The sequence below is a fragment of the Saccharopolyspora sp. ID03-671 genome (assembly GCF_045278815.1).
In the GTDB taxonomy this organism is placed as follows: Bacteria; Actinomycetota; Actinomycetes; order Mycobacteriales; family Pseudonocardiaceae; genus Saccharopolyspora; species Saccharopolyspora ipomoeae.
The window spans coordinates 1827133-1884803 of sequence record NZ_CP134054.1 but is presented as its reverse complement, the minus strand read 5'-3'; the positions used below and the strand labels follow the sequence as shown (position 1 = coordinate 1884803).

The following is a 57671-nucleotide window of genomic DNA, read 5'->3' as shown; positions in this document are numbered from 1 at the left end:
GTGCGGCACGTCCGCGAGCCCGTGCGCTTCGCCGACGGCGTCGCCGCGCTGCGCGAGGCCGGGGCCGACGCGTTCCTGGAGGCCGGGCCGGACGGCGTGCTCTCGGCCCTGGTCGACGGGTGCGTGCCGCTGCTGCGCCGGGACCGCGACGAGGAGGTGTCCGCGGTGACCGCGCTGGCCAGGCTGTTCGTCTCGGGCGTGCGGGTCGACTGGGAGCGGCTGTTCACCGGTGCCGGTGCGCGGCGCGCGGCCCTGCCGACCTACCCGTTCCAGCGCGAGCGATTCTGGCCGACACCGCTGCAGAACACCGCTGCGCCGCAACGGGATCCGCTGCTGCGGCTGGACTGGGTTCCCGCCGAGGCCGCGCCCGCGGGCGAGGACACCCGGTGGGTGGTGCTCGGCGACGACGTGCTCGGTGTCGCCGTGGCGCTGGACAAGGCCGGTCACCGGGTGACCGCCGCGCCCGCGCTCGCGGCGATCGCCGACGACGACGTGCCCGACGTCGTGCTGGTCCCGCTGACCTGCGAGGGCACCGGCGCCCGCGCCGCCCGCGAGACGGCGGCCCGAGTGCTGGGCCTGGTGCAGGAGTGGTCGGCCGACGACCGGTTCACCCGCAGCCGCCTGGTGCTCGCCACCCGGGGCGCGGTCGGCGGCGACGACCTCGCCGCCGCGACCGCGTGGGGCCTGGTGCGCTCGGCCCAGTCGGAGAACCCCGGCACGTTCCTGCTGGTCGACCTCGACGAGCCGGACGCGCTGCCGCTGGTGCCGGGACTGCTCGACTCCGGTGAGACCCAGGTGCTGCTGCGCGGAGGAACACCGCTGGTCGGCAGGCTCGACCGGATCACCGACCAGGCCGAACCCCGCGACTGGGACCCCGAGGGCACGGTGCTCATCACCGGCGGCACCGGTGGTCTGGGCGCCGAGCTCGCCCGGCACCTGGTCGCCGAGCGCGGCGTGCGGCACCTGCTGCTCGCGTCCCGCAGCGGCCCGGAAGCCGTGGGGGCGGCCGAACTCCGGGACGAGCTCGTCGAGAGCGGTGCCGAGGTCGCGGTCGCGGCCTGCGACTTCGCCGACCGCGCCGCCGTGGACCGGCTGGTGTCCGAAGTGGAGCGACCGCTGACGGCCGTGGTGCACGCCGCCGGTGTGCTCGACGACGGCATCATCTCGTCGCTGACGCCGGAACGGCTGGACGCGGTGCTGCGGCCCAAGGTCGACGGCGCCTGGAACCTGCACGAGGCCACCCGCGATCTCGACCTGTCGGCGTTCGTCCTCTACTCCTCGATCGCCGGGGTCATCGGCTCGGCCGGTCAGGGCAACTACGCGGCGGCCAACGCCTTCCTCGACGCCCTCGCCGAACACCGCCGGGCGCGGGGACTGGTCGCGACGTCGCTGGCCTGGGGTCCGTGGACCGAATCCGTCGGCATGACAAGCGGTTTGGACGACGGCGCCGCCGAGCGGATCGGGCGTTCCGACGTGCCGCCGCTGTCGGTGGCCCAGGGCCTCGCGCTGTTCGACGAGGCCACCGGCCGCGACGACGCGCTGCTGGTCGCCGCCCGGATCGCCGGTGGCCGCAACGACGGGCCCGTGGCCGCCGTGCTGCGCGGTCTGATCAGCGGACCCGAACCCGCGGCGCAGCGTCCCGACGTCGACCTGGCGAGCAGCCTCGCCGGCCTCGACCCGGACGAGCGGATGCGGCACCTGGTGGGTCTCGTGCGCGGCCACGCCGCCGGGGTCCTCGGCCACGCCTCGCCGGAGGCTGTGGACCCGGACAAGGAGTTCCGCCAGGTCGGCTTCGACTCGCTGACCGCGGTGGAGCTGCGCAACAGCCTGTCGGCCGCGTGCGGCGTGAAGCTGCCGTCGACGCTGGTGTTCGACCACCCGACGCCCGCCGAGCTCGCCGCGTTCCTCGCCGGGGAGCTCTTCGGCGCCGAAGCCGACCCGGTGGAGGTCCTGCTCGGCGAGCTCGACCGGCTGGAATCGCTGCTGGCCGCCAGCGACCCGGAGCAGCGGGCCCGCTCCGGCGCCCCGGCGCGGCTGCGCAACCTGCTGTCCCAGTACGGCGGGTCCGGCGCAGGAGCCGAGGAGGTCGCGGTGGCCGAGCGGATCCAGGCGGCCAGCACCGACGAGGTCCTGGCGTTCATCGACAACGAGCTCGGCCGCGACGCCGAGCGCTGATCCTGGTTTCGAGAAGGAAGGCACACCGGCCATGCCCGACGAAGAGAAGCTCGTTGAGTACCTGAAGTGGGTCACCGCCGACCTGCACAAGGCCCGTCAACGGCTGGAGGAGGTCGAGGCCGGCAAGCACGAACCGGTCGCGATCGTCGGTCTCGCCTGCCGCTTCCCCGGCGGGGTGCGCACGCCGGAGGACCTGTGGGAGGTGCTGGAGTCCGGCCGCGACGCGATCTCGGGCTTCCCGACCGACCGCGGCTGGGACCTGGGCACCCTCGCGGGCGGCGACGACGGTCGCAGCGCCACCCTGCGGGGCGGCTTCCTCCACGACGCGGCCGAGTTCGACCCGGGCTTCTTCGGGATCTCGCCGCGCGAGGCGCTGGCGATGGACCCGCAGCAGCGCCTCCTGCTCGAAACCACCTGGGAGGCCGTCGAACGCGCCGGCATCGACCCGGTGTCGCTGCGCGGCAGCCGGACCGGGGTGTTCGTCGGCACCAACGGTCAGGACTACGGGCACGTGCTCATCGGCTCGCAGGAGGACGTCGGCGGGCACGCCGGGATGGGCACCGCGGCCAGCGTGCTCTCCGGCCGCGTCGCCTACAGCTTCGGCTTCGAGGGGCCGGCGGTGACGGTGGACACCGCGTGCTCCTCGGCGCTGGTGTCGCTTCACCAGGCGGCGCAGGCGCTGCGCGGCGGCGAGTGCTCGCTGGCGGTGGCGGGTGGGGTCACCGTCATGGCCACCTCGTCGAACTTCGCCGGGTTCACCCGGCAGGGCGGGCTCGCCCCGGACGGGCGGTGCAAGGCGTTCTCCGACGACGCCGACGGAACCGGCTGGTCGGAGGGCATCGGCGTGCTGCTGGTGGAGAAGCTCTCCGACGCCGAGCGCCACGGGCACCCGGTGCTGGCGGTGCTTGAGGGCAGCGCGGTCAACCAGGACGGCGCCTCCAACGGGCTGACCGCGCCCAACGGTCCCGCGCAGCGCGAGGTGATCCGCGCGGCCCTGGCCTCCGCCGGACTCGGACCGTCCGATGTGGACGCCGTGGAGGCGCACGGCACCGGAACGACCCTGGGCGACCCGATCGAGGCGCAGGCGCTGCTGGCGACCTACGGGCAGGAGCGGGAGCAGCCGCTGCGGCTCGGCGCGATCAAGTCCAACATCGGCCACACCCAGGCGGCGGCCGGTGCCGCCGGGGTCATCAAGATGGTGCTGGCGCTGCAGCACGAGCTGCTGCCCCAGACCCTCCACGTCAGCGAGCCGTCGGCGCACGTCGACTGGTCGGCGGGCAGCGCACGCCTGCTCACCGAGCCGGAGGCGTGGCCGCGCGGCGAGAAGCCGCGCCGCGCCGGGGTGTCCTCGTTCGGCGTCAGCGGCACCAACGCCCACGTCATCCTCCGCGAAGCGCCCGAACCGGCCGAGGAACCGGAGCCCGCGGCCACCGGCCCGGCCCCGCTGGTCGTCTCGGCGAAGTCCGCCACCGCCCTGGAAAACCAGATCGAGCGCATCACCCGGCTCGACGCCCACCCCCTGGACATCGGCCACTCGCTGCTCGCCACCCGCCCGACCTTCGACCACCGAGCAGTCCTCATCACCGGCGAAGACGGCCCCGTCGAAGCCGCCCGAGGCGAGGCGAGGTCCGGCGAGTTGGCACTCCTCTTCGCAGGCCAAGGCTCCCAACGTCTCGGCATGGGCCGGGAGCTCTACACGCGTTTCCCTGTGTTCGCGGAGGCCTTGGATGAGGTCTTGTCCCACCTCGAACCCTCGGTCCGAGAGGTCATGTGGGGCGAGGACGAGGAAGCCCTGAGCCAGACGGGCAACGCCCAACCGGCCCTGTTCGCGATCGAGGTGGCTCTGTATCGCCTGATCGAGTCCTTCGGCATCACCTCGGCAAAACTCGTCGGCCACTCGATCGGTGAGGTGGCCGCGGCCCACGTGGCGGGCGTGTTGTCCCTGCATGACGCCTGCACCCTGATCACGGCCAGAGCTTCGTTGATGCAGGCCTTGCCTGCGGGCGGGGTGATGGTGGCGGTGCGCGCGAGCGAGTCCGAGGTGCTTCCGTTTCTGTCGGGTGGTTCTGCTGGTGTCGAGAACTCCCATATTCAGGGTGTCGAAAACAGCGGTTTTCGTCGCGATGAAAACAGCGGTTTTCGATCGGGTGACAGTGGTGGTTCTCGGCCGGGGGTGGTGTCTCTCGCGGCGGTGAACGGGCCCGAGTCCGTGGTTCTGGCCGGGGACGAGGGCGCTGTTCTTGAGGTTGCCGGGAAGTGGGAGTTCAGGCGGCTGAGGGTTTCTCATGCTTTTCACTCGGCTTTGATGGAGCCGATGTTGGGGGAGTTCCGGGAGGTTGTTCAGGGGTTGTCGTTCCTGGAGCCTCGGGTTCCGATCGCTGCTCCCGGGGACGTGACGTCCGCTGAGTACTGGGTGGAGCACGTTCGGGAGGCCGTGCGGTTCCACGACTCCGTGACGTCGTTGCGGGAGGAAGGGGTCACGCGGTTCCTGGAGGTGGGTCCGGACGGGGCGCTGTCGGCGATGGTCGACGGATGTGTCCCGGCGCTGCGGAAGGACCGGGGTGAGGACGTCGCGTTCCTGACCGCGCTGGCCCGGTTGCACGTCAGCGGGCCCGGGGTCGACTGGACACCGCTGTTCGCCGGGAGCGGGGCGCGGAAGGTGGAGCTGCCGACCTACCCGTTCGACCGCGAGCGGTACTGGCCCGAGTCCGTGATCGACCCGCGCACCGCGTTCGGCAAGCTCGACGAGCCGCGGGGTGCGCTGCACCGCGTCGACTGGGTGAGCACCGACGTCGGCACCGCGTCCTCCGGTGCCCGCTGGGCGATCATCGGCAGCGACGAGCTCGACCTCGCCCACCTGCTCTACAGCGCGGGCCAGACCGTCACCGGCTACGGCGAAACCCTCGCCGACGCCGCCGGTGACAGCGGCATCGCCCCCGACGTCTTCCTGGTGACCCTCTCCAGCGGCCGGGACGCCGCCGACGCGCACGCCCTCGCCGAGCGGGTGCTGGGGCTGGTGCAGGAATGCCTCGCCGACCCGCGCTACGACCGCGCGCGCGTCGTGTTCGTCAGCCACGGCGCCACCACCGGCGAAGACCTCGCCTCCGCCGCGGCCTGGGGCCTCGTGCGCTCGGCCCAGTCGGAGAACCCGGGACGGTTCCTGCTCGTCGACTCGGACGGCGAACCGCTCTCGGCCGCGACGCTGCCCGAGCTGGTCTCCACCGACGAACCGCAGGTGCTGGTGCGGGGCGGAAGAACCCACGTCGCCCGTCTCGTCGAACTCCCGCGCACCGAAACCCCGCACGCCGACTGGGATCCCGAGCGCACGGTGCTCATCACCGGCGGAACCGGCGGCCTCGGCGCCGAACTCGCGCGCCACCTGGTCACCCGGCGCGGCGTCCGGCACCTGCTGCTGGTCAGCCGCCGCGGCGCCGACGCGCCGGGAACCGCCGAGCTGCAGGCCGAACTCGCCGAGCACGGCGCCGCCGCGACCGCCGCGGCGGTCGACGTCGCCGACCCCGACGCCGTGACGACCCTGCTCAAGTCGATCCCGGCCGAGCACCCGCTGGGCGCGGTCGTGCACACCGCCGGCGTCCTCGACGACGGGCTGGTCGACGCGCTCACCCCGCAGCGGCTCGCCGACGTGATGCGCCCCAAGGTCGACGGCGCGTGGAACCTGCACGAGGCCACGCGCGATCTCGACCTGTCGGCGTTCGTCCTGTACTCGTCGCTGGCCAACGTCCTCGGCGGCGCCGGGCAGGGCAACTACGGCGCCGCCAACGCCTACCTCGACGCCCTCGCCGCCCACCGCAGGGCCGCCGGACTCCCGGGCGTGTCGCTGGCGTGGGGCCCGTGGATGCAGACGGGCGGCATGACCGGCGAGCTCAGCGACGCCGCGCTGGACCGCATCACCCGCTCCGGCATACCCCCGCTGGCGCCCGAGCGGGGACACGCCCTGTTCGACGCCGCCCTCACCGGCGACGACGCCCTGCTGATCGCGGCCCACGTCGAGACCGGCTCGCGCGGCCACGTCGCCCCGCTGCTGCGGGGCCTGCACCCCGACGAACCCGCCGACCGGCCCTCCGGCACGGCCGCGGTCACCTTCCGGGACCGGCTGCGCGAAGCGGACCCGGAGGCGCGGGAACCCATGCTGCGGGTCCTCATCGTCGACACGTCGGCCGCGCTGCTTGGCCACCCCGATCCCAGCGCCGTCGATCCCGAACGCGACTTCCTGGAGCTGGGTTTCGACTCGCTCATCGCCGTGGAGCTGCGCAACCAGCTCTCCGAGCAGCTCGGCGTGCGGCCCTCCAGCTCGATCGTCTTCGACAGTAAGACCCCCGCCCAGCTCGCCAAGACCCTGCTCGGCGAACTCGGCTCCCTCGACGGGCCCAGCGCCGCGCCCACCCCGGGCCTGGGCCGGGCCGTGGACCCGGGCGACACGCTGCACGGGCTGTTCATGCAGTCGGTCAGCTCCGGCCAGACGCTGCAGGGACTCCAGGTCCTCAAGCACGTCGCCCTGCTGCGACCGCAGTTCGAGAACCCCGCCGAGCTGGAGGAACTGCCCACCCCGGTCCCGCTGGCCGACGGCCCGAAGCAGCCGAAGCTGATCTGCATCAGCGCCCCGGGCGCCACCGCGGGCATCCACATGTACGCGCGGCTGGCGGCGCAGCTGCGCGGCAAGCGCGAGGTCGCCGCGCTGCCGCTGGTCGGCTTCGAACCCGGCGAACCGCTGCCCGCGACCGGCGAAGCCGCCGCCCGCTGGGTCGCCGAGGCCGTGCTGCACGCCAGCGACGGCGAACCGTTCGCGCTCGTCGGCCACTCCTCCGGCGGCACCCTCGCCTACTTCGCGGCCGCCGTGCTGGAGGAGACCTGGGGCATCACGCCCGAGGCGGTGATCATGCTCGACACGCTCAGCCTCCGCTACGACAGCCACGAGGGCATGGACTTCGACGCGGTCACCACAAACTACTTCAACACCATGGAATCCCCCGCGGTGAGCCTCAACAGCGCCCGGTTGTCGGCGATGGCGCACTGGTTCGTCCGCATCGTCGACATCGGACTGGAGACCTCGGCGCCGAAGCTGATGATCCGCTGCGCCAAGGAGGTCGACGGCACCGACCTGGAGATCACCGGCAAGGACGTCGCCGTTCCGCACGACGACCTCCGGCTGGTCCAGACCGACCACATGTCGATGGTGAAGGAGGACTCCGACCTGACCGCGCAGGTGATCGAGGACTGGCTCGGCACCCGAACCCCGACCGCACCTGGAGAGGTGTCATGACCGCAACAGACGAAGAGCTCCCCCTGGTGGGAGTCGAACGCCCGTCCATCCTCAGCTTCAGCCAGGTCCGCCTCGACCTGCAGAAGAAGGCGCCGGTGTGCCGCATCCGCACGCCCGCCGGTGACGAGGCGTGGCTGGTGACCCGGCACGCCGAGGTCAAGGAGCTGCTGCAGGACAACCGGCTCGCCCGGTACCACCCGGACCCGGCCAACGCGCCGCGGTTCCTGCGCAACCCGATGCTGGACATGCTCGTCACCAACACCGACGTGGAGACCGAGCGCAAGGTCCACGAGGAGAAGCGCGCCCTCTACACCAAGAGCTTCGCGGCCCGCCGCGTCCTCGACCGCAAGTCGCGGGTGGAGGTCATCGCGCACGCCAAGATCGACGAGATCATCGCCGCCGGTCAGCCCGCCGACCTGCACGAGATGTTCTCCACGGTGTACTCGCAGAACGCGCTGTGCGACATGATCGGCATCCCCGAGGACGCCCGCGAGGAGCTGCTGACCCAGATGGACCGGGTCGGCGCCGTCGACCGGGAGCACGCCGAAGGCGGCATGGAGTCGGTGTTCGCGTTCGCCGCCGAGGTCGGCAGGCGTCGCCGGGACGACCCCGGCGACGACGTGATCACCCGGTTCGTCGAGAGCGGCCTGACCGACGACGAGATCGGCATGCACGTCGTGGTCCTGCTGTTCACCGGCCTGGCCGGGCTGGTCAGCCACCTCGACTTCGGGGTGCTGCTGTTCCTGCTCAACCCGGAGCAGCGCGAGCTGGCGCTCGACGACCCGGAGATCATGGCGCGCGCCGTCGACGAGGTGATGCGGGCGACCATCGGCAGCCCCGTCCTGCCGCGCTACACCAGCGAGGACATGGAGGTCGGGGGAGTGACGATCCCCTCCGGTGACCTGGTGATGCTGGACTTCTCGCTGGCGAACTTCGACGACCGCGTCTACGAGAGCCCCGAGCGGTTCGACGTCACCCGCACGCCCAACCCGCACTTCACCTTCGGCCACGGCATGCGCCACTGCACCGGGGCGCCGCTGGTGCGGATCATCATGGCGGTCGGGTTCACGGCCCTGTTCTCGCGGCTGCCGGAGCTGAGCCTCGCGGTGCCGCAGTCGGAGCTGGAATCGCGCGCGGGCGGCAAGCTCGCCGGCGGCCTCGAACGATTCCCGATCCGCTGGTGAGGGAGGTCCGGAGATGATGGGCGAAGAGCTCCGCGCGTGCCCGTTCCCGATGCCGCGCGACGACGCGCACCGGCTGGACCCGCCTCCCGAGTACCGGCGGCTCCGCGAGGAGGAGCCGGTGTGCCGGGTGCGGACGTCGGCGGGCGACGACGCGTGGGTGATCAGCCGCTACGACGACGTGCGGGCCGCGCTCAGCGATCCGCGGCTGAGCTCCCAGGTGGCGCACCCGGGATATCCGCGGTTGTTCTTCCCGGAACCGGCACCGCCCGGGGCGTTCGTCCAGTCCGACCCGCCGGACCACACCCGCTACCGGCGGATGGTGGTCGGCCAGTTCACCCGCAAGCGGGCCGAGGCGATGCGGCCCTACCTGCAGGAACTGGTGGACGCCCGGATCGACGCGATGCTCGCGGCGGGACCGCCGGTGGACCTCGTGGCCGAGTACGCCAAGGAGGTCCCGCTGTCGGTGATCTGCAAGCTGCTCGGCGTGCCCTACCGGGACCGGGTGGCGTTCGGCCGGTGGGTGCAGAAGCTCAACGAGCCGACCGCGAACCCGTCGGTGAACAAGGGCGCGGCGAGCTCGCTGTTCCAGTACCTGCGCAGGCTCGTCACGGCCAAGGCGAAGAAGCCCACCGACGACCTGCTGGGCTGGCTCGCCGGCAACCACCTCGCCAACGGCGAGATCACCCGGGAGGAGATCACCGCGATGGCGATGATGCTGCTCTCGGCCGGCTACGACACCTCGGCCAGCGCCATCTCGCTGAGCGTCATGACGCTGCTGGAGAACCCGGACCAGCTGGCCAAGCTCCGCGACGACCCGAGCTTGATCAACAGTGCCGTGGAGGAGCTGCTGCGGCACCAGAACATCATGCAGTGGGGCATGGGCCGGGTCGCCCTGGAGGACGTGGAGATCGCGGGCCGCACCATCCCGGCGGGCGACGGCGTGATCCTCCTGCTGCCGTCGGCGGACCGCGACGAGGCGGCCCACCCCGACGCGGATCGCCTGGACATCACCCGGGAGACGGGAATCTCCCTGTCCTTCGGACACGGCCTCCACAGCTGCGTCGGCAAGTTCCTGACCCGGGTCGAGATGCAGGTGGCGATCGGCACTCTCGTCCGCCGCATCCCCACCCTCGCCCTCGCCACCCCGCTGGAGGACCTCCACTACCGGGACGCAGCGATCACCTACAGCGTCCGAGAACTCCCCGTCACCTGGTGACACGCGGAATGCGGCCGCGATCGGGGACCTGATCGCGGCCGCATTCCGCGACACCCCCGGGGCGGCGCAGCGCTGGGCCGACCCCGTCGGGGAGGCGGGTTCGGGCAGCGACATCGTGCGGAGGGGACGGTTTTAGCCAGAATCGCCCGGGATTTCGGGGGTGAGATCCCGGGCGATTCTGGCTAGAACCGTCCCCCGGGTGACGTTCGAGCCGAACGGGACCGAGGCGCTGCGGCGAGTCTGTGACCGCGTGGCCCGGGTGTGGGCCACGCGGTGTGGGCAGCTCAGGGTCGCTGGGCCGCGAGCAGGAGGTAGCCGAGCTCCTTGACGTCGATGAGGCCGGGGGCGGGGATGCCCGCGGCCAGGGCCTGGTCGAGGGTGGCTTCGGGGTGGTCGGCCGCCCAGTCCGTCCAGGGCTTGGACATCGCGATGAAGGTCTTGCGGGTCGTGTGGTCGCTGATGTCGCGGATCTCGTCGAACAGCATCCCGGCGTCGCGCAGCATTTGCGGGTAGTCCTCGACCGGGACCGTGGTGATCAGGGAGCTCTCCAGCAGCAGGTCCACGAACGGGCGGTGGACCTCGGGGATCGGGGCGCGCTCGAAGAAGTCCGTGAGGACCAGGCGGCCACCAGGGCGCAGCACGCGGGCGATCTCGCCGAGCACCTGCCTGCGGTCCGGCATGTGCATCATCGACTCCAGCGCGAACACCGCGTCGAACGAGGCGTCCGGGAACGGCAGCCGCAACGCGTCCGCCAGCTGGAAGTCCAGCCGCAGATCTTCCGACCGCGCAACGGCTTTCGCCTGCTCGATCTGCGCCTCGCTGACCGTGATGCCGGTGACCTGCGCGCCCGTGCGGCGAGCCGTCCGCAGCGCGGGCCCGCCGATGCCGCACCCGACGTCGAGCACGTGGTGGGTGTCGTCGACGCGCAGCCGGTCGATCACCATGTCGGTGAGCCGCAGCGCCGCGACCCCCAGGGGCGCGTCGTCGTCCTCGGACTCCCAGTAGCCGAAGTGCAGGTGCTCGCCGAAGCCGAAGTTCGGCACCTCCGCCTCCTCGGGCCACAGTTCGCGGGACTCGGCGGCGAACCGGTCGTAGAGCTTGCCGACGGCCTCGGCGTTCGAGGTGCTCGTCTCGGACATCAACGGCTCCTAGGGTTTTCGTCGTGGTCGGTGCCGCCGAGGAGTCGGGTGAACACCTCGGTCAACTCCGCGACCGGGTCCGCGGCGGCGTCCGCGCTGCGCCAGGCGACGAACCGGTCCGGGCGGATCAGCACCGCGCCGCGCTCGGTGACGCCGCGGTGCCCGACCCACGCCGAGCGCGGGTCCAGGTGGTCGCCGTCGAGGTGCCCGATGCTCACCGCGTCCAGCGGCAGCTCGGAGCGCTTGACGAGCTCGACCGCGGCCTCGGTCCACCGGTCGTCCTCGCCCGCGATCAGCAGGAACCGACCCGGCCGGACCAGGTCCATGATCGGGTAGCGGTGGCCGTCCCGGTCCTCCAGCAGCGCGTGCGGCAGCGGCCGGCCGGGACGCGTGCCGGGCTGGTAGTGCCGGATCGGGTCGGGATTGGCGGGTTCCGGCGTGCCGTCGGGCAGCACCGCGCCGGACTCGTAGGTGTAGCCGGTCTCCAGGTTGAGGGCGTTGAACTCCATCGACTGGCCGGCGATGGCCCGGTGCACCGAGGCGCGGAACTCCGCGTCCTCCGGCAACCCGCTCCACAGCCTGCGCAGCGCAGTCCAGTTCTCCGACGGGACGCTGTCCGGGCCCATGCCGACGACCTCGATCGCCGAGAGGTGGTTGACGATGTTGTTCACCGCCTGCCCGACGGTGCGCCCGGTGACCTTGCGGCGCTCGACCTCGTAGCTGTCCAGCAGCGCCTCCCCGGCGTCGCCGTGGAGCACCGCCGCGAGCTTCCAGGCGAGGTTGTGCGCGTCCTGCACCGCCGAGTTCAGCCCGTACCCGCCGGTGGGCGGGAAGCGGTGCGCGGCGTCGCCGAGCAGGAAGATCCGGCCGTCGCGGAACCGCTCCGCGACCGAGCCGCCCATCGTCCAGCGCGACACGGCGTGCACCTGCATCTCGGACTCGGCGAGCCCGAGGATGGTGCGGACCTCGGCCAGCACCGACTCGTCGCCGGGTGCGTCGGCACCACCGGTGACCGGGCTGGTGTGCACGACCCACTCCTCGGAGTCCGGGCCCCAGCGGGTGGGGCCCGCGGGCAGCAAGGTCGCGCCGACACCGGTTTCCGGCAGCCAGAACCAGCGCAGCAGGACCTCGGGATCCGACACGCGCGTCGACAGGTCGGCGGTCAGGTGCACTGACACCATGCGCGCGATGTCGTCCATGCCCTCGAAACCGATGCCCAGCGCGGGACCGATCATCCGGCCGCCGTCGCAGGCCAGCAGGTAGTCGCCGCGCACCCGGTAGGTCTCACCGGTCGCGCCGTCGCGCACCGTCGCGGTCACGCCGGTGCCGTCCTGCTGGAAGTCGGTCAGCTCGTGGCCGAACCGGACGCGGCCCGGGCCGAGCTCGTCGGCGCGCTGCTTGAGCAGCGGTTCGAGGTGGCGCTGCGGCAGGTTCGCCGGACGGCAGTGGCTCGCGGCCGCCCACGCCGGGTTGGCGCCGCCCGCACCCCACAGCTCGACCTTGCCCAGGCAACGACCCCTCTCGGGATCGTCGGTGCCCTCGATGTACCAGCCGGCGTGGGTCATGTTCTGCGGCGGCGTGCCGCGCTCGTAGACGGCGTCGGCGACGCCCGCGTCGCGCAGGATCTCCATCGTCCGCTGGTGCAGGATGTGCGCCTTGGGCAGCGTCGAGGTCGTCGGCGCCGCGCTGACCAGCAGCGATTCCACTCCCAGCGAGGACAGCAGGATCGACGCGGTCAACCCCGCGCCACCACCTCCGACGATGAGCACCGGCACATCGCAGGGGCCCGGCTCGCTCATGTTCTCCTCCTGCCCGGCGCCGCGGCGGTGCGGAACCGGATTTCAACGGAAGTCGGGAACCCGATTTCAATGGAAATCCGGGACCCGGTTTCCATTGAAATCAGGTCACTCGGGTTTGCGGCCGATGACGGCGCCGTCGGCGCCCGCAGCGTTGATGCGTATCACCTCCAGGTCGACGAATCCCGCGTCGGCGAGCCAGTCCTGGTACTCGGCCTCCGAGTAGTTCTGCCCGCCCGCGTGGCTGACCAGCATGTTCAGCCCCATCACCGCGGCGTTGGCGGGTCCGGTGCGGTCGGGGTCGAGCAGCAGCTCGCAGATGAGCACGGAGCCTCCGGGTTCGAGCGCGGCGAAGCACTTGTCCAGCAGTTCCCGGTTGGTCTTCTCGTCGCCGCAGTGCATGACCTGGCTGAGCAGCATGACGTCGTAGCCGCCGGGAAGCGTCTCGTCGGTGGTGAAGTCACCGGGCACGGCGTCGATGACGTCGTCGAGCCCGGCCTCGGCGATCTTGCGCTCGACGACGGTGCACACGTGCGGCAGTTCGTAGACGCCCGCGCTCAGCCCCGGAACCCGGCTGCACAGCTCGATCGGGATGCCGCCGGAACCGCCGCCGACGTCGAGGAGCCGCTGGTGGCGGCTGAAGTCGTAGGCCGCGCCGAGCTCCTTGCCGGTGTAGCCGGCCAGCGCGTGCATCGCCTCCCAGAAGAAGTTCATCATGAAGTCGTTGGGGGCGAAGACCGTGTCCTGCTGCTGCTCGGGGTCGACGAACATCGACCGGTTCGTGCGCAGCGAGTTCACCAGCTGCTCCCAGCCGGGGTAGAGGCCGCGGTCGTAGAACTGCACGAAACCGCCGAAGAAGTAGGGCTTTCCCTTGACCAGGAACTCCTCGGCCATCGCCGAGTTCCGGTAGCGGCCGTCGCGCTTGTCGAGCAGGTCGAGCGCCACCAGCGCCGGCAGCAGGATGTCCGCCGGGCGCTGCTGCAGCCCGATCTCCGCGGCGAACTCCTCGGCGGTGACCTCGCGTCCTCCGGAGAGCCGGGTGAACACGTCCAGCTCCACCGCGGCCGCGAAGGTCTTGAAGCGCATGAATCCGGTGGTCAGATCGAGCAGCGGCTGCTGGCTGACCTCGTTCGCGTTGTCCGTCAAGGCTTCTCCTGGGCGTGGAAGGGCCGGACGATGACACGATAGGCGGGCGGGCGTTAGTGAAACGCCCACTGCTTCACCAAGATCGCGTCGGGATCACGGCTTCTTGCGGGCGATGTGGTGCCGGTAGCTGTGGTAGGACTGCTGGGCGCGCCTGGGCCGGATGCGGGTCGCCTCCAGCACCTGGTCGACCACGTCGCGGTGTCCGACGAAATCGGCTCCGGCGAGGTGAGAACCGCCGCGCCCCATCATGATCCGGGTCTTGACCGACAGCTTCTTCGCCGAGAAGTTCCGGCGGTAGAAGCTTCCCGGTTCCAGGCGCTTGCGGATCGCCGAGCGCACCCGCTCGGTCACGTCGACGTCCTCGATCCACTCCAGCGGCCCGTCCTGCTGCTTGATCCGGCCGAGCAGCTCGTGGGACTGGTCGATGAACAGGTCGATGTGCGAGAGGTACCCGCCGGGCTTGAGCACGCGGGCGGCCTCGTTCAGGAATCCGCCGAGATCGGGGTAGTTGTGGGAGCTCTCGACGTTGAGCACCACGTCGAACTCGCCGTCGGCGAAGGGCAGGTCCTCCGCGTCGCCCTGCACGAAGCGCAGCCGCTCGCCCCGGGACAGCCGCGCGTTGGCGCGGTCGGTGGCGGCCTGCGACAGGTCGAGCCCGACGACCTCCGAGGCGTCGATGATCCGCGACACGAAGTTCAGCCCCTCGCCGAGACCGCAGCCGACTTCGAGGACCTTCTTGCCCGCGTAGTCGGCCAGCGGGACCGGAACCTGGCGCAGCGCCTGGAAGTACAGCTGCTCGGAGAACCCGTCGGTGCCGTGCTCGTCGAAACCCGGTATCAGAGAACGGATCTCGCGCAGCACGTCCTCGTCGTGCAGGCCCCAGTTCCAGAAGTCGCCCTGGGTCGACCACGAGGCGACCCCGTTGTAGATCTCCGACACCGCGCCCTTGACCCGCTCGGGCGGCGGACCGGAGGAGTGCTTGGTGTTGAGCTTGCGGAAGCCCGAGCTGAAGTCGTCCGCGGTCGCGGAGTCCTGCGCGCTCGTCGACATGGTGGTCCGCCCTTTCTGGTCAGTGCCGTGGGTCGCGCCGGGCCGCGACCGGCCTGCGCTGGAGGGACGGCGACCCGGTGATCTGGGCGCGCAGCTCGCGCACGAGCCGGGTGAGGTCGGCGCGGTCGCGCGCCCCGCCGAAGACGTAGAAGTCCGGCCGCACCAGCACCGCGACCTGCCGGGACTCGGTGAGGTACGGGAGATAGGTGTTGCCGACGTCGACGACCTCGTGCGGGCCCGCGTGCTTGGGACCGGACCCGAACGGCAGCACCCGCACCAGGTGCGCGCCGAGGTCGTCGAGGAACGAGCGGGACTCGTCGTCGAGCGCCTCGCGCGGGTCCACCGAGGACAGCAGCACGAAACCGCGACCGACCACGTCGTCGAACAACCCGCGCTGCTCGCCGCGCGCCACCGCGCCCTGCGGCATGAGCTCCCCGGCGGGCTTGGCGATGGTGCGGCCGAGGGCCCGCCGCAGGAACCCGTCCTCCAGCGCGAACGACGGCGGCGCGGCCTCGGGCTGGTCCTGCTCGGAGCGCGCGGCGATGAGGTACTCGTCGCGGGCCGCGGCCTTGGCCGGGTCGAGCTCGGAGACCAGCTTGCCCATCTCGATGGAGGCGTCGGTGGTGCGCCGGACCTGCTCGGCGCGCTCGGCGGGGTAGGTGTCCAGCAGCCGCTCGGCGGCCCGGCCGCCCAGCACCAGGTCCAGCCGCCACGCCAGGCTCGCCGCGTCCCGCACGCCCGAGCACATGCCCTGACCTGCGAACGGTGGCATCAGGTGCGCCGAGTCCCCGGCCAGCAGCAGCCGCCCGCTGCGCCACTGCTCGGTCATGCAGGCGTCGAAGGTGTAGACGATGTTGCGGGTCAGCTTCGCGTTCTCCGGGGACACGCCGTGCGGTTCGAGCAGCCGCCACAGCGCCTCCTCGGTGCTGAACTCCTCGACGGTTTCGCCGGGCAGCAGCATGAACTCCCACCGGCGGTGACCGCGCCCGCTGGCGACGATGGTCGTCGGCCGCGCCGGGTCGCAGATCTGCACGTCGGTCGGGTGGAATTCGCGCGGCTCGTGGAACACCACGTCGCACAGCAACCAGTCCTGGGAGAACCCGTGGTCGGTGACCTGCGCGCCGATGTGCTCGCGGACGACGCTGTTCGCCCCGTCGCAGCCGACCAGCCACGAGCCGGTGATGCGGCCGTCCTCCAGCGCCGGGCCGGACGCGCGCACCTCGACGTGGTCGCCGTGATCGGTCAGGTCCTCGACCTCGTGGCCGCAGAGCAGCCGCAGGTTCGGCAGCGTCTCGGCGTGCGCGCGCAGCGCGGCCTCGTACGAAGGCTGGTGCATGACAGCGGCTTTCGGCCAGCCCTGGTGGCCGGGCCGGTACGGCGCGTCGAAGCTGAGCAGCACGTCGCCGGCCGCGTTGCGGAACTCGTAGACGCCCATCGGCTCGCCGAGATCGTGCAGCTGGTCGCCGATCCCGGCGGCGGCGAAGTTCCGGGAGGTCTCGCCGTCGATGGTGACGACGCGCGGGAACGGGTACTGCTCGGCGTAGCGCTCCAGGACCGCCACCTGCCATCCGCGGTGCGCGAGCAGCAGGGCGAGGGTCAGCCCCACCGGGCCGCAGCCGACGATCACCACGTCCGCGTCGGCACCGCGGTCGGACCTTGGGGGCTCAGCTGGGATCGACATCTCACTTCCGCTCGAAGTCGGTGGCGTGGGCGGCGTTGCGGCGTCAACCGTAGGCGCAGAACACTCGGGGAACTCCCAGTCCTGAACTCCCGCGATCCCGGCGCGGGTGCTTGCTAGGGAAATTCTCACTACCCCTCGGTCTAGCGTCGCGGCTGGTTGCAAGCGACGTCGTCCGGTGCCGAGGCGTCCCGGTTCGCCCTGCCGGTTACGGCCCGAGCGGCGGCCGACCCGATCAGCCACTGGACGAGGGAGCGTCGCCGTCGTGTTACGTACCGAACTCATCCGGCCGCTGTCCGAGCTGCTGCGCGAGCACGCCGAGCGGTGGCCGGACAAGATCGCGTTCAGCGACCACCGGCGGGACCTCACCTACGCCGACTACGAGCGGCGCACGGCACGGCTGGCGGGTCACCTGGCGGACCGGCTGGACCGCGGCGACCGGGCGATGATCTACCTCGGCAACTCGGTGGAGACGCTGGAGGCCTACCTCGCGGTGATCCGGGCCAGTGGTGTGGCGCTGCCGTTCAACCCGCACTCCGCCGACGCCGAGCTGTCCTACGTCCTCGACGACAGCGGCGCCCGCGTCGTGATCACCGACCGCGGACGGCTCGACCAGGTCGTGGCCGCGCAGCGGGAGCGCCCGCACCTGCGGATCGTGGTCACCGGCGACGACCCGCTTCCCGAGGGCACCCCGGCCGAGGTCACCCGCTACGCGGACCTGATGGCCGCCGCACCGGCGCAGGCCGCCCGCGACGACCAGGACCTCGACGACGTCGCCTGGATGCTCTACACCTCCGGCACCACCGGCAAGCCCAAGGGCGTGCTGTCGACGCAGCGCAGCTGCCTGTGGTCGGTGGCGGCCTGCTACGCGCCGATCGTCGGCCTGTCCGGGCAGGACCGGGTGCTGTGGCCGCTGCCGCTGCACCACAGCCTCGCGCACGTGCTGTGCGTGATCGGCGTGACCGCGGTCGGCGCCACCTGCCGCGTCCTCGACGGCTTCTCCGGCGAGGAGGTGCTGCGCGCGTTCCAGGACGAGACCTACACGTTCCTCACCGGCGTGCCCGCGATGTACCACCACCTGCTGGAGGCCGCCCAGAACCACGACGTCGACACGAGCGGGCTGGAGCGCTGCTTGACCGCCGGGTCGGTGTGCCCGGCGTCGCTGCGCACGGCCTTCGAGGAGACCTTCGGCGTCCCGCTGCTCGACGGCTACGGCAGCACCGAGACCTGCGGTCTGATGGCGGTGAACTGGCAGCACGGCACCCGCGTCGACGGCTCCTGCGGCCTGCCGGTGCCGGGTCTGGCGTTGCGGCTCGTGGACCCGGACACCGGGCTCGACGTGGCGGGCGGTGAGGGCGAGGTGTGGGTGCGCGGCCCGAACCTGATGGTGGGCTACCACGACCAGCCGGAGGCGACGGCGGCCGCGCTGCCGGGCGGCTGGTACCGCACGGGCGACCTGGCCAGGCAGGACGAGGCCGGCTACCTGACCATCACCGGCCGGGTGAAGGAGCTGATCAACCGGGGCGGGGAGAACATCCACCCCGGCGAGGTCGAGGAAGTCCTGCGCGGCGCCCCCGGGGTCGCCGACGTCGCCGTGGCGGGCGAACCGCACGAGGTGCTCGGCGAGGTGCCGGTGGCCTTCGTGGTTCCGCGCGAGACCGGAGTCGACACCGAGGCGTTGTTCGCGGTGTGCCGGGAGCGGCTTTCCGGCTTCAAGATCCCCGAGCGGCTCTACGAGACCGGGCGCATCCCCCGGACGGCTTCCGGCAAGGTCACCCGGCACCTGTTGCACGACTTGCCCGCGCGCCTGCTCGCCGACCGGGAGTCGTTCTCCAGCGAGCTGCTCGACGACGCCTCGTGCGTGACCGAGGCGGACGAGGCGGCGACCTCCGAGCTGCGGCAGCGGCTGACCGGCCTGTCATCGCAGGAGCAGGAGGTGTTCCTGCTGGAGCTGGTGTGCGCCGAGGTCTCGCAGGCCCTCGGGCTCGATTCGCTGAGCACCGCTGCGGCCCGGAGCGCGTTCCGCGAGCTCGGGTTGACCTCGATGAGCGCGGTGGCGTTGCGCAACCGCCTGACCGCCGCCACCGGCCTGGACCTGCCCGCTCCGGTGGCGTTCGACCACCCGACTCCGCACGCGCTGGCCCGCCACCTGCTTGCCGAACTGCTCGGCACGCGAACCCGGTCCCCGATCGCCGAGCCGCGCCCGGAGCCCGGCGAGCCGATCGCGATCGTCGGCATGGGGTGTCGCTTCCCCGGCGGGGTGAGCTCGCCGGAAGACCTCTGGCAGCTGGTCGCCGACGGCGGTGACGTGCTGTCGCCGTTCCCGGCCGATCGCGGCTGGAACCTCGCCGAGCTCGGCGGCGAACATGGCCGTCCCGGCACCAGCGCCACCCGGCACGGCGGATTCCTGCACGACGCAGCCGATTTCGACGCCGGGTTCTTCGGCATCTCCCCGCGCGAGGCCCTGGCGATGGACCCGCAGCAGCGGCTGCTGCTGGAGGTCTCCTGGGAGGCGCTGGAGCGCTCGGGCATCGACCCGACGACGCTGCGCGGCCGCGACGCGGGCGTGTTCACCGGCGTCATGTACCACGACTACGGCACGGGTCTCGTCGGCGCGCCCGAGGGGACCGAGGGCTACTGGACGACCGGGACCGCGGGCAGCGTCGCGTCCGGCCGCGTCGCCTACGCGCTCGGGTTCGAGGGGCCGGCGGTCACGGTGGACACGGCGTGCTCGTCGTCGCTGGTGTCGATGCACCTGGCGGCGCAGTCGTTGCGGCAGGGGGAGTGCTCGCTGGCGCTGGCCGGGGGCGCCACGGTCATGTCGACTCCGTCGACGTTCGTCGAGTTCACCAAGCAGGGCGGCCTGGCCCCCGACGGCCGCTGCAAGTCCTTCTCCGACGACGCCGACGGCGTCGGCTGGTCCGAGGGCGCCGGCGTGCTCGTGCTGGAGCGCCTGTCCGACGCCCGCCGGAACGGGCACCGGGTGCTGGCGGTGCTGCGAGGCTCGGCGGTGAACTCCGACGGCGCCTCCAACGGGCTGACCGCCCCGAACGGTCCCTCGCAGCAGCGCGTCATCCGCCGAGCCCTGGCTGGTGCTGGTCTGTCCACTTCGGATGTCGATGTGGTCGAAGGGCACGGCACTGGAACGACTCTGGGTGATCCGATCGAGGCGCAGGCGTTGCTGGCGACCTACGGGCAGGACCGGGAGCGGCCGCTGCTGCTGGGGTCGGTGAAGTCGAACCTCGGTCACACGCAGGCCGCGGCGGGCGTCGCTGGGGTGATCAAGATGGTGATGGCGATGCGTCACGGCATAGCCCCGCGCACGCTGCACGCAGAAACCCCGTCCGGCCACGTCACCTGGGGTTCGGGCGCGGTCGAGCTGCTCGACGCCCCGGTCGGCTGGCCCGACACCGGGCGCCCGCGACGCGCAGGCGTCTCCTCCTTCGGCATCGGCGGCACCAACGCCCACGTGATCGTCGAACAAGCCCCTGCCCAGGAGGCCCCGACCGAGCCGGCCGAGCTCGTCCCCGCCGTCATCCCGTGGCCCCTCTCCGCGAAAACCGAAGCCGCCCTGGACGACCAGATCACCCACCTGAGCGCGCTCGACCACTCCGCCCTCGACGTGGGCCACTCCCTGGCCACGACCCGCTCCACCTTCGACCACCGAGCGGTCCTGCTCCCCTCCGGTGAACTCCGAGGAATCGCCGCGGACCGCTCCCTGGCCGTCCTCTTCGCAGGCCAGGGCTCCCAGCGTCTGGGCATGGGCAGGGATCTCTACGAGCGTTTTCCGGTGTTCGCCGAGGCTCTGGACGAGGTTTTGGAGCACTTGGATCCGATGGTTCGGGAGGTGATGTGGGGTGGGGACGCAGATGCCTTGAACCAGACGGGCTTTGCTCAACCGGCTTTGTTCGCTTTGGAGGTGGCCCAGTTCCGCTTGGCCGAGTCCTTCGGTCTCCGCCCGGACTACGTCGCGGGTCACTCGATAGGTGAGGTGGCCGCTGCCCATGTGTCGGGCGTGTTGTCCCTGGAGGACGCCTGCACGCTGATCACCGCCCGGGCCTGGTTGATGCAGGCACTGCCCACAGGCGGGGTCATGGTCGCGGTCCGTGCGAGCGAGTCCGATGTTCTGCCGTTTCTGTCGGGTGGTTCTGCTGGTGTCGAAAACTCCCATATTCAGGGTGTCGAAAACAGCGGTTTTCGACGCGATGAAAACAGCGGTTTTCGATCGGGTGACAGTTCTCGTTCGGGGGTGGTGTCTCTTGCGGCGGTGAACGGGCCCGAGTCGGTCGTGTTGGCCGGGGACGAGGAGGCCGTGGTCGACGTCGCGCGGCGGTGGAAGTCTAGGAATCTGCTGGTCAGTCATGCGTTTCACTCGTCCTTGATGGACCCGATGCTCGATGACTTCCGCGAGGCGATCAGCGGGTTGTCGTTGCGGACGCCGACGACACCGATCGCCGTCGACGGCGACGTGACGTCGCCGGAGTTCTGGGTTGAGCACGTCCGCAACACCGTGCGCTTCGGCGACACCGTGCGGACCCTGGGCGAGCGGGGCGTGAACGCCTTCCTGGAACTGGGCCCCGACGGGGTGCTCTCGGCGATGGCCGCCGACTCCGCGCCCGAGGACGCGGTGCTCGTCCCGGCGCAGCGCCAGGACCGCGACGGCGAGACCGCCCTGGTCGAGGCGCTGGCGCGGCTGCACGTGTCCGGCGTGGACGTCGACTGGGCACCGTGCTTCACCGGCACCGGAGCGCACCTCGTCGACCTGCCGACCTACCCGTTCCAGCGCGAGCGCTACTGGCCGGAACAGCTCACCGCCAACCTCGCCGACGACTGGCGCTACCAGGAGACCTGGACCCCGCTGACGCACCAGCCGGCGACACCCGACGGACCGTGGCTGATCGCGGCACCCGCCGAGCTCGCCACCGACCCGTGGGCGCTCGCGATCGCCGACGCCCTCGGCGCCGACGCGGTGCGCCTGCCGATCGAACCCGGCACCCGGCGCGACGACCTCGCCAAGCAGCTGACCGACGTTCCCGCCCCGGCGGGCGTGATCGCGCTCGGTGATGAGATCGAGTGCGCCGTCCTGCTCCAGGCGCTCGGCGACGCGAGCGTCGACGCCCGCGTGTGGGCCGTGACCCGAGGTGCGGTCTCGGTCGCGGACGACGACCCGGTGCGCGACTCCACCTACGCGGGCGTGTGGGGTCTGGGACGGGTCGCCGCCCTGGAGCTGCCCGGCAGGTGGGGCGGCCTGATCGACCTCCCGGACCACCTCGACGCCCGCGGTGCCGAGCTCCTCACCGGCGTCCTCGCCGGAACGGAGGACCAGGTCGCCATCCGCTCCCGAGGAGCGTTCGCCCGCAGGCTCGCCCCCGCACCGCGCTCGCACCGGGCCGCCCCGGCACCGCTGTCCGGCACGGTGCTGATCACCGGCGGAACCGGCTCGCTCGGCGCGCACCTGGCCCGCGACCTGGCCGACCGCGGCGCCGAAGGGATCGTGCTGATCAGCCGCCGCGGCCCGGACGCCCCGGGCGCCACCGAGCTCGCCGAGCAGCTGGGCGAGCGGGGAGTGCGGGTGCGGATCGAGGCCTGCGACGCCGCCGACCGCGACGCGCTCGGCACCGTGCTCGACGGCATCGACGACCTCACCGGCGTGGTGCACGCGGCCGGTGTCGTCGACGACGGCGTGCTCGACCAGCTCACGCCCGAGCGCTTCGGCGAGGTCTTCGAGTCCAAGGTGGACTCCGCGCTGCTGCTCGACGAGCTCACCCGCGACCGCGACCTGGACTTCTTCGTGCTGTTCTCCTCGGTCGCGGGCACGATCGGCAACGCCGGACAGGCCAACTACGCCGCCGCCAACGCCGTCCTCGACGCCGTCGCCCACCAGCGCCGCGCCGAAGGCCTGCCCGCCACCTCGATCGGCTGGGGAGCCTGGGCCGGGGCTGGCGCCGCCGCGGACGAGGCGATCGCCGAGCGGCTGAGGCGGCGCGGTGTTCTGCCGATGGAACCGGAACTCGCCCTCGCCGCGCTGTGGCAGGCCGTCGCCGATGACCGCACCGCTCTCACCGTGGCCGACCTGGACTGGGAGGTCTTCGCCCCGCACTTCACCGCGGTCCGTCCCAGCCCGCTGCTGTCGGGAGTCGAGGCCGCGCGGCGCGCCCTCGCCACCTCCGGCGCCTCGGGGTTCGTCGACGAGCTCGCCCGCATGGCGCTGGCCGATCGCGGCCCGGCCGTCCTGGACCTCGTTCGGGCCGAGGCGGCCGCCGTGCTCGGACACCCGAGCTCGACCGCGATCGGCGTCGACAACGCCTTCCGCGACGTGGGTTTCGACTCGCTGACCAGCTTGGAGATGCGCGACCGGCTGCGGAAGGCGACGGGCGTGCCGCTGCCCTCGGCGCTGCTGTTCGACTACCCGACGCCGCGCGCCGTGGCCGACCACCTGCTGGCGAACCTCACCGTCGAGAACACCGCGGAGGTCGGGTCCGCGCTCAGCGAGTTCGAGCGGTTCGCCACGGCGCTGCGGGCCTCGGACGACGACGTCGACGAGATCAAGCAGCGGCTCGAAGACACCCTCGCCTGGCTGCGCGAGCGCGGCCAACCCTCGGCCGGCGGGCGTCCCTCCGAGGACGACATCAACTCGATGCCCGCGACGAACTGCTCAACACCATCGACAACGGGCTGCTCGACCTCTCCTGACGAGACCCAGCTCGACGCGAGACATGAAGGTGGACCGGTGGCGGAAGATCAGCAGGAACGAGTCGTCGAATACCTGAGGCGCACCACCGTCGACCTCCGCCGAGCCCGCGAGCGCGTCGCCGAACTGGAGCTCAGGAACGGCGAACCGATCGCGATCATCGGCATGGCCTGCCGCTTCCCGGGTCGGGTGCGTTCGCCGGAGGACCTGTGGCGGCTGGTCGACGGCGGCGTCGACGCCATCGGCCCGTTCCCCGACGACCGGGGGTGGGACCGGAGCGCGCTGGCCGAGTCGAGCCTCGCCGTCGAGGGAGGTTTCCTCGAGGGCGCAACGGAATTCGACGCGGACTTCTTCGGGATCTCGCCGCGCGAAGCGGCCGGGATGGACCCGCAGCAGCGGCTCGTCCTCGAAACCGCCTGGGAGGCGCTGGAACGCGCGCACCTCGACCCCGTGCGGCTGCGGGGGAGCCGGACCGGGGCGTTCCTCGGAACCAACGGCCAGGACTACGCCTCGCTCCTCGGCACCGGCCCGGACGTCCCGGAAGGGCACGCGGCCACCGGCCACATCGCCAGCGTGCTCTCCGGTCGCGTGGCCTACACCTTCGGGTTCGAAGGGCCTGCGGTCACCGTCGACACGGCGTGCTCGTCGTCGCTGGTGTCGATGCACCTGGCAGCGCAATCGCTGCGGCAGGGCGAGTGCGCGCTCGCGCTGGCCGGCGGTGTCACGGTCATGTCGACGCCGCACGCGTTCTTCGAGTTCACCCGGCAGCGCGGGCTGGCCGCCGACGGCCGCTGCAAGGCGTTCTCCGACGCCGCCGACGGCACGGGCTGGTCCGAAGGCGTCGGCATGCTGGTGCTGGAACGCCTCTCCGACGCCCAGCGCAACGGGCACCGCGTGCTGGCGGTGCTGCGGGGGAGCGCGGTGAACCAGGACGGCGCGTCCAACGGCCTCACCGCGCCGAACGGCCCGTCGCAGCAGCGCGTGATCCGAGAAGCCCTGCGCTCCGCGAACCTCGACGCGTCCGAAGTGGACGCCGTGGAGGCGCACGGGACCGGCACCGCGCTCGGCGACCCGATCGAGGCCGACGCGCTGATGGCCACCTACGGCGTTGAGCGGGCGACTCCGCTGCTGCTGGGGTCGGTGAAGTCGAACCTCGGGCACACGCAGGCCGCGGCCGGTGTGGCCGGGGTGATCAAGATGGTGATGGCGATGCGGCGCGGTGTCCTGCCGAAGACGCTGCACGTCGATACGCCGTCCTCGCACGTGGACTGGTCGGCCGGTGCGGTCCGGCTGCTCACGGCCGGCACGGCCTGGCCGGAGACGGGCCGCCCGCGTCGCGCCGGGGTGTCGTCGTTCGGGGTGAGCGGCACGAACGCGCACGTCGTCCTGGAGCACCCGGCGGCGCTCGACGTGCCCGCGGTGGAGCCGTGGGTGTCGCCGACGGTGGTGCCGTGGGTGGTGTCGGCGAAGTCCGAGGCGGCGCTGGACGAGCAGATCACCCGACTCCGCGACTGGGACGGCGTCCGCGTCGACATCGGCTACTCCCTGGCCACCACGCGCACCCCGCTGAGCCACCGCGCGGTCCTCCTCGCCGCCCGAGAGTCGATCACCGAGGCAACCCGGGGCGTCGCCACCGACCGCACTCTCGCGGTCCTCTTCGCGGGCCAGGGCTCCCAGCGCCTCGGCATGGGCCGGGGCCTCTACGAGCGCTTCCCGGTGTTCGCGGAAGCTCTCGACGAGGCCCTGAACCACCTCGACCCGTCGGTTCGAGAGGTGATGTGGGGTGAGGACCCGGATGCCTTGAACGAGACGGGCCACGCCCAACCGGCCCTGTTCGCCCTGGAGGTGGCTCTCTATCGCCTGATCGAGTCCTTCGGCATCACTCCAGACCACGTTGCGGGCCACTCGATCGGTGAGGTGGCCGCGGCCCACGTGGCAGGCGTGTTGTCCCTCGAAGACGCCTGCACCCTGATTGCGGCCCGAGCCCGCCTGATGCAGGCGTTGCCCTCGGGCGGGGTGATGGTGGCGGTTCGTGCGAGTGAGTCGGAGGTGCTGCCGTTCCTGACGGAAGACTCCCGTGTTCGGGAAGCGGATTACTCCGGTATTCGGGGACCGGATTACTCCGGTATTCCGTCACCTGGGGGCGGGAGTGGTTCGGGTGGTGTGGTGTCGCTGGCGGCGGTGAACGGGCCGAATTCGGTGGTTCTGGCTGGGGACGAGGACGCTGTTCTTGAGGTTGCCGGGAGTTGGGAGTTCCAGCGGTTGAGCGTTTCTCATGCTTTCCACTCGGCTTTGATGGAGCCGATGCTGGCGGAGTTCCGGGAAGCGATCAGCGGGTTGGTGTTCCGCGAGCCTCGGATTCCGATCGCTGCGTCCGGGGATGTGACTTCACCCGAGTTCTGGGTTCGGCACGTGCGCGAGGCCGTGCGGTTCGCCGACCACGTGACCTCGTTGAGCGAACGGGGTGTGGACGCGTTCCTGGAGGTCGGTCCGGACGGGGTGCTCAGCGCGATGGCCTCCGAGTCCGCGCCGGGGGCGGTGATCGTGCCCGCGCTGCGGAAGGGCCGCGGCGAAGGGGATGCGCTGCTGTCGTCGTTGGCCGCGTTGCACGTGGCCGGGGTCGGGGTGGACTGGACGCCGTTCTTCGACGGGGCGCGGGCGCAGCGGGTCGATCTGCCCACCTACGCCTTCCAGCGCCGCCGCTACTGGCCCCGGCTCACCGCCGGGCGCGGGATGCGCGCCGCCGGGCTTGCCTCGGTCGAGCACCCCTTGCTCGGGGCGGCGGTCGAACTCGCCGAGGCGGACGGTTTCCTGATCACCAGCAGGCTCTCGCTCGACACCCACCCGTGGCTCGCCGATCACGCCGTCGGCGGGCGAATCCTGTTCCCCGGCACGGCTTTCCTCGAACTCGCGATGCGGGCCGCCGACGAGGTGGGCTGCGACGAGGTCGAGGAGCTGACCCTCGCCGCCCCGCTGGTGCTCCCCGAGCGCGGCGCGGTGCAGCTCCAGATGTCGGTGGGCGCGCCGGACGAGTCGGGACGACGCCCGATCGCGGTGCTGTCCCGGACCGAAAGCGACACCGACCTGCCGTGGACCCAGCACGCCGCCGGATCGCTCACCACCGGCGACCGCAAGCCCGATGACCTGGGAGAATGGCCTCCCGTCGGCGCCGTCCCGGAGGACGTCGACAGCGGCTACGAGCGCTTCGCCTCGGCCGGGTTCGCCTACGGTCCCGTCTTCCGCGGGCTGCGCGCGGTGTGGCGTCGCGGCGACGAGGTCTTCGCCGAGGTCGCGCTCCCGGACGGGGCCGACGCCACCGGCTTCGGCCTCCACCCGGCGCTGCTGGACGCCTGCCTGCACGCCTCCGGCGTCGCCGACCCCGAGGTCATCGAGCGCGGCGGGCTGCCGTTCTCCTGGCAGGGCGTGGCCCTGCACGCCACCGAGGCCTCCGCCGTGCGGGTGCGGATCTCCCCGCGCGCCGACGGCGAGTTCGCGCTCACCCTCGCCGACGCGACCGGTCTTCCGGTGGCCTCGATCGACTCGCTGCGCACCCGTCCGATGCCGGTCGAGGCGCGGGGTGCGGACAACGCGCTGTTCACCGTCGAGTGGACTCCGGTCACCGGCGGCGAACCCCCGGCCGCGATCGCTCTCGCGGGCCCGGACCTGCACGGTCTCCGGGACATCGGCGTTCCGGTGGAGCCCGACGCCGACCTCGTGATCGTCCCGGTCGCGGGCGGCGACGAGGTGATCACCTCCGCCCACGACGTCACCGCGCACGCGCTCGCCCAGGTCCAGGACTGCCTGACCCGCGAGGGCGCCCGCCTGCTGTTCGTGACTCGCGGTGCGACCTCCGGCGCCGACCCGGCGGCCGCAGCGGTGTGGGGCCTGGTCCGCACCGCTCAGACCGAGCACCCCGGCCGGTTCGCGCTGCTCGACCTCGGTCCGGAACCTGTCGACCGCAGCGCTCTCGCGGGTGCCTTGACCTGCGACGAACCGCAGATGCTGCTGCGAGGCGGAGACCTGCTCGCCGCCCGCCTGACCCGCACCGCCCCGCAGGACGAGCCGGCACGCTGGGACGGTACCGTGCTCATCACCGGTGGCACCGGCGGACTGGGCGCGCTGGTGGCCCGGCACCTCGTCGCCGAGCACGGAGTGCGCGAGCTCCTTCTGGTCAGCCGCAGCGGCGCCGCCGACGACCTGGTCAGCGACCTGACCGAGCAGGGCGCCCGGGTCGAGGTGCGGGCCTGCGACGTCGCCGACCGCGCCGCGGTCGAGACCCTGCTGGCCGAGCACGAGGTGCGGGCGGTGGTGCACGCCGCCGGCGTCCTCGACGACGGCGTGATCGAGACGCTGACCCCCGAACGCGTGCACGCCGTGCTGCGTCCCAAGGTCGACGCGGCCTGGAACCTGCACGAGCTGACGCGAGACCTGTCGGCGTTCGTCGTGTTCTCCTCCGCCGCCGGGATCGTCGGCACCCCCGGCCAGGCCAATTACGCGGCGGGCAACGCCTTCCTGGACGCCCTGGTCGAACACCGCCGCGCACAGGGACTTCCGGGCGTGTCGCTCGCGTGGGGGCCGTGGCAGCACGGCATGGCCTCCGACGTCGACGCCCAGCGGCTCGGCCGTTCCGGCATGCCGCCGCTGCCTCCGGAGCAGGGGATTCGCCTGTTCGACGCCGCGCTGACGGCGGGGCGGCCCGTGGTGGTGCCCGCTCTGCTGGACCTGACGCGGTCCGGCGAGGTGCCGCCGCTGCTGCGCGGGCTCGTGCGCGGCCGGGCACGTCGTGCGCGTGCGAGGTCGGAAGCCACCGAGACGCTGGTGGGGCGGCTGACCGCGCTGCCGGAGTCGGAACGCCCCGGGGCGTTGCTGGACCTGGTGCGCCGCGAAGTCGCCGCCGTGCTGGGGCATGCCGGCGCCGACGTGGTCGACCCGAGCCGGGCGTTCCAGGAACTCGGCTTCGACTCGCTGACGGCCGTGGAGCTGCGCAACCAGCTGGGTGCGGCGACCGGGCTGCGCCTGCCGACAACCCTGATCTTCGACCACCCTACGACCCGAGCCCTGGCCGACCACCTGCACGGCGAGCTGTTCGGAACGGAAAATGCTGTTGATCAACAGGTTCCGGCTCCGGCGAGCGCGGAGGACGACCCGGTGGTCATCGTCGGGATGGCCTGCCGCTACCCGGGTGGCGTCTCATCCCCGGAGGACCTGTGGCGGTTGGTGTCCAACGGCGTCGACGCGATCTCGGAGTTCCCGGTCAACCGGGGCTGGGACGTGGACGCGCTGTTCGACCCCGACCCCGATCACGCGGGCACCGCCTACACCCGGAACGGCGGATTCCTGCACGAAGCGGGCGATTTCGACCCCGCGTTCTTCGGGATGTCGCCGCGCGAAGCGCTGGCCACCGACGCCCAGCAGCGGCTGCTGCTGGAAGTGGCGTGGGAATCCCTGGAACGCGCCGGAATCGACCCGATGTCGTTGCGCGGCAGTCGGACCGGTGTGTTCGCCGGGGTGATGTACAACGACTACAGCACCCTGCTCACCGACGCCGCGTTCGAGGGCTACCAGAACCTCGGTGCCTCGCCGAGCGTCGTCTCCGGCCGTCTGTCCTACGCCTTCGGCTGCGAAGGTCCCGCGATGACCGTGGACACCGCCTGCTCGTCGTCGCTGGTGTCGATGCACCTGGCCGCGCAAGCGCTGCGCCAGGGGGAGTGCTCGCTGGCGCTGGCCGGGGGCGTCACCGTCATGTCGACGCCGCGCACGTTCCTGGAGTTCTCCCGCCAGCGCGGCCTGGCCCCGGACGGCCGCTGCAAGTCCTTCTCCGACGACGCCGACGGCGTCGGCTGGTCCGAGGGCGTCGGAGTGCTGGTGCTGGAACGCCTTTCGGACGCCCGCCGCCACGGTCACGAGGTGCTGGGGGTGCTGCGCGGCAGCGCGATCAACTCCGACGGCGCCTCCAACGGGCTCACCGCGCCCAACGGTCCCTCGCAGCAGCGCGTCATCCGCCAGGCCCTCGCCGGTGCGGGACTGTCCACAACGGACGTCGACGTCGTCGAGGCGCACGGGACCGGGACGACGCTGGGCGATCCGATCGAGGCCCAGGCGTTGCTGGCGACCTACGGCCGCGACCGCGAGCGGCCGCTGCTGCTGGGGACTGTGAAGTCCAACATCGGGCACAGCCAGGCGGCCTCGGGCGTGGCGGGCGTGATCAAGGTGGTGCAGGCCATGCGCCACGGCGTGGTTCCCCCGACGCTGCACGGCGACACCCCGTCCACCCACGTGGACTGGGAGGACGGCGCGGTCGAGCTGGTCACCGAGTCCCGCGAGTGGGCCACGGACGGTAAGCCGCGACGCGCCGGGATCTCCTCCTTCGGCGTCAGCGGAACCAACGCGCACGTCATCATCGAACAGCTGCCCGTCGACGCCGCGCCCGCTGAGCGACCGATCTCGGAGGAGGCGGTGCCGTGGCCGGTCTCGGCCAAGACCGAGGCGGCTCTGGAAGAGCAGATCGCGCGGGTGCGCTCGATCGGCGAACCCGCGGTCGACGTCGGGTACTCGCTGGTCACGGCCCGGTCGACGTTCGAGCACCGCGCCGTGCTGCTCGCCTCGGACGCGGGCGACGCCCCAGCGGAGATCGCCCGCGGCACCGCCGGACACCGGTCCGTCGCGGTGCTGTTCTCCGGCCAGGGCTCGCAGCGCCTCGGCATGGGCCGGGACCTCTACGGTCGCTTCCCGGTCTTCGCGGAAGCTCTCGACGAGGTCCTGGCCCACCTCGACCCGTCGGTTCGCGAGGTGATGTGGGGCGAGGACCAGGAAGCCCTGAACGAGACGGGCAACGCCCAACCGGCCCTGTTCGCGATCGAGGTGGCCCTCTATCGCTTGATCGAGTCCTTCGGCATCACCCCGGACCACGTCGCGGGTCACTCGATAGGTGAGGTGGCCGCGGCCCATGTGTCGGGCGTGTTGTCCCTGGAGGACGCCTGCACGCTGATCTCGGCCCGAGCTTCGTTGATGCAGGCCTTGCCCCCGGGCGGGGTGATGGTCGCGGTTCGCGCGAGTGAGTCGGAGGTGTTGCCGTTTCTGTCGGGTGGTTCTGCTGGTGTCGAAAACTCCCATATTCAGGGTGTCGAAAACAGCGGTTTTCGTCGCGATGAAAACAGCGGTTTTCGATCGGGTGACAGTGGTGGTTCTCGGTCGGGGGTGGTGTCTCTTGCGGCGGTGAACGGGCCGGACTCCGTGGTGCTGGCCGGGGATGAGGGCGCTGTTCTTGAGGTTGCCGGGAAGTGGGAGCTCAAGCGGCTGAGGGTTTCTCATGCTTTTCACTCGGCTTTGATGGAGCCGATGTTGGGGGAGTTCCGGGAAGCGATCAGCGGGTTGGTGTTCCGCGAGCCTCGGATTCCGATCGCGGCTTCCGGGGACGTGACCAGCCCCGAGTTCTGGGTGCGGCACGTGCGGGAGGCCGTGCGGTTCGGGGACGTGGTCGCTCAGCTGGCCGCGTCCGGCGTGTCGGCGTTCCTGGAGGTCGGGCCGGACGGGGTGCTGTCGGCGCTGGTCGGCGAGCAGGTTCCGGACGCGGCGGTGGTCGTTCCGGTGCAGCGCAAGGACCAGGACGAGCGGGTAAGCCTGGTCAAGGCGCTGGCCGGGTTGCACGTCGCCGGTGTCGACGTGCGCTGGGACGGGCTGTTCGCCGGGACCGGGGCGCGCCGGGTGGACCTGCCGACCTATCCGTTCCAGCACCAGTGGTTCTGGGCGATCCCGACCCAGCGCACCGGCGACGCGTCCCGGCTCGGGCTCGCGTCCGTCGGGCACCCGCTGCTGGGAGCGGCTGCGGAACTGGCCGGATCCGGGGAGTTCCTGCTCAGCGGCCGGGTGTCGCTCGACGAGCACCCGTGGCTCGGCGACCACGCGGTCATGGGACGAGTCCTGCTACCCGGGACCGCGTTCCTGGACATGGCGCTGCGCGCCGCCGACGAGTTCGGCTGCGACGGAGTCGAGGAGCTGACCCTCGCGGCACCGCTGGCGCTGCCCGAGCAGGGCGGCGCGGACCTCCAGGTGCGCGTGGGAGCCGAGGACGGCGACGGCCGTCGCTCCGTGACGATCCACGGCCGTCCCTCCGGAACCGCCGAGTGGACCGAGCACGCCGCAGGCGCACTCGCCGCGCAGCGGCGGGGGACGACCTGGACGGCGGCGGAGTGGCCGCCGTCGAACGCCGAACCGGTCGGCGTCGAGTCCCGTTACGCCCGCCTCGCCGAGCTCGGACTCGACTACGGCCCCCTGTTCCAGAACCTGCGCGCCGCCTGGAGGCGCGGCGACGAGGTGTTCGCCGAGGTCCGGCTGCCGGAGACCACCGACGGCTTCGCCCTGCACCCGGCGCTGCTGGACTCCTGCCTGCACGCCGCCGACCCCACCGAGACCGCGCTCCCGTTCTCCTGGCAGGGCGTGTCGGTGCACACCCCCGGCGCCACCGCCGTCCGGGTTCGCCTGACCCGCGACGGCGACGGCATGACGCTGGAGCTGGCCGACGGCACGGGCGTTCCGGTGGCCTCCATCGAGTCCCTGGTCACCCGCCCCGTCACGGCCCAACAGCTCTCGGGCCCCGGACCGGAGGACCTGTTCGCGCTGCGCTGGACCCCGGTGACTCCGGGGAACCGCCCCGAGCGCGACGCCGAGGTTCTGCACACGACACCGGCCGCCGACCCGCCCGGAATCCGCGCCGAGGTGCTGCGAGTCCTGAACCGGCTCCGCGACTTCCTCGCCCGCGACACCGACACGACGCTGCTCGTGACCACCCGCCAGGCGGTCGCGGTCTCCGGCCAAGACATCACCGACCTGGCGGGCGCGGCGGTGTGGGGGCTGGTGCGCTCGGCGCAAGCCGAGCACCCCGGCCGGATCGTGCTCGCCGACGTCGACGGGGACCTGGACCCCCACGCGGTCCTGGCCACCGGAGAACCCCAGGTCGCGGTGCGCGACGGCCGCTACCACGCCGCGCGGCTCGCCCGCGCGACCGACGACCCGGGCGCACCCGCCACGACCTTCGGCCCCGGCGGAACCGTGCTGGTCACCGGCGCGAGCGGCAGGCTTGGCCGGCTGTTCAGCCGCCACCTCGTCACCGACCACGGCGTCCGCCACCTCCTGCTCACCAGCCGCCGCGGCGGCGACCCCGCCCTGCGCGCCGAACTGGAAGACCTGGGCGCCGAGGTCGAGTTCGCCGCCTGCGACGTCGCCGACCGCGACGCGCTGGCCGCGCTGCTCGACCGCATCCCCGCCGAGCACCCCCTGACCGGTGTCGTGCACCTGGCGGGCGTGATCGACGACGGCGTCCTGGAGACCCTGACCGCCGAGCAGGTCGAATCCGTGCTGCGGCCCAAGGTCGACGCCGCCCTGCACCTGCACGAGCTCACCAGCGGCCTCCCGCTGTCGGCGTTCGTGACGTTCTCCTCGGTGGCCGGAGCCATCGGCGGTCCCGGGCAGGGCAACTACTCGGCCGCCAACGCCTGCCTGGACGCCCTGATCCAGCACCGCAGGGCACGCGGCCTCCCCGGCCAGTCGCTGGCCTGGGGCCTGTGGTCGGACGGCATGGCCGGCGAGCTCGACGACGCGGCGCGGCAGCGCACCGCCCGCAACGGCGTCGGCGTGCTGACCGCCGAGCACGGGCTGCGCCTGTTCGACGCGGCTTGCGCGCGCAGCACCCCCGTGCTGGTTCCGATGCGCCTGGAAGCCCAGGCGCTGCGCGACTCCGGCGCCGTCGTGCCCCGGGTCTTCGCCGACCTCGTCCGGCCGGGTCACCGCCGCGCGACGACCCCGGCCGGGCCGGTGCTGCCCGACCGGCTGCGCGCGGCCTCCGAGACCGACCGCGCGGCGCTGCTCATCGACCTGGTGCGCTCGCACGCCGCCGCCGTCCTCGGCCACGCCGACGCCGAATCCGTCGACACCGCAGCGGGTTTCACCGACCTCGGCTTCGACTCGCTGACCGCCGTGGAGCTCCGCAACTCGCTGAGCAGAGCGACCGGACTGCGGTTGTCCGCGACGCTGGCCTTCGACCACCCCAGCGTCACCGCGCTCGCCGAGCACCTCGGCGCCGAACTCGCGCCGGTGGACGAGGACGCGGAAGCGCTCACCGAGAACCGCGTCCGCGACGTCCTGGCCGGTGTCCCGCTGCACCGGCTGCGCGACGCGGGACTGCTCGACGCGCTGCTGGAACTGGGCGGGGTGAGCGCGCCGGTCGAGAGCAACACCGGTGTCGGCGACGACATCGACGAGATGGGCGCAGAAGACCTGATCACGATGGCGCTGGAGGGTGCGAGCGCACCCGACGACGCTGCACGGGAAGCGTGAGGCTGAAACATGGCTGAGTCCGAGGACTTCGGAAACCAGGACAGGCTCGTCGGGGCCCTGCGGGCGTCGCTGAAGGAGACCGAGCAGCTGCGCGCCCAGAACCGGGAGCTCGTCGCCGCGGCCGGCGAGCCGATCGCGATCGTGGGCATGGCCTGCCGCTACCCGGGCGGGGTGAGCGGGCCGGACGACCTGTGGCGGTTGGTGTCCGACGGCGTCGACGCCGTCTCGGAGTTCCCCACCAACCGCGGCTGGGACGTCGAGCGCCTCCACGACCCGAGCGGTGAGGAGCCGAACACCACCTACAGCCGTCACGGCGGATTCCTGCACGAAGCAGGTGATTTCGACCCGGCGTTCTTCGGGATCAGCCCGAACGAGGCGGCCGCGATGGACCCGCAGCAGCACCTGCTGCTGGAGACCTCGTGGGAGGCGTTCGAGCGCGCCGGAATCGAGCCCGGAACGCTGCGCGGCAGCCGGACCGGCGTGTTCGTCGGCATGATGTACCACGACTACCCGGCCAACTCGAACTCCGGATCGGTGGCCTCCGGCCGGTTGTCCTACGTGTTCGGGCTGGAGGGCCCGGCCGTCACCGTCGACACCGCCTGCTCGTCGTCGCTGGTGTCGCTGCACGCGGCCGTGCGGTCGCTGCGCAGCGGCGAGTCCGATCTCGCCCTGGCCGGTGGTGTCACCGTGATGGCCACTCCGGAGGCGTTCATCGAGTTCAGCAGGCAGCGCGGGCTGTCCCCCGACGGCCGCTGCCGGTCCTTCGCCGACTCCGCCGACGGCACCTCGTGGTCGGAGGGCGTGGGCGTGCTCGTCGTCGAGCGCCTGTCCGACGCCCGCCGCAACGGTCACCAGGTGCTGGCCGTGGTGCGGGGGAGCGCGGTGAACCAGGACGGCGCGTCGAGCGGGCTGACCGCCCCGAACGGTCCCGCGCAGCGCCGCGTCATCCGCCAGGCGCTGGCCAACGCGCACGTCTCGGCCGACCAGGTCGACGCGGTGGAGGGCCACGGCACGGGCACGTCGCTGGGCGACCCGATCGAGGCGCAGGCGCTGCTGGGCACCTACGGCATCGACCGGCCCGCCGACCGGCCGCTGTGGCTCGGCTCGCTCAAGTCGAACATCGGTCACGCGCAGGCGGCTTCGGGCGTCGGCGGCGTCATCAAGATGGTGATGGCGCTGCGTCACGGCGTCCTGCCGAAGACCCTGCACGTCGATCAACCCAGCACCCGGGTCGACTGGTCCACCGGCGCCGTCCAACTCCTCAGCGAGCCCACCCCCTGGCCGGACACCGGAGCCCCGCGCCGCGCGGGCGTGTCGTCCTTCGGCATCAGCGGCACCAACGCCCACGTCATCCTCGAACAGGCCCCGGTCGAGGCCCCGGCGGACACCGAACGCCACCCGCTCCCGGCGACCCCCTGGCCCCTCTCGGCCCGAACCCCCGAAGCCCTCCGCGCCCGCGCCCGAAACCTCCTCGACCGCATCGACGAACACCCCCTGGACATCGGCTTCTCCCTCGCAACCACCCCCACCTTCGAACACCGCGCGGTCGTCCTCGACTCCACCGCAGAAACCCCGGATCACGACCACCCCCGCCCCCAGGATCCGGATCACGCCCGTAATCGGGGTCCGGAAAACGGGAGTAATCCGAAATCGGAGAACGGGAGTATTCCGGAACCCGACATCGGGAGTCGTCCGGTGTTGTTGGCCGGGGTTCGGGCGCTGGCCGGGGGAGAGGACGTTCCTGGGGTGGTGGCCGGGCGGGTCGTTGCCGGTGGGACTGCGTTCGTGTTCTCCGGGCAGGGTGCTCAGTGGGCCGGGATGGGGGCTGAACTCCACGCTGCTCTTCCGGTGTTCGCAGCGGCTTTCGACGAGGTCGTCGACGGGTTGAGCCCGTCGCTGGGGCGGGATGTTCGGGAGGTCGTCTTCGGGGAGGCCGGGGACGAGCTGCTGGACGAGACCGCGTTCGCGCAGGCGGGCCTGTTCGCGTTCGAGGTGGCGCTGTACCGGCTGCTGGAGTCGTGGGGCGTGCGGCCGGATGCGCTGGCCGGGCACTCGATCGGTGAGATCGCCGCAGCCCACGTCGCCGGAGTGCTGTCGCTGGGTGACGCGTGCGCGCTGGTGGCCGCGCGCGGGCGGTTGATGCAGGAGCTGCCGCGCGGCGGCGCGATGGTCGCGGTCGGGGCGGGCGAGCACGACGTGCTGCCGCTGCTGTCCGGTGACGTGGAGATCGCCGCCGTGAACGGCCCCGGCTCGGTGGTGATCTCCGGTACCGAGCGCGATGTCCTCGCGGTCGGCGAGCGGTGCGCCGAGAACGGCTGGCGGACCCGCAGGCTGCGGGTGTCGCACGCCTTCCACTCGCCGCTGGTGGAACCGATGCTGGCGTCCTTCGAAGCCGAGATCTCCGGCCTGACCTTCGGAAACCCGCAGTGCCCGCTGGTGTCGGCCGTGACCGGCGAGCAGATCACCGACGAGATGTCCGGCCCCGCCTACTGGGTCCGTCAGGTGCGCGACACCGTGCGCTTCGCCGACGCGGTCACCGCCCTGCGTCGCCTGGGCGCGTCCCGCTTCGCCGAGGTCGGGCCGGACGCGGTGCTGACCCCGATGGTGCTGGAGACCCTCGACGCCGAGGACGACCTCGGCACCTCCGCCCCGGTGGCGGTCGCGCTCGGACGGCGTCGGCGAAGCGAGCGGACCACCGCGGTCACCGGCCTGGCCGGGCTGTTCGTGTCCGGCGCCGACGTCGACTGGGCCGCGTTCTACCGCGACAGCGGTGCCCGCCGCGTCGACCTGCCCACCTACCCCTTCCAGCACCAGCGCTTCTGGCTCGACCCGCGCGAGCACCTCGCGAACTCCTGGCTCGGCGGTGACGTCGGCAGCCTCGCCGCTCGCGGCCTCGACCCGGCCGGGCATCCGCTGCTGGGTGCCGTCGTCGAGCAGCCCGACTCCGACGGCGTGACCTTCACCGGCACGCTGTCGACCAGCGCGCTGCCGTGGCTGGCCGATCACGTGGTTTTCGGCTCCGCGCTGCTGCCCGGCACCGCGTTCGCCGAGCTGGCCGCGCACGCCGCGCAGCGCGCGGACTGCGACGTCGTCGACGAGCTCACGCTGCGCGCGCCCCTGGTCATCCCGCAGGACGGCGCCGTCGCCATCCAGGTCTCGGTCGCCGGTGCCGACGAGATCGGCAGGCGCCGGATCACCGTGCACGCTCGGCCGAACGGCGACGCGTCGTGGACGCTGCACGCCGAGGGAACCGTGGCGCCCGGCGGTTCGGTGCCCGACGTCGATCTCGCCGAATGGCCGCCGCCGCAGGTGGAACCGATCGACGTCGACGGCGTCTACGACACCCTCGCCGAGGCCGGTTACGCCTACGGCCCGGTGTTCCGGGGCCTGCGCGCGGCCTGGCGGCGCGGCGACGAGCTGTTCGCCGAGGTCGCGCTGCCAGAGGGCGCGGGAGCGGAGGACTACGGGATCCACCCGGCGCTGCTCGATGCGGCGCTGCACGTCTCGCTGCTCGGCCGCGACGACGTGTCGCTGCCGTTCGTGTGGAACGGGGTCTCGCTGCACGCGACCGGTGCCGACGCGGTGCGGGTCCGGATGGTGCCCGACGGCAACGGCACCGCGACCCTGCACCTGGCCGACGTGCTGGGCCGCCCCGTGCTGTCGGTGCGGGCCCTCGTCGGCCGCCCGGTCACCGCCGAGCAGCTCGGCTCGCAGCACCTCACCGACTCGCTGTTCGGCCTGGAGTGGGCCTCCCGGCCGCTCCCGGACATCGAAACCGACTGCGACGTAGTGGAAATCGAGGATCTTCCCGCGCTGCTCGGCTCCGCCGACGTCCCCGAAGCCGTGGCCGTGCTGTGCCCGACCGGTGATGAGCCGCTGAGCGGTGTTCGGTCGGTCACCGAGGCCGTGCTGGCCGCGGTGCAGGCGTGGCTCGCCGACGACCGCTGCGCCGATTCCCGGCTGGTCGTGGTCACCGAGGGCGCGGTCGACGCCGAGGACGTCGACCTCGCCCAAGCCCCGGTGTGGGGCCTGGTCCGCGCGGCCGAAGCCGAGAACCCCGGCCGCTTCCAGCTCCTCGACGTCGACGACCGCGGCCGCATCCCGTCGGCGGTCGCGGCGGGCGAGCCGGAGGCCACCGTCCGCGCCGGAACCCTGCGCGTTCCCCGGCTCACCCGCACCGCACCCGGAACGACCGCCCGCTCGCTCGGTGAGGGCACGGTGCTGGTCACCGGTGGCACCGGCGGGCTCGGCGCCCTGCTGGCCCGCCACCTCGTCACCGCCCACGGGGCGCGTCGCCTGCTGCTGGCCGGCCGCCGCGGCCCGGACGCCCCCGGGGCCGGGGACCTGCGCGCCGAGCTGACCGAACTCGGCGCCTCGGTGTCGGTCGTGGCCTGCGACGTCGCCGACCGCGACGCGCTCGCCTCGGTCCTCGACGGCGTCGACGACCTGGTCGGCGTGGTGCACGCGGCCGGTGTCACCGACAACGGCGTGATCGAGTCCCTCACCCCGCAGCGCCTCGACCACGTCCTGCGGCCGAAGGCCGACGCCGCCTGGCACCTGCACGAGCTCACCCGCGACCGCGACCTCGCGATGTTCGTGCTGATCTCCTCGGCGGGCGGTCTCGTGCTCGCCGCCGGGCAGGCGAACTACGCCGCCGCCAACGTCTTCCTCGACGCCCTGGCCGCGCACCGCCGGGCCCGGGGCCTGCCCGCGCTCGCCCTCGACTACGGGGTGCTCGACATCGGACTCAGCGCGGGCCTGGCGAGCACCGACTGGGACCGCATGCGCGAGCAGGGCTTCCTGCCGCTGTCGGCCGAGGACGGGCTCGCCCTGTTCGACGCCGCGCTGGCCACCGACACCGCCCAGCTCGTCCCGCTGCGCCTGGCCACCGGGACGCTGCGGGACCGCCACGGCGAGATCCCGGCGCTGCTGCGGGGTTTCGCGCGCGGCCCCGCGCGGGCCGCCCGGACCTCGCGGTTCGGCCGCGAGCTCGCCGGACTCGACGACACCGACCGGCGCGCCGCGTTCCTCGACCTGGTGCGCTCCACGGCCGCTTCGGTCCTCGGGCACGCCACGGCCGAGGCGGTGGAACCCGACCGCGCCTTCCAGGAGCTGGGTTTCGACTCGCTGACCGCCGTGGAGTTCCGCAACCGGCTCGCCACCGCGACCGGCCTGCGGCTGCCCGCCACGCTCGTGTTCGACCACCCGACGCCCCTGGCCGTCGTGCGGCACCTGGACGACGACCTGCGCGGGGTGGTCCGCCGTGACGAGATCACGCCGCGCAGCGGGGTCGACGACGACCCGATCGCGGTGGTGTCGATGAGCTGCCGCTACCCGGGCGGCGCCGCCACCCCCGAGGACCTGTGGCGGCTGCTGGTCGACGGCACCGACGCGATGGGCGGGTTCCCCACCGACCGCGGCTGGGATGTCGAGCGCCTCTTCGATCCCGAACCCGGCAAGGTCGGCCGCACCTACGTCTCCACCGGCGGATTCGTCGACGGCGCAACCGGTTTCGACCCCGGCTTCTTCGGGATCTCCCCAGCGGAGGCCACCCAGACCGACCCGCAGCAGCGCCTGATGCTGGAGGTCGCCTGGGAAGCCGTCGAGCGCGCGGGCATCGACCCGCGCGAGCTGAAGGGCAGCTCGACCGGCGTGTTCGCCGGCGTGATGTACCACGACTACGCGCGCGGCACCGACGCCGCGACCAGCAGCGGCGGCAGCCTCGTCTCCGGCCGCGTCGCCTACGCCCTCGGCCTGGAGGGCCCGGCGCTGTCGGTGGACACGGCGTGCTCGTCGTCGTTGGTGGCCTTGCACCTGGCCGTGCAATCGCTGCGCTCCGGCGAGTGCGACCTGGCGCTCGCCGGTGGTGTGACGGTGATGTCGACGCCGGAAGCCTTCACCATCTTCGGACGGCTCCGCGGCCTCGCACCCGACGGCCGGTGCAAGCCGTTCTCCGACTCCGCCGACGGCATGGGGTGGTCCGAAGGCGCGGGACTCGTAGTCCTGGAACGGCTTTCGGACGCCCGCCGCAACGGCCACGAGGTGCTCGCCGTGGTGCGCGGCAGCGCGGTCAACCAGGACGGCGCCTCCAACGGGCTGACCGCGCCGAACGGTCCCGCGCAGCAGCGCGTGATCCGCCAGGCCCTGGCCGCTTCCGGGCTGCGACCGTCCGATGTGGACGCGGTGGAGGCGCACGGGACCGGCACGCCGCTGGGCGACCCGATCGAGGCTCAGGCCCTGCTGGCCACCTACGGCCAGGACCGCGAGCAGCCGCTGCTGCTGGGTGCGCTGAAGTCCAACATCGGCCACTCCCAGGCCGCAGCCGGAGTCGGCGGGATCATCAAGATGATCCTCGCCCTGCGCCACGGGGTCCTGCCCCGGACCCTGCACGCCGACGAGCCGAGCAGTCAGGTCGCCTGGTCCACCGGTGGCGTCCGGCTGCTCACCGAGTCGACGCCGTGGCCGGAGGCCGACCGCCCGCACCGGGCGGGGGTGTCGTCGTTCGGCATCAGCGGCACCAACGCCCACGTCATCCTCGAACAGGCCCCGCAGGCCGACGAACCCGCCGACGAGCCGACGACGCCCGAGGTGGTGCCGTGGGTGCTCTCGGCTCGCTCCGAGCAGGCGCTCCAGGCGCAGGCCGCCCGGCTGCGCGGCGTCGACGCGGCGCCGCTGGACGTCGGGTTCTCGCTGGTCACCACTCGTTCTACGTTCGAGCACCGGGCCGTCGTCCTCGGCGGCGACCGCGACGAGCTGCGCGACGCGCTGGACTCGGTGGCCGCCGACCGGCCCGACTCCCGCGTCGTGCGCGGCGAGGCCGGGCCCGCCGGCAAGGTCGCGTTCGTCTTCCCCGGCCAGGGCTCGCAGTGGGTCGGCATGGGGCGTGCGCTGCTGGGCCGCTCGGCGGCGTTCGACGAGCGGATCGCCGAGTGCGCGGCCGCGCTGGAGCCGTTCGTCGACTGGTCGCTGCTCGACGTGCTCCGCGGCACCCACGGCGCACCGTCGCTGGACCGCGTGGACGTGGTGCAGCCGGTGCTGTGGGCGACGATGGTGTCGCTGGCGCACCTGTGGCGCTCGCTGGGCGTGGAACCCGCTGCGGTGGTGGGGCATTCGCAGGGGGAGATCGCCGCCGCCGCGGTGTCCGGTGCGCTGAGCCTGCCCGATGCGGCCCGCGTGGTCGCGCTGCGCAGCCTCGCCGTGGCCGACTCGCTGTCCGGGCGCGGCGGGATGCTCTCCGTCGCCGCCCCCGAGAGCTCCCTGCGGCTGGAGCCGTGGGGCGACCGTCTCGCGGTGGCCGTGGTCAACGCACCGCAGGCGACCGTCATCGCCGGTGACGACGCGGCGCTGGACGAGTTCGCCGCGCAGTGCGAGTCCGAGGGCATCCGCACCCGCCGGGTCTCCGTCGACTACGCCTCGCACAGCGCGCAGGTGGAGGCCATCCGCGAGCGCGTGCTCGACGAGCTGGCCGACATCCGTCCGCGCTCCGGCGACGTGCCGTTCTACTCCACGGTCACCGGTGAGCTGATCGACACGTCCGGCCTGGATCCCGAGTACTGGTACTCGAACCTGCGGCGGACGGTCCGCTTCGAGGACACCACCCGTGCCCTGCTCGCCGACGGCTTCGGCGTGTTCGTCGAGCCCAGCGCGCACCCGGTGCTCACCCACGCGGTCGAGCAGACCCTCGACGACGCGGGTGCCGAGGGCGTCGTCCTCGGCACGCTGCGCCGCGACCAGGGGGAGTGGTCGCAGGTGCTGGCCGCGGTCGGCGAGGCCCACGTGCGCGGCGTCGCGGTCGACTGGACGCCGCTGTTCCCGGGCGCCCGGCGGGTGTCCCTGCCCACCTACCCCTTCCAGCGGCGGCGCCACTGGGAGGACCCGGTCGAACCGTCCGCGAGCGCCGACCCGGTCGACGCCGCCCTCTGGCAGCTCGTCGACGACGGGAACCTGGCCGCCGCGCTCGACCTCGACCCCGACACGGCCGCCGTCGTGGCACCGGCGCTCGCCTCCTGGCGGGACCGCTCCCGCACCCGTGCCGCCCTCGACACCTGGCGCTACCGGGAGTCCTGGGTTCCCGTCGCGTCCTCGCGAACGTCGCCGGCCGGGACCTGGCTCGTGCTCACCCACCCCGATGACGCGGTGCCGGACCTGGGAACCGACGTCGTGCGGCTGGAGGTGGGCGACCAGACCGACCTGGCCGAGCGCCTGGCAGGGGTGGCCGACGAGCCGACCGGTGTCCTCTCCCTGCTGGGACTGGCGGATGACGCGCTGACCTCGACCGCGGAACTGCTGAAGGCGTTGGGAGAGGCCGGGATCGGTGCTCCGCTGTGGTGCGCGACCCGCGGCGCGGTGTCGATCGGGGACTCCGATCCGGTGCTCCACCCGGAGCAGACGGCGCTGTGGGGACTTGGCCGGGTCGCCGCGCTGGACCTGCCAAGCCGGTGGGGCGGCCTGATCGACCTGCCCGCCGACCTCGACGAACGCGCCGCCGAGCACCTCGCCGCAGCCCTGGGCAGCGGCGAGGACCAGATCGCGGTGCGCCCCTCGGGGGTGTTCGGTCGACGCCTGTCCCGCGCCCCGCGCGGCAGCGCCGGGAGCGAGTGGCGGGCTCGCGGCACCGTCCTGATCACCGGCGGCACCGGTGCCCTCGGCGGGCAGGTGGCGCGCTGGGCGGTCGAGCGCGGCGCCGAGCACGTGCTCCTGCTGAGCCGCCGCGGTCCCGACGCGCCCGGGGCCCCGGCGCTGCGCGAGGAGCTGACCGCGCTGGGCGCCCGGGTCACCGTCGAGCCCTGCGACGTCGCCGACCGCGACGCCCTGGCCGACGTGCTCGCGCGCGTGCCGGATGACTGCCCGCTCACGGCCGTCGTGCACGCCGCCGTCAGCGGCGAGGGCGAAGCCCCCGTCGACCGGCTGACGGCCGAGGCCCTCGACGTCGTGCTGCGCGCGAAGGCGACCGCGGCGCGCCACCTGCACGAGCTCACCGCCGGGATCGAGCTGGACGCGTTCGTGCTGTTCTCCTCGGGTGCGGCGAGCTGGGGCAGCGGCGGCCAGTCCGCCTACGCCGCGGCCAACGCCTACCTCGACGGCCTCGCGCAGCACCGCCGGTTCCTCGGGCTGCCCGCGACGTCGATCGCGTGGGGCGCGTGGGCCGGGGCGGGCATGGCCGGCGACCCCGAGCTGGCCGAGCGCATGCGCAAGGTCGGCGTGCAGCCGATGGACCCGCAGCGCGCGCTGCTGGTGCTGCAGCACGCGATCGAGGACGGCTCGACGACCCTGACCGTCACCGACACCGACTGGCAGCGCTTCGCCCCCGGTTTCACCACCGGGCGGCCGAGCCCGTTGATCACCGGCATCCCGGAGGCCCGGCAGGCCCTCGACGATGCCGCCGACGACAACGCTTCCGACCTGCGACGACGCCTCGCCGGGAAGTCCGAGTCGGAGCAGGATCGGGTGCTGCTCGACCTGGTGCGCGCCGAAGCCGGGCGGGCCCTGGGCTACGAGAACCCCGGTGAGCTGCCGGTCGAGCGCGCCTTCCGCGAGCTCGGCTTCGACTCCGTCACCGCCGTCGACGTCCGCAACCGGCTGCGCACGGCCACCGGCCTGGCGCTGCCGACGACGCTCGTCTTCGACCACCCGACCGCCAAGGCCGTGGCCGCGCACCTGCGGGAACGGCTGCTCGGCGAGACCCGGCCGGTCGCCGTGACGGTCGTCGGCGCGGCCTCGTCGGACGACGAGATCGCGATCGTGGGCATGGGCTGCCGCTACCCGGGCGGGGTGTCCTCGCCCGAGCAGCTGTGGGACGTGGTGGCCGAGGGGCGCGACGTCATCGGCCCGTTCCCGACCGACCGCGGCTGGGACCTGGACCGGCTCGACAGCGCCACCGGCCAGGGCGGGTTCCTGTCCGGCGTGGCCGATTTCGACGCGGGCTTCTTCGGCATCTCGCCGCGCGAGGCGATGGCGATGGACCCGCAGCAGCGGTTGCTGCTGGAGGTCTCGTGGGAGGCGCTGGAACGCGCCGGCATCGACGGCACGTCGCTGCGCGGCAGCCGGACCGGCGTGTTCGCCGGGACCACCGGCCAGGACTACGGCGATCTGCTGACCGAGTCGACCGCGCGCGAGGACTTCCAGCTCTACGCGACGACCGCGTTCTCCGCGAGCGTGCTCTCCGGCCGCCTGTCCTACCTGCTGGGGCTGGAAGGGCCCGCGGTGACGGTGGACACCGCGTGCTCGTCGTCGCTGGTGGCGTTGCACCTGGCCGCGCAGTCGCTGCGCAGCGGTGAGTGCGATCTCGCCCTGGCCGGGGGAGTGCGGGTGATGGCGACGCCGAACGCGTTCGCCGCCTTCACCTGGCAGGGGGGTCTCGCCCCGGACGGTCGCTGCAAGGCGTTCGCCGAGGCCGCCGACGGCACCGGCTGGTCCGAGGGCGCGGGCGTGCTCGCCCTGGAGCGGTTGTCGGACGCGCGTCGCAACGGGCACCGCGTGCTCGCCGTGCTGCGGGGCAGCGCCGTGAACCAGGACGGCGCGTCGAACGGGCTCACCGCCCCGAACGGCCCGTCGCAGCAGCGGGTGATCCGCCAGGCCCTGGCCAACGCCGGACTCGAACCGTCCGATGTGGACGCCGTGGAGGCGCACGGGACGGGGACGACGCTGGGTGATCCGATCGAGGCGCAGGCCGTGCTGGCCACCTACGGCCAGGCTCGGGAGACCCCGGTGCTGCTGGGGTCGATCAAGTCGAACATCGGGCACGCGCAGTCGGCGGGCGGTGTCGCGGGCGTCATCAAGATGGTGTCGGCGATGCAGCACGGCGTCGTGCCGCGCACGCTGCACGTCGACGCCCCGTCGTCCGAAGTGGACTGGACGACCGGCGCGGTGGAACTGCTGGCCTCGCCGCGCGAGTGGCCCGACACCGGCCGAGCACGCCGCGCGGGCGTCTCCTCGTTCGGCGTCAGCGGCACCAACGCCCACGTGATCCTCGAATCCGTTCCCGAACTCCCGCCGTCCGAGGACTCGGACGTGACGCCCGCCGCGGTCCCGTGGCCGGTGTCGGCGCGCTCGGAGGAAGCCCTGGCGGCCCAGGTGGAGCAGCTCACGGCATTCGTCCGGGACAACCCCGACCAGGCTCCAGCGGACATCGGCCGCACCCTGACCGAATCCCGCGCAGCCTTCGAACACCGAGCAGTCCTCCTCGCCACCCCCGACGGCACGGCAGAGTCAGCCCGCAACACCACCCGCCCCCGCTCCCTCGGCGTCCTCTTCGCGGGCCAGGGCTCCCAGCGTCTGGGCATGGGCAGGGATCTGTACGCCCGCTTCCCGGTGTTCGCCGAGGCCCTGGACGAGGTCTTGGCTCACTTGGATCCGATGGTTCGGGAGGTGATGTGGGGCGAGGATGAGGATGCCCTGAACCAGACGGGCATTGCTCAACCGGCTTTGTTTGCTCTGGAGGTGGCGCAGTTCCGCCTCGCGGAGTCGTTCGGGTTGCGTCCGGACTACTTGGCGGGTCACTCGATCGGTGAGGTGGCCGCAGCGCATGTGTCGGGCGTGTTGTCCCTGCAGGACGCCTGCACGCTGATCTCGGCTCGTGCCAGGTTGATGCAGGCCTTGCCCTCGGGCGGGGTGATGGTCGCGGTCCGCGCGAGCGAGTCCGATGTTCTGCCGTTCCTGTCGGGTGGTTCTGCCGGTGTCGAAAACTCCCATATTCAGGGGGATGAAAACAGCGGTTTTCGACGCGACGAAAACAGCGGTTTTCGATCGGGTGACAGTGGCGATTCTCGGCCGGGGGTGGTGTCTCTTGCGGCGGTGAACGGGCCCGAGTCCGTGGTTCTGGCCGGGGACGAGGAGGCCGTGTGGGCGGTGGCTGAGCGGTGGAAGTCTAGGCGCCTGCTGGTCAGTCATGCGTTTCACTCGGCGTTGATGGACCCGGTGCTGGCTGACTTCCGCGAGGCGATCAGCGGACTGTCGTTCCAGGAGCCCAGCATTCCGATCGCGACCGACGGGGACGTGACCTCGCCGGAGTTCTGGGTTGCCCACGTGCGGGAGACCGTGCGGTTCGGCGACTCGGTCGCTCGGCTCGCCGACGCCGACGTCACGGCGTTCCTGGAGGTCGGGCCCGACGGGGTGCTGACCGCGATGGCCGCGGACTCCGCATCGCAGGACGCGGTCCTCGTGCCCGCGCAGCGCAAGGATCGCGACGGCGAGACGGCGCTGCTCGACGCGCTGGCGAAGCTGCACGCCAGCGGCGTCGACGTCGACTGGTCGCCGTGCTTCGCCGGGACCGGCGCCCGCCTGCTCGACCTGCCCACCTACCCCTTCCAGCACGAGCGCTACTGGCCGGAGCGGCTGCAGCGCAACACCGGCGACGACCTGTTCTGGGACCTGGTCGACAACGGCTCCCTGGCCGCCGAGCTCGGCGTCGAGGAGCAGGCCGTGGCCGACCTCGTTACCGCCCTGTCGTCCTGGCGCGAACGCCGCCGCAGCCAGTCCCGCGTGGACGCCTGGTCCTACCAGGAGTCCTGGACCCCGCTGACCCCGTCCACGACCCCGCTGACCGGGAATTGGCTGGTCGCGGTGCCCGCCGAGCTCGCCGACGACCCGTGGACCACCGCGATCGCCGACTCCCTCGGCACCCGTGCCCGGGTGATGCGGATCGACGGGACCGAGACGCGGGGCGAACTCGCCGAGCGCCTCACCGACGAGCCGACCGGCGTCCTCTCGCTGCTCGGCCTCACCGGTACCGCTCTGCTGGTCCAGGCGCTCGGCGACGCCGGAGTCGACGCGAAGATCTGGGCGGTCACCCGCGCCGCCGTCTCGGCCGGCGATGCCGACCTGATCGCCGATCCGACGCGCGCCGGCGTGTGGGGACTGGGCCGGGTCGCCGCGCTGGAACTGCCCGCCCGCTGGGGCGGCCTGATCGACCTGCCCGACGAGCTCGACGCCCGCTCCACCGGCCGGCTCGCCGAAGTCCTGGCTTCCGGTGACGAGGACCAGGTCGCCATCCGCGCGCACGGAGCCTTCGGCCGCAGGCTGCTGGCCGCCCCCCGCGCGCAGGCCGTCCCCGAGGACCCGTCGGGGACCGTGCTCATCACCGGTGGCACCGGGGCGCTGGGCGCCGCCGTCGCCCGCGACCTCGCCCGGCGCGGCGTCGACGAGCTGATCCTGGTGAGCCGACGCGGCCCGCAGGCACCCGGCGCCGCCGAACTGCGCGCCGAGCTCGCCGAGCTGGGCGCGCGGGTGCGGATCGAGTCCTGCGACGTCGCCGACCGCGATGCGCTCACCTCACTGCTCACCGGCGTCGACCTGTCCGGCGTGGTGCACACGGCCGGTGTCGTCGACGACGGCGTGCTGGAGCAGCTCACCCCCGAACGCTTCACCGAGGTGTTCCGCGCCAAGGTCGACTCCGCGCTGCTGCTCGACGAGCTGGCCGGTGACCTGGACTTCTTCGTCCTTTTCTCGTCGGTGGCCGGCGCCGTCGGCAATCCGGGCCAGGCCAACTACGCGGCCGCCAACGCGGTCCTCGACGCCCTGGCCCAGCGCCGCCGCTCTACCGGCCGCCCGGCTACGTCGATCGCGTGGGGCGCCTGGGCGGGCGGTGGCATGGCCGCCCAGGACGAGGTGGCGCAGCGGCTGGCACGCGGCGGTGCCGGGACGCTGGACCCGGACCTGGCGATCACCGCCCTCTGGCAGGCCGTCGCCCGGCCCGCCGCCACGGCGATCGTCGCCGACCTGGTGCACCCGAAGACCCTCGGTGCGCTGCTGGAGATGCGGCCCCTGCCGCTGCTGTCGGAACTGCCCGAAGCCCGCGAGGTCCTGGCCCGCCGCGACACCGCCGAGCCGAGCGGATTCGCCGAGCGGCTGCGCGGCCTCGACGAGGACGGCCGCACCGAGCTCGTGCTCGACCTGGTGCGCAGCCGCGTCAGCGCGGTGCTCGGGCACACCGACCCGGCGGCGATCGGACTCGACAAGGCCTTCCGCGACCTCGGTTTCGACTCGCTGACCGGCGTGGAGCTGCGCAACCAGCTCGCCCGCGCCACCGGCAGGACCCTGTCCGCCGGCCTCGTCTACGACTACCCGACGCCACGCGTCCTGGCCGAGCACCTGCTCGCCGACCTGTTCGGCGACCGCCCCGAGGTCGAGGTGGCGCAGCGCCGGGACCGGGTGGACGAGCCGATCGCGATCGTCGGCATGGCCTGCCGGTTCCCCGGCGGCGTCACCTCGCCCGAGGAGCTGTGGCAGCTGCTGGTCGACGGCCGGGACGCCATCGCCGCGTTCCCCACCGACCGCGGCTGGGACCTCGACGCGCTGCTGGGTCCCGGCGAGATCCCCGGTGTGGGCGGGTTCCTGACCGACCAGGCCGACTTCGACCCGCTGTTCTTCGGCATATCCCCGCGCGAGGCGCTGGCGATGGACCCCCAGCAGCGGATGCTTCTGGAGACGTCGTGGGAAGCCCTGGAGCGCGTCGGCGTCGTGCCGGACTCGTTGCGCGGCAGCCGGACCGGCGTGTTCGTCGGCAACACCATGCAGGACTACGCCAACGTGCTGACCAGCTCTGACCAGGACACCGGTGGGCACGCGCTGACCGGCGTCGCGGGCAGCGTGATCTCCGGCCGGCTGGCCTACAACTTCGGTTTCGAGGGCCCGGCGGTCACCGTCGACACCGCCTGCTCGTCGTCGCTGCTGGCGATGCACCTCGCCGCGCAGTCGCTGCACCAGGACGAGTGCGACATGGCGCTGGCCGGGGGAGCGACCATCATGTCGACCCCGGCGACGATCTCGGAGCTGGAGCGGCAGGGCGCCTCCGCGCCCGACGGGCGCTGCAAGGCGTTCTCGGACGCCGCCGACGGCGCCGGGTGGGCCGAAGGCGTCGGCATCGTCGTGCTGGAGCGCCTCTCCGACGCGCGCCGCCGCGGCCACCAGGTGCTCGCGGTCATGCGGGGGAGCGCGGTCAATCAGGACGGCGCCTCCAACGGGCTGACCGCCCCGAACGGTCCCTCGCAGCAACGCTTGATCCGGCAAGCGCTCTCGTCCGCCGGTCTGTCCACATCGGACGTCGACGCGGTCGAGGCGCACGGCACGGGCACCGCGCTGGGCGACCCGATCGAGGTCCAGGCCCTCGCGGCCACCTACGGCCAGGACCGGGAGCGGCCGCTGCTGCTGGGTTCGATCAAGTCCAACATCGGCCACACCCAGGCCGCCGCGGGCGTGGCGGGCGTGATCAAGATGGTGCAGGCGCTGCGGCACGGCACGCTGCCCCGGACCCTGCACGCCGAGATCCCGTCCTCGCACGTCGACTGGGACTCCTCGGCGGTGCGGGTGCTGAACTCGGAGGTGGCGTGGCCCGAGGTCGGCCGCGCGCGGCGGGCCGCGGTCTCGTCGTTCGGCATCAGCGGCACCAACGCCCACGTCATCCTGGAGCAGGCCGAACCCGAGTCGCCCGCGGGGGAAACAGCCCCGAGCACGGCTCTGGGCGGGGTCGTGCCGTGGGTCGTCTCCGGCCGCTCCGAATCCGCCGCGGACGGACAGCTGGAGCGGGTCGAGACCTTCGCCGCCGAGAACCCCGAGATCAGCCCGGTCGACATCGGGCACTCGCTGCTGACCACCCGGACTCAGTTCGAGAACCGCGCCGTGGCACTGCGTTTCGGCGGCGACGACGTCGGGGTCGTGCGCGGTGAGGTCGGCGAGATCGGCCCCGGCCCGGTCATGGTGTTCCCCGGGCAGGGAACCCAGTGGGCGGGCATGGCGCTGGAACTGCTCGACGCCGCACCGGTCTTCGAGCGGAGTATGCGCTCCTGCGACGAGGCCATCGCGCCGCTGACCGGCTGGTCGCTGCTGGACGTGCTGCGCGAGTCGGTCACCGACGCGGGCGCGGAGGAGCTGCAGCGGATCGAGGTCCTGCAGCCGGTGCTGTTCGCGGTCATGGTGTCGCTGGCGGAGCTCTGGCGCTCCTGCGGTGTCGAACCCGCCGCGGTCGTCGGCCACTCGCAGGGCGAGATCGCCGCCGCCCACGTCGCCGGGGCGCTGAGCCTGGCCGACGCGGCCCGCATCGTCGTCGTGCGCAGCCGGTTGTTCGCCGACGAGCTCGTCGGCACCGGCGGAATCGCCTCCGTCGCCGCCGGTCGCGAGGAGGTCGCCGCCCTGCTGGAGCGGTGGCCGGATCAGCTCTCGCTCGCCGGGATCAACGGCCCCGGCGCGGTCACCGTCGCCGGTGATCACGACGCGCTGCAGGAGTTCGTGGCCGCCTGCGAGGCCCGCGAGCTGCGGGCGCGCATCGTGGCCACCGTCGCCTCCCACTGCGCCCACGTCGAACCGCTGCGCGAGGTGCTGCTCGAATCGCTGGCCGACGTGCGGCCGAGCTCGACCGGCATCCCGTTCTACTCGACCGTCACCGCCTCCCGCGTCGACGGCGCCGAGCTCGACGCCGAGTACTGGTTCCGGAACGCCCGGCAGCCGGTCGACTTCGCCGGTGCCGTCGGTGCGCTGTTCGCCGACGGTTACCGGGTGTTCGTCGAACCCAGCTCGCACCCGGTGCTCACGGTGAACCTGCAGCAGATGGCCGAGGACGCCGAGGTCGACGTCACGGCCGTGGGAACGCTGCGGCGCCGGCAGGGCGGGCCGGTCCGGTTCGCGACCTCGCTGGCCGAGGCGCACGTGCGCGGCGTCGAGGTCGACTGGACACCGCTGTTCGCCGGGACCGGTGCGCACCGCGTCGACCTGCCCACCTACGCCTTCCAGCGGCAGCGGTTCTGGCCCGAAGCGGGAACCGCGACCCGAGCCGACCCTGTGGACTCGGCGTTCTGGGAACTCGTCGAAGGCGGGAACCTGGCCTCGGCGCTGGGACTGGACTCCGAGACCGCGGCGGCCATCACACCCGCCCTGTCGTCCTGGCGCAGCAGGCAGCGCGCCCACTCGCTCACCAACTCCTGGCGCTACCAGGAGAACTGGGTCCCGGTGGCCGGGCTCGCCGGGACGCCGACCGGCGTGTGGCTGGCGGTCGTGCCCGAAACACCGGACGCCTGGGCGGAATCGGCGCTCAGCGCGCTCGGCGACGACGCGGTGCGGGTGGAGGTCTCGCCTGCCGCCGACCGCGACAAGCTCGCCGCGACCCTGGCCGATGCCACCCGGGACGTCGAGATCGCGGGGGTGTTCTCGATGGTCGGCGTGCCCGAGACGGCGCACCCGGTGTTCGGCGCGACCCCGGTCGGGATGCTCTCGACGCTGACGCTGCTGCAGGCGCTCGGCGACCTCGAACTCGAAGCACCGCTGTGGTGCGCCACCCGGCGGGCCGCATCCGTCGACGAGACGCCGTGCAACCCGGCCCAGACCGCGCTGTGGGGGATGGGACGCGTTGCGGGACTGGAGTTCCCGCGCCTGTGGGGCGGCCTCATCGACCTGCCCGACGAGCTCGACCAGCCCGTCCTCGACCGGCTCGCGGCCGTGCTGGCCGGAGCCGGGGACGAGGACCAGCTCGCCATCCGCTCCGCAGGAGTGTTCGGGCGGCGCCTCAACCGCGCCCCGCGCGGGCCGCGCACCGACGAGTGGCAGCCCCGCGGCACCGTCCTGATCACCGGCGGCACCGGTGGTCTCGGCGCCGAGGTCGCCCGCTGGGCCGTCGCGCACGGCGCCGAACGCGTCGTGCTGGCCAGCCGTCGCGGCCCCGACGCCCCCGGTGCCGCCGAGCTGCGGGACGAGCTGGCGGCCTCCGGTGCGGAGGTCGCGGTGCGCGCCTGCGACGTCGCCGACCGCGACGCCCTGGCCGCCCTGCTGGCCGACATCCCCGACGACCGGCCGCTGCGCGCGGTCGTGCACGCCGCGGGCGTGTTCGACAGCGGCGTCGGGCTCGGCTCGCTGTCCGGCGAGGACTTCGACGGGGTGCTGCGGGCCAAGGCCACCTCGGCCTCCCACCTGCACGAGCTCACGGCCGACGTCGAGCTGGACGCGTTCGTGCTGTTCTCCTCAGGTGCGGCGAGCTGGGGCAGCGGCGGCCAGTCCGCCTACGCCGCCGCCAACGCCTACCTCGACGGCCTCGCGCAGCACCGGCGGGCCCTCGGGCTCCCGGCGACGTCGATCGCCTGGGGCGCCTGGGCCGACGCGGGCAAGGCGGCCTCCGACGCCACCGACGCCGAGCGGCTGCGCAAGCGCGGCGTGCTGCAGATGGACCCGGACCTGGCGATCCAGGTGTTGCAGCAGGCCGTGGCCGACGGCATCACGACCCTCACCGTCACCAACACGGACTGGCAGCGGTTCGCCCCCAGCTTCACCGCAGGGCGCCCGAGCCCGCTGCTGACCGGCATCCCCGAGGTGCGGGAAGCCCTGGCCGAGCCGGAGGCCGACGCCGACGGATCGGCGTTCACCCAGCGGCTGGCCGGTCTGCCCGAGGCCGAGCGAGGCCGGGTCGTGCTCGACCTGGTGCGCCGCGAAGCAGCCCAGACCCTCGGCTTCACCGACGCCGACGCGTTCCCGGCGCAGCGGGCCTTCCGCGACGTCGGCTACGACTCGGTGACCGCCGTCGAGCTGCGCAACCGGCTCAAGGCCGCCACCGGCCTCGCGCTGCCCGCGACGCTCGTGTTCGACCACCCCACGCCCGCCGCCCTGGCCGGACACCTGCAGCAGCAGCTCCTGCCCGGCGGCACCGACTCCGACGACCCGGACGCCCACATCCGGGAAGCCCTCGCGGCGATCCCGATCAGCCGGCTGCGCAAGGCCGGACTGCTGGACCTCGTCCTCGGGCTGGCCCACGACGACGGCGACTCCGCCGAACCCTCGTCCGACGAGACCGACTCGATCGACGAGATGGACGGCGAGAGCCTGCTGCGGCTGGTCAACGAGAACACCGCGAACTGAAAGACCCGGCGATCAAAGGAAACCGATGAGCAGCTCTGAGAAGCAGTACGTCGAGGCTCTGCGCTCGTCCCTGAAGGAGAACGATCGCCTGCGCAAGCAGAACCAGCAGCTCATCGCGGCCGCGGTGGAGCCCATCGCGATCGTGGGCATGGGCTGCCGGTACCCGGGCGGCGCGTCCTCGCCGGAGGAGCTGTGGGACCTGGTGGCCGAGGGCCGGGACGGCATCTCGGAGTTCCCGGACGACCGGGGCTGGGACGTCGACGGGCTCGCCAGCGCGACCTCCCAGGGCGGTTTCCTGTCCGACGTCGCCGGGTTCGACGCCGGGTTCTTCGGCATCTCGCCGCGCGAAGCGGTCGCGATGGACCCGCAGCAGCGGCTGCTCCTGGAGGTCGCGTGGGAGGCGATCGAGCGGTCGGGCATCGACGCCGCCTCGCTGCGCTCCAGCCGCACCGGGGTGTTCATGGGCACCACCGGCCAGGACTACAGCGAGCTGCTCGCCCGCTCCGCCGAGGACATCGGCCTGTACTCGACGACGGCGTTCGCGGCCAGCGTCCTGTCGGGCCGCATCTCCTACCTGCTGGGCCTGGAGGGCCCGGCCGTCACCGTCGACACGGCCTGCTCGTCGTCGCTGGTCGCCCTGCACAACGCGATGCAGTCGCTGCGCGGCGGCGAGTGCTCGCTGGCGCTGGCCGGTGGTGTGGCCGTGATGTCGACGCCGAACGCGTTCACCGCGTTCAGCGCGCAGAGCGGCCTGTCCTCCGACGGCCGCTGCAAGGCGTTCTCCGACAACGCCGACGGCACCGGCTGGTCGGAAGGCGTGGGCGTGCTCGTGCTGGAGCGGCTCTCGGACGCCCAGCGCAACGGTCGTGAGGTGCTGGCCGTGCTGCGCGGTTCGGCGATCAACCAGGACGGTGCCTCCAACGGGCTGACCGCCCCGAACGGTCCCTCGCAGCAGCGGGTGATCCGCACGGCGCTGGACAACGCGGCCCTGACGGCCGGGGACGTCGACGTCGTCGAAGCCCACGGCACCGGAACGACCTTGGGCGACCCGATCGAGGCCCAGGCGGTCCAGGCGACCTACGGGCAGGACCGCGAGACGCCGGTGCTGCTGGGCTCGATCAAGTCCAACATCGGGCACCCGCAGGGCGCGGCAGGCGTCGCCGGTGTGATCAAGATGGTGCTGGCGCTGCGCCACGAGCTGCTGCCCAAGACCCTGCACGCCGAGAACCCGTCGTCCAACGTGGACTGGTCGGCGGGTGCGGTGGAACTGCTGACCTCCGCCCGCGAGTGGCCGCGAGGCGAGCGCCCGCGCCGCGCCGCGGTCTCGGCCTTCGGCGTCAGCGGCACCAACGCGCACGTGATCGTCGAAGAGGCCCCGGAAGCGACCGAACCCGAGCGCGAGGTCACCGATCTCCCCGAGGTGCCGTGGGTCCTGTCCGGCCGCTCGGACACGGCCCTGGCCGCCCAACTCGACCGCATCGACACCTTCGCCCAGCGCAACCCCCACCTGACCCCCCTCGACATCGGCCACTCCCTGGCCACGAGCCGCTCCACTTTCGACCACCGCGCGGTCCTGCTCCCCTCCGGTGAACTCCGAGGAATCGCCGCGGACCGCTCCCTGGCCGTCCTCTTCGCGGGCCAGGGCTCCCAGCGTCTGGGCATGGGCAGGGATCTGTACCAGCGTTTCCCGGTGTTCGCCGAGGCTCTGGACGAGGTTCTGGCCCACTTGGATCCGGCGGTCCGGGAGGTGATGTGGGGCGAGGACGAAGATGCCCTGAACCAGACGGGCATCGCTCAACCGGCCTTGTTCGCCCTGGAGGTGGCCCAGTACCGCCTCGCCGAGTCCTTCGGTCTCCGCCCGGACTACGTCGCGGGTCACTCGATAGGTGAGGTCGCCGCAGCCCATGTGTCCGGCGTGTTGTCCCTGGAAGACGCCTGCACCCTGATCTCGGCCAGAGCTTCGTTGATGCAGACCTTGTTCCCGGGCGGCGTGATGGTCGCGGTCCGCGCCAGCGAGTCCGATGTCCTGCCGTTCCTATCGGGTGGTTCTGCCGGTGTCGAAAACTCCCATATTCAGGGTGTCGAAAACAGCGGTTTTCGACGCGACGAAAACAGCGGTTTTCGAACGGGTGACAGTGGCGATTCTCGGCCGGGGGTGGTGTCTCTTGCGGCGGTGAACGGGCCCGAGTCCGTGGTTCTGGCCGGGGATGAGGAGGCTGTTCTTGGGGTTGCTCAGCGGTGGGAGTTCAAGCGGCTCAGCGTGTCTCATGCGTTCCACTCGGACTTGATGGAGCCGATGCTCGATGAGTTCCGGGCGGCTATTGGTGGGGTGACGTTCTCGGAGCCGAGGCTCTCGATCGTTGTCGGTGGGGAGGTGACGTCGCCGGAGTTCTGGGTCGAGCACGTGCGGAACGCGGTGCGGTTCGCCGACAACGTGACGACGTTGGCCGAGCAGGGCGTGGACGCGTTCCTGGAGCTGGGGCCGGACGGCGTTCTGACCGCAATGGCGGCTGAATCCGCCGGTGAGGACGCCGTGCTGGTTCCGGCGCAGCGCAAGGATCGCGACGGCGGGTCCGCGCTGGTCGAGGCGCTGGCGCGGTTGCACGTGGCCGGGGTCGACGTCGACTGGTCGCGACTCTTCGCTGACACCGGGGCGCGGCGGGTCGACCTGCCGACCTACCCGTTCCAGCGGGAGCGCTACTGGCCGCGGCCCGCCACGACCAAGGCCGACGTGCGCTCCGCCGGGCTGGACTCCGTCGGGCACCCGCTGCTGGGCGCGGCGGCCGAACTCGCCGGGACCGACGGATACCTGTTCGCCAGCCGCCTGACGCCGCGCACCCACACCTGGCTCGCCGACCACGTCGTGCACGGCCGAATCCTGTTCCCCGGCACCGGTTTCCTCGAACTCGCGATCCGCGCCGGTGACGAGGTGGGCTGCGGTCACGTCGACGAGCTGACCCTGTCCGCGCCGCTGGTGCTGCCGTCGCGGGGCGACGTGCAGGTGCAGGTGACCGTCGGCGGCGCCGACGAATCGGGCCGCCGCCCGGTCGCGATCTTCTCCCGCCCCGCCGAAACCGGGCAGGGAGACTGGACCCAGCACGCCGGCGGCGTGCTGGCCGTGACGCCGTCCGAGCCGACGTTCGACCTCGGCGCGTGGCCCCCGGCCGGAGCCGAGGCGGTGGACGTCGCCGACTGCTACGAGCGCTTCACCGAGGTCGGCTTCGACTACGGACCGATGTTCCGCGGCTTGCGCGCGGTGTGGCGGCTCGGTGACGAGCTGTTCGCCGAGGCCGAGCTGCCGGACGACGCCGGAGCCGACGAGTTCGGCCTGCACCCCGCGCTGCTCGACGCCGGAATGCACGCGTCGGGCTTCGGCGACGTCGGCAACCTCAGCCGCGGAGGCCTGCCGTTCTCCTGGCAGGGCGTCTCCCTGCACGCCTCGGGAGCCTCGCGGGTCCGCATGCGGCTCGCCCCGGGCCCCGACGACTCCACCGTCCTGTCCGTCGCCGACGCCACCGGTGCCCCCGTCGCCAGCATCGACGGACTCATCACCCGCGCCCCGCAGACCGGCCGGGCCCCGACCGTCACCCGGGACGCCCTGTTCCAGCTCGACTGGACACCCATCGCCCTGCCCGAGACCGCCACGACGTGGGCGCGACTCGACCCCGACGCCCGCGACCTGACCGGCGTCGACGCCACCACCGTCGTGCTGCCGGTCTCCGGCGATGCCGACGACGTGGTGACCTCGGTGCACGCCGAGACCGCGCGCGTGCTGTCGCTGCTGCAGCAGTGGCTCGCCGACGAGCGCTTCACCGATGCCCGCCTGGCGCTGGTCACCCGGGGCGCCACCTCCGGTGACGACCTGATCGGGGCCGCCGTGCGCGGTCTGGTGCGCTCCGCGCAGACCGAGCACCCCGGCCGCTTCGCGCTGATCGACGTCGCCCCGGGGACCGATCCCGAACCGCTGTTGGGACGCGCTCTGACCAGCGACGAACCCCAGCTGCTGCTGCGCGGCGAGGAACTCCTGGCCGCCCGCATCGCCCGCGCGACCGGGCAGGCGCCCGCCTTCGACGTCGACGGGACGGTCCTCATCACCGGTGGGACCGGCGGTCTGGGCGCCGTGCTGGCCCGGCACCTGGTGACCGAGCACGACGTCCGCGACCTGCTGCTGGTGAGCCGCCGCGGCCCGGATGCCGACGGCGCCGCCGACCTCGTCGCCGAGCTGACCGACCTGGGCGCGACCGCCCGGGTCGTGGCCTGCGACGTCACCGACCGCTCCGCGGTCGCCGACCTCCTGCAGCAGCACCCGGTGCGGGCCGTGGTGCACACCGCGGGCGTCGTCGACGACGGCGTGATCGCCTCGCTGACCCCCGAAGCCGTCGACACCGTGCTCGCCCCGAAGGTCGACGCGGCCTGGCACCTGCACGAACTCGCCGGTGACGTGTCTGCGTTCGTCCTGTTCTCCTCCGCTGCGGCCACCTTCGGCGGCGCCGGGCAGGGCAACTACGCGGCGGGCAACTCCTTCCTCGACGCCCTCGCCCACCACCGGCAGGAGCGCGGTCTGCCCGCCGTGTCGCTGGGGTGGGGCGCGTGGGAGCAGTCGGTCGGCCTGACCAGCGGGCTCTCCGATGCCGACGTGCAGCGGATCTCGCGGATGGGCGTCCAGGCGCTGTCGGTCGAGCAGGGAGTGGCCCTGTTCGACGCCGCCCTGGGCTCCGGGCGACCGCTGCTCCTGCCGGTGCACTTGGACCTGCCGTCGTTGCGCTCCAGCGACGACGTGCCGCACCTGCTGCGCGGACTCGTCCGCACCCCGATCCGCCGCGCCACCGCATCCTCGCGGGGCGAGACCGCCGCGCTGGTCGACCGGCTCGCCTCGCTGAGCGCGGAGGAGCGCACCGAGCGGCTGGTGGAGCTCGTCCGCGAGGAGGTAGCGGCCGTGCTCGGGCACGCCGGTGCCGGGGGAGTGGATCCCGGAAGGCCTTTCCAGGAGCTCGGTTTCGACTCGCTGACCGCCGTCGAGCTGCGCAACCGGCTCACGGCGGCGACCGGCCTGCGGATCTCGGCGACCTCGGTGTTCGACTACCCGACGGTCACCCGCCTCGCCGAGCACCTGCGCGACGACCTGTTCGGCGCGGCTCTCGACGTCGTCCCG

General features: G+C 72.7%; 9 protein-coding genes and 3 pseudogenes (2 of these 12 only partly in view). 7 read left to right on the top strand and 5 right to left on the bottom strand.

Going from position 1 to position 57671, the window contains the following annotated elements; translation table 11 throughout:
- The 4 genes and pseudogenes from REH65_RS08510 to REH65_RS08495 form a co-directional block, all read left to right on the top strand.
- Positions 1–2175, top strand: partial view of an SDR family NAD(P)-dependent oxidoreductase gene (locus tag REH65_RS08510; protein WP_406692013.1) — the 3' end only. 17655 nt of this gene lie to the left of the window's left edge; the window shows 2175 of its 19830 coding nt (coding positions 17656–19830); the start codon falls outside the window, past its left edge; it ends in the stop codon at positions 2173–2175.
- A 31-nt stretch (positions 2176–2206) separates the two neighbouring features.
- Positions 2207–7456: pseudogene (locus tag REH65_RS08505) on the top strand (SDR family NAD(P)-dependent oxidoreductase); the annotation flags it as partial.
- A complete protein-coding gene (locus REH65_RS08500; protein ID WP_406692012.1) occupies positions 7453–8640 on the top strand; it encodes a cytochrome P450 in 1188 nt (395 codons plus the stop codon). The pseudogene REH65_RS08505 and the gene REH65_RS08500, both read left to right, overlap by 4 nt.
- A gap of 13 nt (positions 8641–8653) precedes the next feature.
- Positions 8654–9856: a cytochrome P450 gene (locus REH65_RS08495; RefSeq protein ID WP_281457640.1), complete on the top strand. Its 1203-nt coding sequence runs from the start codon at positions 8654–8656 to the stop codon at positions 9854–9856.
- Positions 9857–10140: 284 nt separating this feature from the next.
- Here REH65_RS08495 and REH65_RS08490 read toward each other — a convergent pair whose 3' ends face one another.
- From REH65_RS08490 to REH65_RS08470, 5 genes are all read right to left on the bottom strand, one after another.
- Entirely contained in the window at positions 10141–10995 is an 855-nt protein-coding gene (locus tag REH65_RS08490) for a methyltransferase domain-containing protein (RefSeq protein ID WP_406692011.1), read from the bottom strand.
- Complete coding sequence (locus tag REH65_RS08485) at positions 10995–12794, bottom strand: FAD-dependent monooxygenase (protein ID WP_406692010.1); 1800 nt, start codon at positions 12792–12794, stop codon at positions 10995–10997. The genes REH65_RS08490 and REH65_RS08485 overlap by 1 nt, the downstream gene beginning before the upstream one ends.
- A gap of 105 nt (positions 12795–12899) precedes the next feature.
- Positions 12900–13937, bottom strand: coding sequence for a methyltransferase (locus REH65_RS08480; RefSeq protein ID WP_406692009.1), 1038 nt, complete (start codon positions 13935–13937; stop codon positions 12900–12902).
- A 93-nt stretch (positions 13938–14030) separates the two neighbouring features.
- The gene (locus REH65_RS08475) at positions 14031–14987 is read right to left on the bottom strand and encodes a class I SAM-dependent methyltransferase (protein ID WP_406692008.1); all 957 of its coding nucleotides are present in this window, start codon (positions 14985–14987) and stop codon (positions 14031–14033) included.
- Between the two features lie 19 nt (positions 14988–15006).
- Positions 15007–16668, bottom strand: a complete 1662-nt coding sequence (locus REH65_RS08470) for a bifunctional 3-(3-hydroxy-phenyl)propionate/3-hydroxycinnamic acid hydroxylase (RefSeq protein ID WP_406692007.1) — start codon at positions 16666–16668, stop codon at positions 15007–15009.
- Between the two features lie 262 nt (positions 16669–16930).
- Here REH65_RS08470 and REH65_RS08465 point away from each other — a divergent pair, with 262 nt between their 5' ends.
- The 3 genes and pseudogenes from REH65_RS08465 to REH65_RS08455 form a co-directional block, all read left to right on the top strand.
- Entirely contained in the window at positions 16931–33688 is a 16758-nt protein-coding gene (locus REH65_RS08465) for an SDR family NAD(P)-dependent oxidoreductase (protein WP_406692006.1), read from the top strand.
- Between the two features lie 27 nt (positions 33689–33715).
- Positions 33716–52519, top strand: a pseudogene (locus tag REH65_RS08460) (type I polyketide synthase); the annotation flags it as partial.
- 52 nt (positions 52520–52571) lie between these two features.
- A pseudogene (locus REH65_RS08455) lies at positions 52572–57671 on the top strand (SDR family NAD(P)-dependent oxidoreductase); its annotated part runs 2205 nt beyond the window's last position; the annotation flags it as partial.

What these genes read in the sequence shown, in the direction of transcription:
- REH65_RS08500 (WP_406692012.1), top strand. Translation starts at nt 7,453, where the DNA reads ATGACCGCAACAGACGAAGAGCTCCCCCTGGTGGGAGTCGAACGCCCG.
- REH65_RS08495 (WP_281457640.1), top strand. Translation starts at nt 8,654, where the DNA reads ATGATGGGCGAAGAGCTCCGCGCGTGCCCGTTCCCGATGCCGCGCGAC.
- REH65_RS08490 (WP_406692011.1), bottom strand. Translation starts at nt 10,995, where the DNA reads ATGTCCGAGACGAGCACCTCGAACGCCGAGGCCGTCGGCAAGCTCTAC.
- REH65_RS08485 (WP_406692010.1), bottom strand. Translation starts at nt 12,794, where the DNA reads ATGAGCGAGCCGGGCCCCTGCGATGTGCCGGTGCTCATCGTCGGAGGT.
- REH65_RS08475 (WP_406692008.1), bottom strand. Translation starts at nt 14,987, where the DNA reads ATGTCGACGAGCGCGCAGGACTCCGCGACCGCGGACGACTTCAGCTCG.
- REH65_RS08470 (WP_406692007.1), bottom strand. Translation starts at nt 16,668, where the DNA reads ATGTCGATCCCAGCTGAGCCCCCAAGGTCCGACCGCGGTGCCGACGCG.